This is a genomic window from Pseudomonas sp. Irchel s3h9 (assembly GCF_900187475.1).
GTDB classification, from domain to species: Bacteria; Pseudomonadota; Gammaproteobacteria; order Pseudomonadales; family Pseudomonadaceae; genus Aquipseudomonas; species Aquipseudomonas neuropathica.
The window spans coordinates 1-56,140 of the sequence record NZ_FYDH01000018.1; the positions used below are offsets into that span (position 1 = coordinate 1).

Below are 56,140 nucleotides of genomic sequence, written 5' to 3' on the forward strand. Positions count from 1 at the left end.
CATCCCGAACTCAGCAGTGAAACGATGCATCGCCGATGGTAGTGTGGGGTTTCCCCATGTGAGAGTAGGTCATCGTCAAGATTAAATTCCGAAACCCCAATTGCGAAAGCAGTTGGGGTTTTGTTTTGCCCGCGGGAAAGTTTTTTACTCGCGACAACGAACAAATTTGCACAGTTATTTTCGAATCAGAACACTAGAATAGCCCCACCTTATTCGGAGCCAGAGCCTTTATGTCAGAGTCGGTTGACGCCCCCGGGCTGTCAGATTTACCGCTGGAAGACTTGGTGGCCTGTCACGAGTGCGACCTGCTGATGCGCAAGCCACAACTTGCCCATGGCGAAAAAGCCCTCTGCCCACGCTGCGGTTACGAGTTGTATGCCCACCGCCATAACGTGGTGCAGCGCAGCCTTGCCTTGGTGATTGCAGCATTGCTGCTGTACATCCCGGCAAACTTTTTACCCATCATGCAACTCAATATCCTCGGACAGTCTTCGCAGGATACGGTCTGGAGCGGCGTGCTCGGCTTGTTCAACACGGACATGCAGGGTGTTTCGATCGTCGTATTCCTGTGCAGCATGGCCATTCCGCTGTTGAAGTTGCTGTGCCAGTTATTCGTCTTGCTAACGATCCGCTTCGATGTCGGTCGCAGTTACGGTTTGTTGCTTTACCGTATTTATCACCACCTCAAAGACTGGGGAATGCTCGAGGTCTACCTCATGGGCGTACTGGTGGCGATCGTCAAACTGGCGGACATGGCGGCCATCACCGTCGGTCTCGGCCTAGCGTGTTTCATTAGCTTGTTATTAGTGCAGGTATGGCTGGAGGTGGTGATGTCACCGCATCAGATCTGGCAGGCGCTATCAGGGGAAGATGCTCATGCGGGCGATTGATGCGGGCATTCTGGTCTGTACCGAATGTCATGAGTTGAACAGGCAGGAAGCGGACACCGACGAGCAAACCTGCACCCGCTGTGGTGCATTGGTCCACGCTCGCAGGCCAAACAGCCTCACCCGCACCTGGGCACTGCTGATCACGGCAGCGATCATCTATATACCGGCCAATGTCTTGCCGATCATGACTGTCAGTTCTTTGGGGCAGGGTGATCCGAGCACTATCATGTCCGGCGTGATCCAGTTGGTGCAGCACGGCATGATTCCGATTGCTGCGGTGGTGTTTATCGCCAGTATTCTGGTGCCGACCTTCAAACTGGTGGGCATCGCGCTGCTGCTGTTTTCGGTGCAACGACGTCAGCCGTTGTCCGCCCGTCAGCGCATCTGGATGTACCGTTTTATCGAGTTTATTGGCCGCTGGTCGATGCTCGATATTTTTGTGATCGCCATTCTCGTGGCGGTCGTCAACTTCGGCCGGCTTGCCAGTGTCGAAGCCAATCTTGGCGCCATCGCCTTCGCCAGTGTGGTGATTCTGACGATGCTCGCCGCAGTAACTTTCGATCCCCGACTGATTTGGGATAACACGGAGTCGGACGACGACCATGACTGATTTGCCCGTAGCGAAAACCCGACCGGCCTCGAACTGGTCTGCCATTTGGGTACTGCCTCTGATCGCGTTGATCATCGGCGGCTGGCTTGGCTGGCGTGCCTATTCCGAGACCGGGATCGAAATTCAGATCCGCTTCGAGAGTGGCGAAGGTATTCAGGCCAACAAGACCGAGGTCATGTACAAAGGCATGCCGGTCGGTAAGGTCAAGGCGCTCAAGCTCGACGACGAAGGCAACTCCAAAGGCGTGATCGCCACCGTCGAGATGAACAAAGACGTCGAGCAATACCTCAAGACCAGCACGCGTTTCTGGCTGGTCAAACCGAGCGTGACGCTGGCCGGCATCACCGGTCTGGAAACCCTGGTCTCGGGTAACTACGTGGCCATCAGCCCCGGCGAAGGGGAACCGACGCGCAAGTTCAAGGCGCTTGCCGAAGAGCCGCCGCTGTCGGATGCCAAACCCGGCCTGCATCTGACCATCAAGGCGGATCGTCTCGGTTCGCTGAATCGTGGCAGCCCGGTGTTCTACAAACAGATCAAGGTTGGCCAGATCAAAAGCTACGTGCTTTCGGAAGATCAAAGCACCGTTGAGCTGAAAGTCTTCATTGAGCCGACCTACGCCAAACTGGTGCGCAAACACACGCGTTTCTGGAACGCCAGCGGCATCAGCATCGACGCCAACCTGTCCGGGGTGAAAGTGCGCAGCGAATCGCTGGCCAGCATCGTCGCCGGCGGCATCGCCTTCGCTACGCCGGAGAACCGCAAGGACAGCCCGCCGACCGATCCAAGCCTGCCGTTCCGTCTCTACGAAGATTTCGATGCTGCTGCGGCCGGGATCCGGGTGAAGGTCAAACTCAGCGACTTCGAAGGCCTGCAGGCTGGCCGCACGCCGGTGATGTACAAAGGCATTCAGGTCGGCAACCTGAAAGCATTGAAGGTCGACCCCGATCTGAACAGCGCCACTGCCGAGCTGACTCTTGATCCGTTGGCCGAAGACTATCTGGTCGACGGCACCCAGTTCTGGGTGGTCAAACCGTCGATTTCTCTGGCCGGTATCACCGGGCTGGAAGCGCTGGTGAAAGGTAACTACATCGCCGTGCGCCCGGGTGACAAGGGCGCTGCGCCGAAACGCGAGTTCGAGGCTCGGCCGAAGGCGCCGCCGCTGGATCTGCGTTCGCCGGGGCTGCACCTGGTGTTGTTCACCGATGTCCTTGGCTCCATCGATGTTGGCAGTCCGATTTTGTACAAGCAGGTCAAGGTCGGTTCGGTGCAGAGCTACCAGTTCTCCAAGACCCGCAAGCAACTGGTCATCGGTGTTCACATCGAAAAGGAATACGAAAACCTGGTCAATGCGTCGACGCGCTTCTGGAATGTCAGCGGCATCACGCTGACCGGCGGACTGACCGGCGGCATTCAAGTGAAGAGCGAATCGCTGCAGACCCTGATGGCCGGTGGCATCGCTTTTGAAACACCGCAGGCCAAGGCGCCGTTGCAGAAGCGTATTCCACGTTTCCGCCTGTTCGCCAACCATGATGAGGCGAATCAGAAAGGCGCGGTGGTGACGATCAAAGTCGATCGCGCTGATGGTCTGCGCAGTGGCACCCCGGTGCGCTTCAAGGGACTGGATGTCGGCAAGATCGAAAGTGTCGATCTGACCGATGATCTGCAATCGGTGATCCTCACGGCGCGGATTACCGAAGTGCCGGAGAAGATCGCCCGGGTCGGCAGCCAATTCTGGGTGGTCAAACCTGAGCTGGGCCTGATCAAGACAGAAAATCTGGAAACCCTGGTGACCGGAAAATACATAGAAGTGCAACCGGCAGCGAAGAATCTGGGGCCGCAGAAGAACTTCGTGGCCCTGGCCAATGCGCCGGAAGTTACCAAGCAAGAGGCGGGTCTGAGTCTGGTCTTGAGCGCGGCCCGTCGTGGTTCGCTGAAACCGGGTGTGCCAGTGACTTACCGTGAAATTACCGTGGGCAAAGTCACCGGTTATGAACTGGGTCAGACCGCTGATCGAGTGTTGGTGCACATTCTGATCGAGCCGAAATACGCACCGTTGGTGCGCAGCGGGAGCCGGTTCTGGAACACCAGTGGTGTCGGGTTTGATATCGGTTTGTTCAATGGGCTGACGGTGCGCACCGAGTCGCTGGAGACGGCGATTCAGGGTGGGATTGCCTTCGCAACGCCGGATGGCGAGCGCATGGGTAACCCGGCGCGGGCTGAGCAGACGTTCCCGTTGTTCGACAAGTTTGAGGATGAGTGGCTGACGTGGGCGCCGAAGATTTCCCTCGGTAAGTGATTCTATGGTGTCTGAAGTGGCGCCATCGCGAGCAGGCTCACGGCCTACAGGGGAACGCATTCCAACTGTAGGAGTGAGCCTACTCGCGATAGGGCACGCAAAATCAGCACAAACCCCAAGCCATAAAAAAGGGCCGCGATCCAAACAGATCGCGGCCCTTTTTATTGCCTTCAGTTAATGCCGATCAAACCGCATCCAGCTCCGGTTCATCCGCTTCAACATTCAGCGTTGCCTTGACCACATCATGGCGACGGATGTACTTCCAGTCCGCCTCATCGATGTAAATGCCCGCCGGGCCGCTGCCGCCTTCCAGGTCGATCGCGACACTGGCGCAGACCTGCGGCTTCACACTCGCCAGAATCGGCACGAAACCCAGTTGCAGACTGGTTTCCAGCAGTGCGGCCTGGTTCTTCTCGTCGATGTCCGCCGCCTCATCGAGGTAATACGGCAGACGTACGCGACCGGCCTGATCGCGGTCCATCAAGTGCAGCAACAAATACATGTTGGTCAGCGCTTTGATGGTCATGGTCGTGCCGTTGGACGCCGCGCCATCGATGTCTGTGTGGATTACTGGCTGGCCGTTGACCTTGGTGATCTCGAAGGCCAGTTCGAACAAGTCCTTGAGGCCGAGTTGGTTGTGGTTTGCCGCCACCAGCCGCGCCAGGTATTCCTTGGCTTCTTCGTTCTTGTTGTCCTGCTCGGCGCTCTGGCTGAGATCGAACACCGACAGGGTTTCGCCTTCTTCGTACTGACCGGCGCTGTGGATGATCTGGTCGATGTGCTTGAGCGCTTCCTTGTTCGGCGCGAGGACGATGCGGAAGCTCTGCAGGTTGGAGACCTGACGCTTGTTGATCTCGCGGTTGAACAGCGCCAGTTGATGCTCGAGGCTGTCGTAGTCGCTGCGAATGTTGCGCAGGGTCCGGGCGATGTCGGTGACCGCCGCGCGACGGGCCTTGCCCAGGGTCAGCGCCTCATCGGTACGGTGCGCGTAAGCGTTGATCAGCAACGACAGACGGCGCTCCATGTCGTCTTCGCTGTCGAACTTGGCCACGCCTTTTAGACGCACTTGCGCGTACAGCGCTTCGATCTGACCATCGGCGCGAAGCAAGCCTTGCCAGCTGTCCTGATAGTCGTTGAGCAGCGGCAACAGGTTGTCCATCGAATCGTCGACCGGATCCATGAACGGCGTACCGAACGGCAGATCGGCTGGCAACAACTGACGACGGCGCAGCGCATCGTCGAGGGTGCGTTGCTTGGCTTCCATATCAGCGATCTGCCGGCCGACCAGTTGCAGCTTGGCCGACAGTTGCTGGACGCGCTCGGTGAACGCATCGCTGGAACGCTTGAGTTCGTCCTGGGCGCCTTCCATCTGCGCCAGTTGCTCGAGCTTGTCGCCTTCCTCGGCACTCAGAGTCTGGGTGCGGCGGAAATCTTCCAGCGCCTTCTGTGCGTCCAGCACTTGCTGGTACAGCGCTTCGGTCTGGGTTTTGCTTGCAGCGCGGTCGGCGGCTACAGCCTGTTGAGTCTTGAGTTGCTTGAGCTCTTTTTCCAGACGCTCTTTCTGATCGCGCAGCGCGGCACGGTCAGCCAAGGCTTGCAGCGCCGGCGGCTCGATGTGCGAGATGTCGATCGACAGGCCAGGCACTTCAAAACGCTCGCCTTTGAAGCCATCGAGAATCAGCTCAACGGATTTGACCCACTCGCCATCGTCGTCGAGGGTAATGCCGTGTTCGCCCAGCGGCAGACTGAACAGCGCGCTGTTGAACAAGCGCATCAAACGCTCGACGTCCTGCTGCGAGAACTCTTCGCGCAGGCGGGCGTAGCTGTTGTTGTCGGCGTGATCGAGTTGCTGTTTCACCGACTTCAGGCGTTTTTCCAGATCGCGCACGCGCTCTTCCAGATCTTCAGCGCTGAACTGACGGGATTGCGCCAAGGCACCGGCCAGTTCGTCGTGCGCATCCTTGGCCGCGAGCAATTGTTGCTCGAGCACTTTGACGTCATCGACCAGGGCGAAGCGATTCTTCAGTACCGACAATTCGCCGAGCCAGCGCTGGATGCCGGAAATCTCCCGCTCCAGACGCATCAGTTCCTGAGTGCCGCCGCGCTGATCGTTTTGCAGACTGTCCTGCTCGCCACGATAGTGATCGGCCTGGATGGTCAGCTCTTCTTTGCGCGCACTGGCGTAGTCCGACCAGGTGCCGAGCAACGAGTCGAGCAGCGGCGACAGGCGATGCAGTTTGCCGCGCAGTATGTCGCGCTGTTTCACGCCGTTGGCCAAGGCCTCAACCAGCGGGCCGGCCGCGACCAGCGAGTTGTAGTCCTGTTCCATGCGCCGCACATCGCGGAAGGCTTCTTCACACGCGGCGATGTAATCGACGCTACCGGAACGCAGGCTGTGTTCGAAGGCATCGAGGAACAACTGCTTGAGCTTGGCTGCGGTGATTTCGCGCATGTGCAGCAGGTTGATAAACAGCGCACGGAAGGTCTTCAGGCTCTGCTCGCTGGTGGAGCGCAGCGGGATCAGCGTCAGGTCGAGCGGGATCGACGTGTGACCGCCAACCAGCAAACGACGCAGTTCGTCCGGCTTGAGTTCGTAGGCTTTCAGGCCTTCTTTCTCAAGGTTGCTGAACAGCTCTTTCTGGCGCAGGCAGGTGTCGTTCTTCTGGTAATGCGCCAGATCGAGTTTGCCGGCATAGGCAAAGAACTGGTGACCGAAACCACCGCCCGGGCCGCGACCGACCACGCCGATCACGTGCGGGCCGTGGGGCAGGTTCACTTCGACAAGGATGTAGCTGGTGTCGGAAGCGAAGTAGAAGCGCCGCGATTGTTCCAGGCTGTATTTGCCGAAACTCATGTCCGACATGCGCGCCAGAATCGGGAACTGCAAGGCGTTGATCGACGCCGATTTACCGAGGTTGTTCGCGCCGTAAACCGACAGCGGTTCTTCCAGCGGGAACAGGCCGAGGCTGTAACCGGCGGTGTTCAAAAGGGCAAAGCGGCGGATGCCGTAGCGTTCCTGGCTCATGCGTCGGACTCCTGTTCTTCGGCAATGGCGCGGGCCAATGCATCTTCTTCGCTCTCTTCCTCAAATTCGGAGAGATCGAGCGGGTCGTCGGTTTCGAGGAATTTGGCTTCCGCCGCTTCATCAATCAGCACTGGCGCCGGCAACGGCAGAACGCTGTGCACGCTGGCCGCCAGATCGCGGTCCTGCTGCACCGACAGGCACACGTCGAGGAAGCGGTGCATCGGCGGCAGGAAGCGGTACACGCCGTTTTCTTCGCTGGCAAAGCCGAGTTGAGTCATGCGGCGCATGATCTTTTCTTCGAGCTCTTCAACGGTCTGCACTTCGGCCTGAATGAACAGGTCGCGGTACTTCTCCAGCAGCGATGGCAGTTCTTCACGGCCGAGGCTGCCGCCATCGAGCACGGCGATCGGGTCGCGGCCCTGATCGGCCAGATGCTCGACGAGGATAAAGGTGAATAGCGCCAGACGCTGCGCAGTCTTGTTTACCGCCGCAGCGGCCATGTCCGGCACAAAGTAGTAGAAACCTCGGGTATCGCAAACCAGTTCAAAACCCAGCGCCTTGAACAGCGTGCGGTATTGATCCTGGAAGTTCGACAATTGCGCGTACAGCTCCGGATCGCGGCGGCTGACGTGGTAACCCTTGAACAGCTCGCGGAAGATCGGCGCGAGTTGCGACAGTTCGGAAAGATCAAGATGCATTGGGGATGCTCGCAGAATTCTCGGCGGCGCTGTCGCTGGCCGAGAGCAGGGCGAAGGAGCGCAGGCTGACCTGGTGCTCGTGAGTGTGGTATTCGCGGCGTTCCAGACGCTCACGCTTGAAGCGCTTTTCCCGCGACAGGCGCGAGAACCAGTAGAGCAATTCGTCGGTGGCGCCGTCCGGTTCCTGCTCGAGCAGCCAGGTCATCAGATCCGGCATCGGCAAGGCTTCTTCGCAGCGGTCGACCATCTCGCGCACGGTGCGGGGCGCGCGTGGGGCTTCGCCCTTCTGGGTCTTGTGCGCCTTGGGGAAACGCGCCGGTTTTGGCTCGAAACGCGCCAACGCATAGACGTAGGCTTCGACCTGACTGGCGCTGCCGAGGAAGGTGCTTTGCGGGCGGGTGAACAGCGGCATCGCGGCTTGCGGCACGGCGTCGATGCCTTTACGCCGAATGGCCGCCAGGGCCAACGCGGCGCCACGGGTAACGGCGTTGTGCCGGCGCGCTTCTTCACGCAGCGGCAGCAGCAGTTCGCGGGCGTGACGCAACGTCAGTTGGGCGCTGGTCTGCATCTCGAGGATGCGTGCGTGGGTGCGCAGCAGCATGTCGTCGTCGACCAGATGGCCGAGGCGTTGCTGTTCGCTGAGCATCTTCAGCAATACAGTTTCGACCTTGCGCACGCCTTGTTCGAAGGCGCCGTCGGCGTTTACCAGATCGATCATCGGCTCGACGTATTCGTCCCACGTTGCCAACACTTCGGCGTAACGCTGACGCAATGGAATCTGCCGGTCGCTGGTCTTCGCGCGTTCTGCGACGGCGACCAGCGCCTGTTCGTCGTTGTCGAGCTTCTTCAGTACGTCGCGCACGCGCATGTCGAGCAGGCGCAACTGGCGGGCGAGGTCGTGGCCATCGCGGACTTCGAATGCGTCCTGGATATACCCGGCCAGACGTTCGAGGTGACGCAAATAGGCTTCGATTTCCAGGCACAGGCCCAGTCGGTGCTCGCGACGCAGATAAGCGAGGAAATCGTGGATCTGTGCGTTCAGCTCGAAACGGTTCGGGCTTTTCGCCACCGGAATCAGGATATCGAGGCGAATCCACACGTCGAGCAGGCTGGTGATGTCCTGCGGCGTGCTGTCCAGTTGTTGGGCGGCCAGTTGCGAGCGCAGTTCGTTGAGGCTCAATGTGCCTTGGTCGAAGTGCTCACACAGTGGCTCAAGCAGTGCCCAGTGTTCAGCGAGGGCGCGCAAGACGCGCTTGGGTTCGATCATCGGAATGCCCGGCTGGTTGGCAATGAAAAGCGGCGATTGTACTGCATCACGAAGGATGCGATTCACTCTCGGGACGGGCTGTCGCATTCTTTGTATAAAGAGCGTGGGTAAAGCGCCTCGTGAAAGAGTATCGATCTACAACGGGCGATCTTGAACGAAGGGCGGTAGAATCAGCGCACTTCAGTTATCCACAAGTGGCCGACCCTTGCTAATCGAGTCCCGCCGCCGCGCCTATTTGAACGCCATGCAGGTGGTCAACTGGCTGCCGCGCACCGAATTGCCCTTCGCCGCACCGTCGCGGCCCGAGCTGCTAGACATGCCCGAGCCGGAGGTAGAAGCGCCGGTTGTGTCCGCGCCGCAAGCCGATGCGCCGGAGCAAACGGCTGCCGCTCGTCCGGTCGAACGGCCGAAAATCGAAGTACCGCGGCCGTCGTTGGCGAGTACCCGCACCGGTGCCAAACCGGTAGAAGAGGCCGACGACACGCCAGTCGTCGCCAAACCGGCACCGGTGCCACCACCGCGTTTCGCCCTGCAATTACTGCGCGCCGGGCGATGCCTGCTGCTGGTCGAGTTACCCACAGGCGAACCGTTCCAGAGCCGTGATCCCGCCTATTTGCTGCTGAAAGACATGCTGCGCGCCGCCGGTCTGCCGGATGCGCCGCAAATCGTCGGTGAGCCGGTGCGCTGGCCGTGGCTCAATCGCGGCACCATGGATCAAGGCCCGGAGGCGGCGCGTGATTTCGTTCAGGGTTTCCTTTCCGTGCAAATGGAAGCCGCACCCTGCGCCTGTCTTTGGCTGATCGGCCTTCCGGCGGTGCGTTTTGCCGGTGAAGCGGATGCCGAAGCGTTCAATCGTGAGTTGCAGATCGAAGGTCTGGGCTCGGCCTGGGCCATTCCCGGTCTGGAATTGTTAATGGAAGAGCCACAGCGCAAGGCCGCTGTGTGGCAAGCCATGCGTCGGCTGATGGCGCGCTGGAAAGAATCGAATGAGTGACGCTGTATCGTTCCGCCCGATGACCGAGGCGGATCTGGAAACCGTGCTGAAAATCGAGTACGCCGCGTACAGCCACCCGTGGACCCGGGGGATTTTTCTCGACGGCCTGGGTAAATACCAGATATGGCTGATGTTCGAAGGTGAGCAACAGGTTGGCCACGGGGTGGTGCAGATCATTCTCGATGAGGCGCACCTGCTCAACATTACCGTCAAACCGGAAAATCAGGGGCGTGGGCTGGGGCTGACGTTGCTTGAGCATCTGATGTCGCGGGCGTATGCGGCTTCTGCGCGAGAATGTTTTCTGGAAGTGCGTGACAGCAATACGGGCGCGTTCAAGTTGTATGAACGTTATGGCTTCAATGAGATTGGCCGGCGTCGGGATTATTATCCGGCGGTGGGTGGGCGTGAAGATGCCGTGGTCATGGCCTGCACCCTGGTTGACTGATTACCTGTAGGAGCTGCCGAAGGCTGCGATCTTTTGATTTTATTTTTGATGTTACGGAACAAGATCAAAAGATCGCAGCCTTCGGCAGCTCCTACAGGGACCGAGTTTCAGCTCAAGTGATCAACGGTTGCCATCCAGCGGATCGCGCCGCGCCAGCTCCGCCTCATCCAGCCCATTGCCACCGCCAATGTCATCTTCATCGACGATGCTCAGATCCCAATCGGCCTGATTGCCTTCCCCGGCCTCTTCGGCATCCCGCGCGCCATCTTCATGAATCAGCGTTTCTGGACTGAGGTCATCGTCGGTGGGTTCATGATCACTGACTGAAGCCCCGGTCATACCCGCCTCGCGCACCCGTTCACGCGGCATCAACTGCTCGCGTTCACGCTCGGGAATCTCATCACCGATTTTCGCACTGGGTTCGTCTTCATCGAAATCCAGCTCATGCACCGAACCCATGCGGTCTTCGTTATCATCGATGGGCTCCGGTTGCACCGCATCGTAAGGGCGTCGTGAATCAGTCATGGCAATTCCTCATACTGTGGGCCTTACTTAGGTGGACTCACCGGGCACACGAGAATTCCAATGAAATCACTTGCGGTGACGGCGTGACCCCGACGGGTGGTCGTCTGTCATACCAGCGCATCTTTCTTGAGGCCTTACAGCATGCATGACTTACAAGACCTGATTGATAACAACGAGCGTTGGGCTGACGCGATCACCAAGGAAGACCCGGATTTCTTCGCCAAGTTGGCGCGCCAGCAAACGCCGGAATATCTGTGGATCGGCTGTTCCGACGCACGTGTACCGGCCAACGAGATCGTCGGCATGCTGCCGGGTGATCTGTTCGTGCACCGCAACGTTGCCAACGTGGTGCTGCACACCGACCTCAATTGCCTGTCGGTGATCCAGTACGCGGTCGATGTGCTCAAGGTTAAACACATTCTCGTCACCGGCCACTACGGCTGCGGCGGTGTACGCGCCTCGATGCAGGATCGTCAGTTCGGTCTGATCGACGGCTGGCTGCGTTCGATCCGCGATCTGTACTACGAAAAACGTGAAGAACTGGCCAAGTTACCGACCGAAGAAGAGCAGGTTGATCGCATGTGCGAACTCAACGTGATCCAGCAAGTGGCTAACGTCGCCCACACCAGCATCATCCAGAACGCCTGGCATCGCGGGCAGAGCCTGTCGATCCACGGTTGCATCTACGGCATCAAGGACGGTCGCTGGAAAAGCCTGAACACCACCATCAGTGGTTTCGAGCAATTGCCGCCGCAATACCGTTTGCGTCCGGTTGGCGCGTTGTAAACGGTCTTTCAGCGCAAACCCGAGTGCCGCCAGCGCTGTAAAAAGTGCTGGCCCTCGATGCTGGGCGGTTCGTCGTAACCGGTGATCCACCCTCGACAGCGTTTGGCTCCGCAGCCGCAGGCAAACTGATGCAGCAGTTTGTCTTCGGTGGCGGCGTAGTCCATGGTCAGCCGCTCCCCCCTGTGGATATCTTTCAACGCCCACAACCACAGCTCGCTCATGTCGAGAAACACGTTGCGGTCGCAGGCGTGTTCGATCAAACCGCAAAAGCGCGGATCGTAAATGTGGATGCCCGTCAGCATCTGTCGGGTCTGTCGGCAGCGATAGGGCAGTAGTTGCCCTGACACCCGGCACATCCGATGGCTTTGCAGAAACTCACGCCGCGCCGCGACCCCCATAGGGCTGGCGTGCGCATCGTGGATGATTTCGAAATCGGCACTGGCGGGAAACCCCAGTCGCACCGGCAAACCGGCGAAGGGGTAAATACCTTCAGTATCGCGTGGCGCCGATTGCGCCATGGCGTGGATATTCATAACAGTCCTTGCCGCAAAGGTTTTGCGACTTCCTGGGGTTGACGTCCTGTCAGTGCTGCAGCACTTCTGTTTGGATCCAATCGTGTCGTATTAGGTATAGCTGGTCTACTGTCAGATCTGACAGGAGAGTTAGACGCTTTCCCGCGTCAGCATTGGCTGACACGGGAGCGCTTCAAGCGATTACAGATGCGGGGCGGGAACGGCGGTGGCAGGCAGCGGTGCCTGCAATTGCTTCAGTTGGGCCTTGATCGGGGTGGTCGCGCACTTGGCGACGGCCTGTTCCGGGGTCAGGTTGCGGATCGAGGTGTAGAACAACTCGCAGGTTTTGACCTTCTGCGTCACCTGCCACGTCTGTGTGCAACTGTTGAGCGTGGCCTGTGCATCGCTGCCTGGTTTACTGCCCATGCCCGCCTGCCAGCAGGCCGCGCTCAAATCCTGGCCCATGACTTTCAGACCTGCAGCATCAGCCTTGGCCTGTGCGTCGTCGCCGGTGTAGCTTTTCGGGTCAGCGGCGTACCAGATATAACTCGGGTGGTTGGAACCCAGCACCGGCACTTTCACGCCTTCGCTCGGGCTGATCGTCGCCAGGCCCAAGACATTCAGGGTTGGCCCGTATTGCTGCTTGATCCAGTTACGCACCGGCGCGCCGAACGCGACCATCGGCAGCGTCGTGCCGCTGGCGGTCTGGCTGAACTGTTTGACCAAGGTGGTCTGGTAGTCCTTGAAGTAGTCATACACGCCTTCCAGATCACTGCCAGCATTGGACGGCGCAGCGATCGGGGCGATATCGATGATGGTTTGATAGGCCGGCGTCTGCTCGGCAGGAATGCCATTGTCAGTCAGCAGAGTCGCCCAACGATCGGTGGTGTTCGAACGCAAATAATCTTGCGCTTGGGTCAGCGAGTAATCCGGCGGGAAGTGCAGCAACTCGACACTTTTACGGTTTTCCAAAGCCATGCCCAGCGGCAGGAACAGATACCAGCTGTAGGCCCATTTGCCATCGGCATTGAGCTTGCTGGCGCCGGTGTAGGCCAGATCGCCCGCGTCCAGCAGCGCCGACAGCGGTTTGTCGTAATCCTTTGGCACGCCGGTGATTTCGGCGTAGAGCTGGCCGTTATCGGTTTTTACCAACACCTTGGCATCGGCATAACCATCGCGTTGCACGCTCTGGCTCAGGTAATGGGCGACGGTCTGTTCCAGCGTCCAGTTGCGGAAGCAGATTACGCTGCAATTGTTGGGGTAAGCGAACAGGCGGGTAACGCGTTCGGTGCTGCCCAGTTTCAGATCGACATCGGCGTGGGCGGCCGCACTCAGCGTCAGCGCGGCAAGTGTGAGTCCTGCGAGTTTGAACATGCTCAGATCCTTTTCAGCGTGGGTTCCCCGCGTGTCGGGGGCGCCTCATAGTGGATCAGCCGCGTTTGACAGAGAAGCCGTCATTGGCAGATTTTTGCGCAAACTCGCAGGGCTGGTTTTCAGGCCGGAAAATGCAGGGCGTTGGTCAAATCGCCCATGGGTTGCTGACCCCGGGCAATCATCGCTTCGTCGCGTTGTTTGAGACCGTTGAGCGTTTCTAACTGGAAGACACGGGTGATCAACCGCAGGATCGATGCCGTGTCGTAGACCGTATGATCCACCGTGCCCCTGCGTGCAAACGGCGACACTACCAACGCCGGTACTCGTGAGCCCGGCCCCCAACGGTCGCCCTTGGGCGGCGCGACGTGATCCCACCAGCCGCCGTTCTCGTCGACCGTGACGATCACCACCATGTTTTGCCACTGTGGACTTTCACGCAGCACCTTCAGCGCACGCACGATGTGCCGATCCCCGGACGCCACGTCGGCATAACCGGCGTGCATGTTCAGGTTGCCCTGGGGTTTGTAGAAGCTCACCGCCGGCAACTTGCCCGCTTCGGCATCGGCGAAGAATTTGTTGCTGCTCGACTCATCGCCCAGGCCAGCGTCGCGCAGGCGTTTATTGCGCTCGTCGGGGTTCTCCGGGCCTTGTTGCTTGAAGTAGTTGAACGGCTGATGGTGATACTGGAAGTTGGGGATTTTCGGAATGCCGCCGGAATCCTTGTACTGATCCAGCGTCGCCTGCCACGCGCCGGCATACCATGCCCAGTCAATGTGCTTTTTCGATAGCTTGTCGCCGATGTGTTCGTGGGTCTGCGGCACCATCACGTTGGGCAGATCCGCTTTGGAATACGCCGGGCGCTCAGGGTCGCGAATCCACGTCGGCCAGTAGGGCGGGGCGAGGGTGTTGACGCCGAAGCCGTCCGGGGTCAGTGCGCTCGGGCCGAACTGCGGCGGGCCACTCATGGCGCTGGCCGGCGATTGCTCAAGCGGCTTGAGGCGCGGGTCGCTCGGATCATCGCTTTGCAGCGCGGCGATCTGCGATTTGGCCACTGAATTGGCCGCGTCAGGATAGAACGGCGCGGTGGCGCTGATCAGGTATTGGTGGTTGAGGAACGAGCCTCCGAAAGCGCCCTGGAAGAAGTTGTCGCACAGCACGAATTCCTGAGCGACATCCCACAGGCGCAGGGAATAGCGGCTCTGGGCGTAGTGGCCCATGGTCAAGCCACCGGAGTCGGCCCAGGCGACGAAGCCATCGTTCTTGCCGCCATTGATCTGCATTTGGTTCTGATAGAACACGTGCCACAAGTCGCGGGTCACCAGACCGAACGGCAAGTCCTCGCCGTTCGGTCCTTTGAGGGCGAACGGTGCGTTGGGCAGGTTTTCCTGAAACTGCGTGGCGTTGGGGTAAGTCACGCCATCAAGGGTTTGCGGGCCGATCTGCAGCACACCGCCCCAGACCGGAGGCAGGGTTTGCAGCAGCGAGCCGTCGCGATCACGTTGTTGATAGTCGCCGGGCTTGAGCGCGGTCAGCGGCTTTTCGACACCGGGGAAATCACCGAACAGGTTATTGAAACTGCGGTTCTCGGCGTAGATCACCACCACGGTTTTCACCTGATCGCGCAGGGCTTTGTCCAGCTCGTCGGGCGTCAGCGGGCGCTCGGCCGGTTTGCCCGGTTGATCGCTGGCGCTGCCACACCCGGCCAGCGTGGCACCGACACCGAGCACCGCGACGCCGCCGAGGAAGCGACGGCGACTGGTGTCGGTGGGGTGATTGGATGCGGGTGCGTCAGTACCGTCTGTGTCGTCTTTCATCGTTCAGCCCGTTTTGCTTAATTGTTTCAGTATGTTTCGGGCGGACGCTAGCAAGGCAATGTGACGGTTGGGTGACAGGTCTTGCGGGTGCAGCAGGATTAGCCAGGCATGAATTGAGTGAGCGAGTAACCGAGTCGGCTGGCCGCCATGATCGCAATCATCACCACCAGAAACAGCAATTGCAGCGGACTGAAATGCGCCCAGTGCAGCGCGGTCAGCCAAGGACGGCGGCTGCTCAGCACTGGATCGAGCGAACCGATACGGCGTTTATCTACCCGCCCGATCAGGATCGTACCAACGTAAGTGAGCGCCCCCTGCGGGCCGAGCAGCAGCGAAAACAGCAGCAGCATGACCCCCTGCGGAACCCCGTGGCGTATCACCAGCCACCGCGTGTATGGGTTCCATTTACGTGGAATCAGCCACTCGGTGAGCCACAGGTCCGGCAGGATCACGTGGGCCGTGAGCACCACCCACCAACTCAGTGCAATGCGAAAAAACCAGACCGGCACGCAGGCAAATATCATTGGAATGAAGACGAGGTCCATAGCGGTTTTTTGTGGGGACGGCAGATAGAACAGGCACAGCGCCAAGGCAATCGCGGTCCATAACCGCACCCAGGTTTCGGCGGCGATGGGACGTGGAAGGAAACGCCGCCAGAAGAAAACATCGGCGTAGGGCAACCGGGCGAGCAGGTCGGGAAAACGCCATTTGAGTTTATTCGAGAGTTCGTAACAGGCCTTCCATTCATCCCTCCCAAAGACGTCTGTCACCTTCTTTTGCTGCAGGGGCTTGAGCGGGTTGATCAACAGATGCGCCGCCTGAACGTCGGCCGCCGACATCCGGTCGCTTTCCGCCTTGGCGCGCAGATTGTCGTAGAAACTTTCCTGATCGCAGCGTTCGATCAACGTGTCCCAAAGCCAGTTCGGTTGCGGGTGCAGGCCTTTGTTGTGATCCCAGCCGAACAGTTGGCCGATGCGGTCGAACAGCGGCACACTCCACTCGCTGTCATTGAGCAAGTGCAGCAGGGTTTGCTGCCATTGTTCGCGGCGATCGAAAACCTGCAACCACGGTTGGGCGCTGTAGCGTTTGAGCACGTTGAGGAATTCGCGCTCGCTCTGGCCTTCGAGCAGCGCTTGCAGGTTGTCTCGATAGTCGGCCATCAGATTCTCGGCGAGAACCTCATGCTGACGATCATTCATCAACACGTCCTGCCACGGCCCCAACCATCCAAGTTGCTCGACGGCCCAGTTCAGCACCGGGCTGCGCAGTTGTGCCTGTTCAAAACACAGTTGCAGCAACAGCCTTTCGAAGGCCTTGGCGCAGCCTTGCTGTTGCGCCTGATCCCAACGCTCGTCGAGATTTTCGGGCGACAGCCCCTCAAGCAGTTGCCGTGCGGCCTGCGCTTCAAGCGCATACGCCTCTGTGTCCGTGGCCGCCGTCAGTGGCTCGACAGGCAAAACATTATCCTTCGCCGGCGGCGCAAAAGGCTCGGGGGCTGCCGGGTTGACGGGCGGAAAGTCGAGATCGGCAAAATCCCACGCGGTGTTTTGCAGGTGGCTGTGGTTGTTTGCCAGCGCAGCATCGAGTGCCAGTACGGCAAAGGCGCTGGAAGCCGTGGCCACGGCGACGTCTTCTTCGTCCGCAGGCTCAGCGTTTTCAAGGCGCCACCGGGCAATCGCCAGCGCTTGTTCGTAGGCTTCGCGCAAGCGCTGGAAACCTTCGGCATCCTCATCGGGACGGAAGGTTTTCAGTAGACGCGCATAGGCGCGTTTAATGTCGCGGGCTTCGGCTTCATCGTGCAGGTGCAGCACCGACCAGCAATCCATGGCCAGGCTCCTTATTGCCACGGAGTGCGATCAAGTTCGCTCAGGCGTCGGCTCAAGTCGGTGCGCACTTCACGGATCTGGCGCTCATCCTGAGAGTCGAGCGCGATCTGGAATTGCTTGGCCCAATCGCCCATCAGATCACGCATATCGCCCAAACTTTCCTGATAGAGGCGCTCCAGACGTGCAGTCAACAGCGTGTTGACCTGCTGCTCGCGCGGATGAATTTTCAGCTGTGCCAGGTTCTGCAGGCGTTGCTGGATCTCCTCGGGCGAGAGCACGCCCGGGTTGTTCTCGATGACCAGCGAATGCTGTTGCCCGGTCAGGGGAATCTTTACCTGGGCTTCGAGCAGGCCGTTGTTGTCGTAGGTGAAACGCACATCGAGAGCGACTTCGCCGGCTTTGCGTTTCGGCACCTTGATGTCCAGTTCGCCGAGTGCCACGTTGTCTTTGACCAGGCGGCTTTCGCCCTGAAAGATCCGTACGATCACTTGCTCCTGATTGTCGTGCAGCGTGTACACGGTTTTCACCCGACTGACCGGGACGATGCTGTTGCGCTCGATGATCGGCAGGTAGTGGCCGCTCTCATAGTTGCGGCCGACCTGTGTGGAGGTCTCGATGCCCTGCGTGTAGGAGCAGACATCGGTCAACACCACTTCTTCCAGCGCTGCAGCGCGAGCCTTGAGTGCCGCTTGAATCGCCGCGCCCTGTGCCACGACCTGATCCGGGTCGAGGGTGATCGACGGGAAGCGGCCGAACAGCCCAGCAGCGAGTTTGCGCACCAGCGGCATGCGCGTGGTGCCGCCGACCAACAGAATTTCGTCCAGATCGCTGACGCGGATGCGCGCATCGCGCAGCGCCCGCTCAATCGGCGCACGCAGGCGTTCGAGCAGCGGCATGTACAGCGTTGCCAACTGTTGCTGGGTGATGGTTTGCGTCCACTGCCGCTCACCGAGCTGCAAGCGGAATTCGGCGCTGTCGTCCTGGCCCAGCGCCTTGCGCACGCGTTCGGCCTCGCGACGCAGCGGCTGGATGACGCTGCTGCGCTCAGGGAAGTCGGCGGCCGAACGGTGCTGGCTGATGAAGTGCTCCAGCAGCACGGTGTCGAAGTCTTCGCCACCGAGGAAGTTGTCACCGGCGCTGGCGCGCACTTCCATGACCCCTTCGAACAGCTCCAGAATCGATACGTCGAACGTGCCGCCACCGAGGTCGAAGACCAGGAACGAAGTTTCCTTGTCGCGCTGGTGCAGTCCATAGGCGAGGGCAGCGGCGGTTGGTTCGTTGATCAGCTTCTCGACCTTCAGCCCGGCCAGTTCGCCGGCGATGCGCGTGGCTTTGCGTTGAGCGTCGCTGAAGTAGGCCGGGACGCTGATCACGGCTTCGGTGACGGTTTCGCCATAGGCGCGTTCAACGTCTTCTTTCAGACTCTTGAGCACCAGCGCGGACAGCTCTTCCGGGCGAAACGCTTTGTCGGCCAGATACGTTTGCGTGGCGCTGCCCATGTGGCGCTTGAACAGCGACGCGGTCAGGCGCGGATGCGTGTGCAGACGCTCGCGCGCCGCCTGACCCACCAGAATCCGGCCCTGATCATCCAGGCCGACAACGCTCGGTGTCAGGAACTGACCCAGGGCATTGGGCACCAACTCGGTGGCATCGCCACGCCAGACGGCGACCAGGCTGTTGGTGGTTCCCAAGTCAATCCCTACGATCATTGCAACGAACTCCCTTTGCGCTTGGTAAAAAATGGAAACATTTATGGGCGCGCAGAATATTACCGAGGGAGCGATGCGGTAAAGCAGGATGATGGCTCTGAGCCATTATTTGCGACAGGCAGCCCGACACAGGGCTGTTTCAGGAGAAAAGTGTGGGGCGCGGCCATCATGACTGCGCCCCGCTTGGGTTAAGGCATCACTGGCGGCGTATACGCCAGCGTCGTCCCCAACGCCCACAGCAACAGCAGCACCAGCGGCGTGTGCACCAGCAATTGCACAAAGGAGAATCCGATCAGATCTCGCGCTTTCAGCCCGAGTACGCCGAGCAGCGGCAGCATGTAGAACGGGTTAATCAGGTTCGGCAGCGCTTCGGCCGCGTTGTAGATCTGCACTGCCCAGCCGAGGTGGTACTGCAGATCATTGGCGACCTGCATCACGTACGGCGCCTCGATAATCCACTTGCCGCCACCGGATGGAATGAAGAAACCGAGAATCGCCGAGTACACGCCCATCAACAGTGCATAAGTGTCGTGGGAGGCGATGCTGACGAAGAACGTTGAGATGTGGTGCGCCAGGGTTTGCGCGTCCGTGCCTTTGACCGTGGTCATCAGCGCGGCGATCGAGCCGTACAGCGGGAACTGGATCAACACGCCGGTGGTGGTCGGCACGGCGCGGGCGACGGCATCGAGGAAACTGCGCGGCCGCCAGTGCAGCAAGGCGCCGAGCATGATGAACAGGAAGTTATAGGTGTTCAGCCCGGAAATCGCGGTGATCGCCGGTTTGGTTGAAAACTCATGGAACAGCCATCCCGCCGCCAACAGTACCAGCACGATGATCAGCAGCGGGCTGTGTTCCAGCCATTCACCCGGACGGGTACGCGGTTGCAGCGGTGGCAGGTTGAAGGCCGGGTCGATGCCACAGGCCTTGGCGTCGCGCGCTGAGTTCGGCCCGGGGGCGGTGGCGTAAGCGATGATGATCGAGATCACGATCAGCGCCAGCAGCATCACGCCGGACTGCCAGAGGAAAATCGTTTCGGTGAACGGAATCACCCCGGTGATCGACAGGATCGACGGCGGCAGGCTGGCGGGGTTGGCTTGCAACTGCGCGGCCGACGACGACAAACCCAGCGCCCACACCGCGCCAAGGCCCAGATAGGCAGCGGCGCCGGCGGCGCGGTAATCCATTTTCAGATCGGTGCGGCGGGCGAGGGCGCGGACCAGCAAACCGCCGAATACCAGCGACAGGCCCCAGTTGAGCAACGACGCGACCATCGAGATCAACGCGACCCACGCCACGGCAGAACGGCCGTTTTTCGGGATACGCGCCAAGCGATCAATCAGTTTCACGGCGGGCGGCGAGCTGGCGACTACGTAGCCGCCGATTACCACGAAGGCCATTTGCATGGTGAACGGGATCAGGCTCCAGAACCCGTCGCCGAACGCCATCGCCGCATCGGTGGGTTTCGCGCCCATGGCCAGGGTGGCCAGGGCGACGATGATCACGGCCAGCGCGGCGAATACCCAGGAGTCGGGAAACCAGCGTTCGGCAAAGCTTGAACAGCGCAGGGCAAAGCGCGCAGAGCGGCTATCTTCGATATCAACGGCCACAGGAAGTACCTCGGATTTTTATGGTTATTGTGGTCCGCGGGAACGCTCGCCGATCTCCACAACACAGAGATCCCTGTGGGAGCGAGCCTGCTCGCGAAGAGGTCGGCACATTCGACATTGAGGTTGCCTGAACTGACGCTTTCGCGAGCAGGCTCGCTCCCACATGAGGTTCACTGCGATTGATCGGTGCTGGCGTCGGCCCGCTGGACAGGCATTAACAGTAATTCAACTGCCAATGCTTTGTGAGCAGCTTTTGCAAAACCGGGACTATGGTCTAACGGGTTGTCCATCCGCGCATTTACGTAGACCATGGGCGCCTTGGTTTTTTGCCTGCCAGAGTTCTTTGCCATGACCGCCCAAACCACGGCCAAACCCGTGCCGTTCAGCCGTTCCGACTACAAGACCCTCGGCCTTGCGGCCCTTGGCGGGGCGCTGGAGATTTACGATTTCATCATTTTCGTATTCTTCGCCCTGACCCTCAGCCAGTTGTTCTTCCCGCCGGAAATGCCCGAATGGCTGCGCCTGCTGCAAAGCTTCGGGATTTTCGTCACCGGTTATTTGGCGCGGCCGCTGGGCGGGATTCTGATGGCGCATTTCGCCGACAAACTCGGGCGTAAGAAAGTCTTCAGCCTGAGCATCCTGATGATGGCGCTGCCGTGCCTGCTGATCGGGATCATGCCGACTTATGCCCAGATCGGTTATTTCGCGCCGCTGCTGTTGCTGGCGCTGCGCATCCTGCAGGGCGCGGCGGTCGGCGGGGAGGTGCCGAGTGCCTGGGTGTTTGTCGCCGAGCACGCACCGGCCGGCCATCGTGGTTACGCGTTGGGCTTTTTGCAGGCCGGGCTGACCTTCGGTTATCTGATCGGCGCGCTGACCGCGACGTTCCTCGCGCAAGTCTTCACCCCGGCGGAAATCCTCGATTACGCCTGGCGTTATCCGTTCCTGCTCGGTGGTGTGTTCGGCGTGATCGGCGTTTACCTGCGGCGCTGGTTGAGCGAAACACCGGTGTTCATGGCCATGGAGGCGCAACGCGAGGCGCGGGTCGAACTGCCGCTGCGTACGGTGTTGCGCGAACATCGACTGGCGATGCTGCCAGCGATGTTGCTGACCTGCGTGCTGACTTCGGCGGTAGTGGTGTTCGTCGTCATCACCCCGACCATGATGCAGAAAACCTTCGGCATGACCGCCAGCCACACCTTCGCCCTCAGCGCGTTGGGCATCGTCTTCCTCAATATCGGCTGTGTGATTGCCGGTCTGTTGGTTGATCGCCTCGGTGCCTGGCGCACGGTCATGCTCTACAGTCTGCTGCTGCCATTGGGTATCGGTGTGCTTTATGGCTGCCTGATCAGCGGTGGCGAGTGGATTGGCATTGCGTATGCCATTGCTGGTCTGGCGTGCGGTGTCGTCGGCGCTGTGCCATCAGTGATGGTCGGCTTGTTCCCCGCGCGTATCCGCGTGTCCGGCATTTCCTTCACCTACAACATTGCCTACGCGGCGTGGGCGAGCATTACACCGCTGTTGCTGATCGGTCTGATGCCGTGGAGCCCGTGGGTCTGTGTGATGTTCTGCGCGGTGACGGGCGTTGTGGGGCTATTGACGGCAGCGTATTTTGGCGCGCGAATGCCGCGCACAGGACAATGTCAGGTGGCCGGAGCTGCCTGACAGCGTTCGCTCGAACTATTTTTGACCGACGGGTCGCAAACGCTCTTCAGAAAAGCTTTTCAAGGCCGATGGCTAGGCTGTATCCCGCTTTCTATCCTGCCCATCGGTACTTCCCCATGTTCAACAAACGCCTGAAGCAAGAGCTGACCGCTCTTCGTGAAGAACTCTCCAGCCTTGTGCAGGTGAAGGAAAGCCTGGAAAGCGAGATGCTGGTGCTGTGCCTGGAACCTGACGGGCGCATTCAATCGGTCAACCAGAACTTCCTCACCGAGATGTTCTACAAGAGCCAGGACCTGATCGGTCGAGCGATTGAAGATATCGTCCCGGCCCACGTAAAGACCGACGAATTCCATCACCGCTTCAAAAACGCCATGACCCGCGGCGAGCATTTCGCCGGTGCCGTGCGCCTGTTGCGCGGCAATGGTGAGGAGGCGTGGCTGCGTTCCATCGTGCAACCGGTGCGTTCTTCGGACGGGCGGATCAAGCACATTTCGCTTTACGCCAGCGACCTGACCCGCACCATCGAAGCCTCGCGTGAACACGAAAACCTGATCGGTGCGCTGGTGCGTTCGACGGCGGTAATCGAGTTCGACCTCAACGGTAATGTGCTCAACGCCAACGATCGCTTTCTCAGCGGCATGGGTTACAGCCTGGCGCAGATCAAGGGCAAACATCACCGCATGTTCTGCACGCCGGAGGAATACAACAGCGCCGAGTACCAGAATTTCTGGCGTCGTCTGAACAATGGCGAGTTCGTGGCCGAGCGCTTCAAACGTGTCGACAGCCATGGTCGTACGGTGTGGCTGGAGGCGTCCTACAACCCGGTGGTCGATGCCAACAACAAACTGTACAAAGTGGTGAAGTTCGCCACGGTGATCACCGATCAGGTCAACCGCGAGCAAGCCGTCGCCGACGCGGCGAGCATTGCCTACAGCACTTCGCAGCAAACCGACAGCACCGCCCAGCGCGGTACCACGGTGGTGACTGAAGCAGTAAACGTAATGCGTGATCTGTCGCGGCACATGCAGGCCGCCGGTGAGGGTATCGAAGCGCTGAACGAGCAGTCGCAGGTGATCGGCACCATCGTCAAAACCATCAGCGGCATTGCCGAACAGACCAACCTGCTGGCGCTCAATGCTGCCATCGAAGCGGCCCGTGCCGGCGAGCAGGGCCGAGGCTTTGCGGTGGTGGCTGACGAAGTGCGGCAACTGGCGTCGCGCACCAGTCAGGCGACTGAAGAGATCGTCACCGTGGTGCGGCAGAACCAGGAAATGGCACGCAATGCCGTGGCCCTGATGACCGACGGCAAGCTTCAGGCTGAACAAGGGCTGGCGCTGGCGGCAGAGGCGGGCACAGTGATTGTCGAGATTCAGGACGGTGCGCAGAAGGTCGTCAACGCAGTGGGCCAGTTTGCCAATCAACTCTCCCACTGACCTGCACACAACCTCTGTAGGAGCTGTCGAGTGAAACGAGGCTGCGATCTTTTGATCTTGACTCCGAGGATCAACATCAAGATCAAAAGATCGCAGCGTGCCGCAGCTCCTACAGAGTTTTCACCTGCCTGTATTTCGATGCTGGCGCTACAATCGGCTCCTTTTCCCCGGAGCAGATTCCCATGAGCGATTCCCACCGCCGCCCGGTGCCCCTGAACAAAGCCTACCGTTTGCTCAACCACGGGCCGACCGTGCTGGTCAGCGCCGCCCACGACGGCCAGCGCAACATCATGGCTGCCGCCTGGGCGATGCCGCTGGATTTCGAACCGCCGAAAGTCGCCGTTGTCCTCGACAAATCCACCTGGACCCGCCAGTTGCTCGAAGCGTCCGGCACCTTCGTGCTCAACGTCCCGTGCGTCAATCAGGCTGACATCGTGCAAACCGTCGGCAATACGTCGGGTCTGGACATCACCCAAACCCAGGGACAAGACAAATTTCAGGCTTACGGTTTACAGACCTTCAATGGCGAACAAGTCGAAGCACCTTTGCTAGACGGCTGCGTCGCTTGGCTGGAATGCCGTTTGCTCCCGGAGCCGCGCAATCACGAGCAGTACGACCTGTTTCTCGCCGAAGTCATCGCCGCCCATGCCGATGAGCGTGTGTTCAGCGACGGGCGCTGGCATTTCGAAGGGCACGATGGTTTGCGCACGTTGCACCACGTGGCGGGTGGGCATTTCCTCAAGATCGGTGATGCGGTGGATGGTAAGACGCTAGCGGTCTGAATAAAGGCTGATGGCAAAACATTACCGGATGTTGCAAGGTAGAGGGCATCGTCGAACCGATCAGGCGCATGCCCCATGGATCTTTCCCTTTCAAGTTATCTGGCGCCGTTGCTGTCGTTGGCCCTGTTGTGGACGGTGGCCGTGGTCACGCCCGGCCCGAACTTCTTCAACATCGCGCAACTCGCGGTCAGCCGCTCCCGCCGACACGGTGTAGTCGCGGCGCTCGGCGTGGCCAGCGGAACCGTGTTGTGGGGGCTGGCGGGTGGCCTGGGCATTCAGTCGCTGTTCAGCGCCGCACCAACGTTGTACTTGAGCTTCAAGATTGCCGGTGGTTGCTACCTGATCTATCTCGGGCTCAAGCAGTTCAAGCGCAAGGCGCCGATAGTCCCAGGCACGCTCGATACCTCGGAGCAAACGTTGCTTGGCGCTTACGGACGGGGCTTTCTGGGCAACATGACCAATCCCAAATCCGCACTGTTCGTCGCCACCATCTTCGCCACCGCCATGCCGGCTCACATCCCGCCACTGATGCTGGCGCTGGCGGTGCTGACCATGGCGACGTTGTCGTTCAGTTGGTATTGCTGCGTGGCGCTGTTCTTCGCCAGTCGGCGGATCGCCGGTGTGTATGAGCGTTCGCGACAATGGCTGGATCGCTTCGCGGGCGGATGCTATCTGTTGTTTGGGGTGCATCTGGTGGCTAATCGCTGAGCCGGGGAATGTCCCGAGTTAAATCAGTTGCAAACAAAAGGCCTACCTCGCGGTAAGCCTTTTTTGTTTTGCGTCCTAGCCTCAATCCCCCAACGCTTCGCCTTCCCGCCGTGGATCCGCGCCCCCCTCCAACGACGCTTTCCCCTGCGCATTCTTGACCCGCACGATGGCCTGGGTGCCGCTGGTCATGTCGATTTCATTTACCGCATGCCCTTTGTCTTTCAGCGCCTGAATCAGCGCCGGGCTGAACTGGCCTTGTTCCAATTCGGTCGGGCCATTGCGGCTGCCGAAGTTGGGCAGGCTGATGGCGCTTTGCGGGTCGAGGTTCCAGTCGAGCAGGCCGACGGTGGTTTTCGCCACGTATTCGATGATTTGCGAACCGCCCGGCGAGCCGACCGTGGCGACGAATTCGCCGCTGTGGCGATCGAAGATCAGCGTTGGCGCCATCGACGAACGCGGGCGTTTGCCCGGTTCGACGCGGTTGGCGACTTTCTGCCCGTTCTCTTCAGGGATGAACGAGAAGTCGGTCATCTGGTTGTTCAGCAGAAAACCCTGAACCATCAGGTGCGAGCCGAACGCGGCTTCGATGGTGGTGGTCATCGACACAGCGCCGCCGAGGTCATCCACCGCGACCACTTGCGAGGTGGAGATGCGCAGCGGCGAACGGTCCGGGGCGTAGGCGACCTGCAGACCCGGTGGCGTGCCCGGTTTGGCGCTGCCCATGCTGCGTTCGCCTATCAGGCTGGCGCGGCTGGCCAGATAACCCGGGTCGACCAGGCCTTTGACCGGCACCGGCACGAAGTCGGTGTCGGCGACGTATTGCGCGCGGTCGGCGTAGGCCAGACGTTCGGCCTCGGCGATCAAATGCACGGCCTGCGGATCCGGTTCAATGCCGGCCGGTTTATCGGTCTTCAGCGGTTTGAGCGGTGTCAGCGAAAGACGTGGATCGCGGGTTTCCAGCGCCTGCAACGTGCCGAGAATCTGCGCCACGGCGATCCCGCCCGACGACGGTGGCGGCATGCCGCAGACCTGCCAGCGTTTGTAGTCGGTGCACAGCGGCGCGCGTTCCTTGGCCTGATAGCGCTGCAGATCGTTCAGCGACAGGCTGCCGGGGTTGGCGTGGCCTTGCACTTTGGCGACGATTTCTTCGGCGATTGGGCCTTTGTACAGTGCGTCCGCACCTTCGTTGGCGATGCGTTTGAGCACTGCGGCCAGAGCCGGGTTTTGCAGGCGCGTGCCGACGGCTTTGACGCTGCCATCGGCGTTCAGGAAATACTTGGCCATGTCCTGCGACTGGCGAATGACTGGATCTGATTCCAGCAGCGAATGCAGGCGCGGCGAAATGGCAAAGCCTTGCTCGGACAGTTTAATCGCCGGTTCAAACAGCTTGGCCCACGGCAGGCGACCGTGTTGTTTATGTGCCATCTCCAGCGCGCGCAACACGCCCGGTGTACCGACCGAGCGACCGCCGATCTGCGCCTGAGGGAACGACATCGGCTGGCCATCGGCACGCAAGAACAGCTTTTCGGTCGCGCCGGCCGGTGCGGTTTCGCGGCCGTCATACGTGCGCACTTGTTTACCGTCCCACAACACGATCATTGCGCCGCCGCCGATCCCGGAAGACTGCGGCTCAACCAGGGTCAGCACCGCTTGCATCGCAATCGCCGCATCAATCGCCGAACCGCCTTGACGCAGCATTTCGCGACCGGCCTCAGCAGCCAGAGGATTGGCAGCGGCAGCCATGTGTTTGCTGGCGTGACGGGTTTGCAGGTCGGTGCGGAAACCGGAAGCGGCTTCCGGGGCCAGCGGCAAAGTCGAGGAGGGCGGGGCGTTGCAGGCGGTGAGGGTCAGGGCGCTGATGATCAGCGTCAGGGCAGGCAGGCGAAAGCGGCTCAAGGGCAAGGCTGAAAACACGCGGGCTCTCCGTCCGTGGGATAAAAGTCTCAGGGACTTTATCGACCGCTCGGTCGCGACGCAAACCGATGGGCATTTTTGTCTTTCTTTTCGGGGCGGATGTTCGCTAGGGTCAACCGCAATCGACCGACCGCACACGTCCCCTGTAGGAGTGAGCCCGCTCGCGATAGCGGTGGGTCAGTCAGCAATGATGTTGAATGTGATAACGCTATCGCGAGCAGGCTCACTCCTACAATTACAAGATCAACAAGAGACCGATATGCACAGCGAGTTCCCCACCGAATCCAGCTACCGCGATCAACGCGAACAGTTCATCGCCGCCGCTAACGCCGCCGGTGCCACGCTCACCTCGTACGCCCATCCACGCTGCGGCCCCTTTGGCGAACCCCTGAGCACCGACGTCGCCGTGCTCGGCGATCCACAGGCCAAACGCCGACTGGTAGCGCTCAGCGGTACGCACGGTGTTGAGGGCTATTACGGCTCGGACTGCCAGATCGAATGGCTGAAAACCTTCGAACCTGGTTCGCTGCCCAAGGATGTCGCGGTGGTCATGGTTCACCTGATCAACCCATGGGGCACGGCGTGGTTGCGCCGGGTCAACGAAGACAACATCGACCTCAACCGCAATCATCTGGATTTCACCGGGCCGCTACCGGATAACCGCGCATACGCCGCACTGCATGAAATCTACGCCTGCACCGATTTGCACGGCCCCGAGCGCCAACGTGCGGATGCCTTGCTCGATGCGCAAATCAACGAACACGGCTGGCCGGCGGTGATGTCGATTGTCGAGGGTGGTCAACACAGCCATCCCGACGGACTGTTTTACGGCGGCCGCGCGCCGAGCTGGTCGAATCGCACCTTGCACCAAATCATCAAAACGCATCTGGCTGGCGCTGAAACCGTGATGTGTTTTGACCTGCACACCGGTGCTGGCGAATACGGTCATCCGATGTTGCTGACCATCACCCAGGCGCCTTACCCGGCACTCGCGCAGGCCCAGGCAATTTATGGCTCTTGGCTTTACACCCTGCACACCGGCGCCGACACCTTGAGCGAAACCGGAGTGGCCGCGACTGCCACCGGTTACACCTCACAGGCGTTGCTTAATGCATTGCCGGACGTGCAATTGATGCCGTTCGTGATCGAGTGCGGGACGTATCCGGGGCCGGATGTGCATCGGCATTTGCGTGATGACCAGTGGCTGCATTTGCACGGTGATCCGCTGGATGCGATAGGGCGCGAGATCAAACTGAATCTGCTTGAGCAGTTCTATCCAACTGATCCGGATTGGCGGGCGATGGTAGGTATGCGCACTCGGCAAATCTGGGCGAAAGGGTTGTCGGCGTTGGCTTGCTGAAAAGGCATTTCGCGCCTGTAGTACCTCGCCGCAACTTGGCGGTTGCTCTGCATTTTTCCTACAGGTTTTTCAGGTCGACAACTTACGCGCCCTTACCTGAGGATGGTTTTTATCGTTTTTTCCAGGATGGATTTCAGATGAAAAGGATGAGTCCGTTGCCATTCAACTCTATGTTCAGTCGGCCATTGTCATGAGTGTTTCCAATGAGGACCGCGATTTTCTGGTGGCGATGGGCAGTCGCATTGCTCACTTACGCACAGTTCACGAGATCACACAGACTCGGTTTGCACGGGCTTTAGGTCTTTCCCGGCAAACCTTTCAGGGCTACGAGGAGGGCACTCGCAGCATGCCGGTCACGACACTGGTGAAGATGGCATTTGCGCTTCGCGTGCCTGTTGAAGACCTGCTCGGCGTTCCCTCGTACACGGAGAGGCCCAGACGCAGCTTGACCTCGACGTGGTATCGACGGCTGCAGTCCATCAATGAACTTTCGAAGGTCCAACAGAAGGTCATTGCGCAGATGCTCGACGCGCTGATCGCGCAGGCAGCGACCAAAACGAGCAACGAAGAAAAAGAAGTTTGAAGTAACCCAAAGAACGCGGAACCAAGGTGCACGAACACCCTGGCCCCGCTAACCAAAAGCAGCTAGACAGGAGCTAATCATGGCTAAAACCAATCATACGTCATCAACCCCCCATCACTGAACGCCGGCTGAAAATCGCCGCTGATTTTTACCCCGTCCACACCAAGGAAAAAACCTACAGCCCCGCCAAACCGGTGCCCTGGATCAGGCTTCGCGGACTGTGGTTACGACAGGCAGGATTCGAGGTAAACGAAAACGTCAAAGTGCGTGTGATGAAAGGGTGTCTGGTGATTACAGCGGAATAGATGAATCGTCCGAGTAAAGCCGCAACGCTATTTGCGTAGGAAAAAACGCCGCTAACCCTCAAGGGATAGCGGCGTTTTTTCTCAAATAGCGCTTTTGATTATCTTGAATTTTGTGGCGGGCGAGGCCGGTATTACTTGGCTAAAAGCCTGATTGTGAGGAAGGCATTATCTTGAATTTGATATTGGCTTATGTGAAAAAAGGCGAAGTGCAAACTGTAAGCACTGATCCAATCGAAAGGGCTGAAGAAAGGCCTTCTGTAGGTGGGGAGCCGGAGGGGGGATTATTGCAGGCATAAAAAAACGGCCTACCTTTCGGTAAGCCGTTTTTAGTACTTGGTGGCTACACAGGGACTTGAACCCCGGACCCCAGCATTATGAATGCTATGCTCTAACCAACTGAGCTATGTAGCCAAGTGGCGCGCATTATTCCCCTGAAATGGAAAAGCGTCAAGCGTAAATTTAAAATATTTCTTCTTATTTTCAACCGCTTATCCTCCAGCCCGGAAAATCCGGGCCGGGCGGGGCATCAACGCAGCTGAAATCTTGCCGTATTGGCGCTCAAGGCGTGGCTGCCCCGACTCAGGGTATCCGCCGCAAGGTTCACCGCGCGTGCGCCTTCGAGCAGACGCACGGCCGCCTGATCGACCTGCTGGATATTGCCGCTGACTTCGTCGGCGGTGCTCGCCTGTTCCTCAACCGCCGTGGCGATCTGCGCCAACGTGTCGGTAACGCTTTGCACGGCGCTGGCGATTTCACCCAAACGTTCACCGAGACCGGTGACTGACTCGGCATCGGTTTGCGCCTGGCCGCAGGCAGCTTCCATCAAACTCACGGCTTCGTTGACCGTTGCGCGCAAACTGTCGACCGTACCGGCGATCTGCGCAGTTGACGACTGTGTACGTTGCGACAGGCTGCGCACCTCGTCGGCGACCACGGCAAAGCCGCGACCCTGTTCACCGGCGCGTGCGGCTTCAATGGCTGCGTTGAGCGCGAGCAGGTTGGTCTGTTCGGCAACACCGCGAATGGTGTCGACCACCAATTGAATCTGCTGACCTTGTTCACTGACCCGACCGAGTGCCGCTGCAGTTTCGTTCAAACGCTGATTGAGCTGCTGAATACTTGCCGTAGTGCGTTGGCTATCGCGGCTGCTGTCAGCGGCAATGCGCCGGGTGTGCTGAGCGCTGCCGGAGGCCTGTTCGCAGCTTTGCGCCACGCCTTGCGAGGTCGCGGCCAATTGCGTGGCAGCAGCGGCGATCTGGCTGATCTGCAACTGTTGCGCCTCGACTTCGCTGAGGGCGCCGCTGGAATGCTCGTTGAGACTGCGCACGGCGCTGCTCAGTTGCGAAGTCTCGTGATCGACGCCAAGCATGCTGCTACGCAGTTGCACCACGGCCACGTTGAGTGCAGTGCTGATCGCCGCGAGTTCATCACGACCCACGACCGGCACTTGCAAACTCAGATTGCCATCGCGCAGGGCTTCGGCGAGTAGGGTGATGCCGCTGGCGCTGCGACGGATCGAGGCTTGCAGGCAGACAAACAGGTACAACGCCGCGAGCAGCAGGCAGCCGAAAATCGCCGCGACGATGATGAACTGACGAATCGCCGAGCTGTGGTAGGCATCGAGTCGTTGATCCAGCGACACCAGCGATTGCTGGCGCAGTGCGGCTAGGTCGGTCAGCAGCGCATCGAGGCTGCGTTCGAACTCTTCGGGTTTGAGATTGATAGAGCCGCCGAACACGCCGTCGTCCAACACCTTCAGACCGCTGTCGAGGTTTTTGAGGCTGTCGTGGTATTGGCTGGCCCAGCTCTGCTGATCTTGCGGCAGACGTGCTTCGAGCAGCGTGGCCGTTTTGACCAGTTGCTCGCGGGCGTCACCGATGCGGCTGCGCAGGTCGCGCAACTGCAAACGGCTTTGCAGGGTGAATTGGCCGGAGACGACCGAGGCCTGGCCGACGGCGGCAAGGCGTCCAACGCGTTCGATCAGGTCCGGGGCGTGTTGCGTGGAGATCTGCGTGAGCAGATAGGTTTCCAGCCACGGCGCGAGGGTCAGGCGATTGTCCATGACGATCTGCTCGCGCAACGCTTGCAGGGCGCTGAGGGCGTTGGTGAAACGGTCGTAACCGTCCGGCCACCAACCGACACCGCTGAGGCTTTTCGAGTCCAGGCCGTTGAGCGCGGTTTGCAGCGCTTGATAGCGGGTGAGTGTTTCCCCCTCGGCGCCTTCATTTTTCAGCGCAGCGCCTAAATCGGTGGTGGCTTGCAGAACCGCCGGTTGCACCGCGTCGAATGCGCCCATGGCGGCGAGGGTGGCCGGCGTCGGTTGGCGATTGGTTTCCGTGGCGCGCCAACGCGCGGCGCGGTCACGTTGGGCGGCGAGCAGGTTGTCCAGCGCATCCAGCGCGAGCAACTGACGCACGCCGGCACGTTCGCCGGAAATCAGATTGAGTTTGTCGCGATAGTCCTGGCCAATCATCAACAGGCTGCCGGCCAACGGCAGAATGAACAGCAGAAACAACAACTGGAATTTACCTGCGAAGCCAAACCGCCCCAGCAATTTGATCCCCGGTGAAAGGAAAGCCTGCATGCCTCATGACTCCTCTGGACACCACGCACCATTGGCGTGCATCGCGGTCGTTCGACGTTGATGTTGTGCCCTGCTAAAAGGCCTCGAAAGTTCACTCTCGCCCGCTCTGTAGGCCGGCTCTGTAGCGAAACTTCCCAATGTCGGTCGCCTTTGTAAGGCGCCCGCGTTCAAGGGATGAAACAAGGCAAGATTCAGACCATGGCGTTGCGCTATCACCTTGCCGAACACCCTGCCCCTGTAGGAGCTGACGCAGGCTGCGATCTTTTGATCTTTGTTTTTAAGATCAAGATCAAAAGATCGCAGCCTGCGGCAGCTCCGACAGGAATTGATCTGTGATTCAGTTGGTTAGTTAGCTGGCTAAGGGGATGGCGCTGGCGCACCGAAAAATGGCACATTGACGCACCTGCCTGCGTGCACCCATCTGCTGTCCGGAAACTTTCATGGCTATCAGCAACGTTCAGACCGCCGCTGCCTCGGCGCCCGCTGCTCCGCAAAGCAGCCCATTGGTGATGCGTATCATCGGCGCGGTGGCGCTGGCGCATTTGATCAACGATCTGATCCAGTCGGTGCTGCCGTCGATCTACCCGATGCTCAAGGCCAATTACGGCCTGACGTTTACTCAGGTCGGCTTGATCACTTTGACCTTTCAACTGACTGCGTCGCTGTTGCAGCCGTGGGTCGGTTATCACACCGATCGGCATCCGAAACCGTGGCTGTTACCAGCCGGTTCGATCTGCACGCTGATTGGCATCGTGATGATGTCGATGGTCGGCAGTTTCCCGTTGATTCTGCTGGCGGCGGCGCTGATTGGTATTGGCTCTTCGACGTTCCACCCGGAAGCCTCGCGGATTGCCCGACTGGCCTCGGGCGGACGCTTTGGCCTGGCGCAGTCGACCTTTCAGGTCGGCGGTAACGCCGGTTCCGCGTTCGGCCCGTTGCTGGCGGCGGCGATCATCATTCCGTTCGGTCAGGCCAACGTGGCGTGGTTCGGCTTGTTCGCGGTGTTTGCGTTATTCGTGCTGTACCGCATCAGTCGCTGGTACGCCCATCACTTGAACCTGTTCAAGCTCAAGGCCGGTCAGGCAGCGACTCACGGGCTGTCGAAGGGCAGGGTGACCAGTGCGTTGGTGGTGCTGGGGCTGTTGGTGTTCTCCAAGTATTTCTACATGGCCAGCCTCACGAGCTATTTCACGTTCTACCTGATCGAGAAGTTCGACCTGTCGGTGGCCAGTTCGCAGTTGCACCTGTTCCTGTTCCTCGGTGCGGTGGCGGCGGGCACGTTCTTTGGCGGGCCGATCGGCGACAAGATCGGGCGTAAGGCGGTGATCTGGTTCTCGATCCTCGGCGTCGCGCCGTTCACGCTGCTGATGCCTCACGTCGATCTGTTCTGGACGACCGTTCTCAGCGTGGTGATCGGCTTCATTCTGGCTTCGGCGTTCTCGGCGATTGTGGTGTACGCGCAGGAATTGGTGCCGGGTAATGTCGGGATGATTGCCGGGGTGTTCTTCGGTTTGATGTTTGGTTTTGGCGGGATTGGCGCGGCGTTGCTGGGGCACCTGGCGGATATTCACGGGATTGAGTACGTGTATTTCCTCTGCTCGTTCCTGCCGTTGTTTGGCGTGTTGGCAATCTTCTTGCCGCGTACCAAAAAGGCCTGATTCACGCATTTCCCATTGTAGGAGTGAGCCTGCTCGCGATAGCGGTGTGTCAGTCAGCACATCTGTAGCTGATAGAACGCTATCGCGAGCAGGCTCACTCCTACAGGGGGAATGTGTTGAGGCATAAATTTCAGGCACAAAAAAGCCGCGTATCAAACGCGGCTTTTTCTTGGGCGTAACGCTTACACGTTGAAGCGGAAGTGCATCACGTCGCCGTCCTTGACGATGTAATCCTTGCCTTCCAGGCGCCATTTACCGGCTTCTTTGGTACCGGCTTCGCCCTTGTACTGGATGAAGTCGTTGTAGGCGATGACTTCGGCACGGATGAAGCCTTTCTCGAAGTCGGTGTGGATCACGCCGGCAGCCTGAGGTGCGGTGGCACCGACTTTGACGGTCCAGGCGCGGACTTCTTCGACACCGGCGGTGAAGTAGGTCTGCAGGTGCAGCATTTCGTAACCGGCGCGGATCACGCGGTTCAGGCCAGGCTCTTCCAGGCCCAGGGCCTCGAGGAACATGTCCTTCTCTTCGCCGTCATCGAGCTCGGCGATTTCAGCTTCGATCTTGTTGCAGACCGGAACGACCATCGCGCCTTCTTCTTCGGCGATGGCGCGAACCACGTCCAGGTGCGGGTTGTTCTCGAAACCGTCTTCAGCAACGTTGGCGATGTACATGACCGGTTTGGTGGTCAGCAGGTGGAAGCCCTTGATCACGGCCTTTTCGTCAGCGCTCATGTTCTTCATCAGGCTGCGCGCCGGTTTGGCTTCGGTGAAGTGCGCGATCAGTTGCTCAAGCAATGCTTTCTGAACGACTGCATCCTTGTCACCGCCCTTGGCGTTGCGCGCAACTTTCTGCAGTTGCTTCTCGCAGCTGTCGAGGTCGGCGAAGATCAGTTCCAGGTCGATGATTTCGATGTCGCGTTTCGGGTCGACGCTGTTGGAAACGTGGATCACGTTTTCGTCTTCGAAGCAGCGCACCACGTGAGCGATGGCGTCGGTCTCGCGGATGTTGGCGAGGAACTTGTTGCCCAGGCCTTCACCTTTCGAGGCGCCGGCAACCAGGCCCGCGATGTCGACGAATTCCATGGTGGTCGGCAGGATGCGCTTCGGATTGACGATGGCCGCCAGTGCTTCCAGACGCGGATCCGGCATCGGCACGATGCCGCTGTTCGGCTCGATGGTGCAGAAGGGGAAGTTCTCGGCCGCGATACCGGATTTGGTCAGGGCGTTGAACAGGGTGGACTTGCCGACGTTAGGCAGGCCGACGATGCCGCAATTGAATCCCATGGTGTTTCCCCTCGGAGTAGAGTCAGGCCTTCTGGCTGTGCAGGTTTTTCATCGCGCGGTTCCATTCACCGGCGAGGATATCCGGCAGCACGCCGAGGGCAAAGTCGATGCTGGCATCGAGTTTTTCCTGTTCGGCGCGTGGCGCACGACCCAGGACGAAATTTGAAACCATACTGGCGACGCCCGGGTGGCCAATGCCAAGCCGCAGGCGGTAGAACGTATTCTGATTGCCCAGTTGCGCAATGATGTCGCGCAACCCGTTGTGACCGCCATGGCCGCCGCCCTGCTTGAGCTTGGCAACGCCCGGAGGCAAGTCGAGTTCGTCATGCGCCACCAGAATTTCTTCAGGCTTGATGCGGAAGAAACCGGCGAGTGCCGCCACGGCCTGGCCGCTGCGGTTCATGTAAGTGGTGGGAATCAGCAGACGAACATCCTGACCCTGATGCGAATAGCGCCCGGTCAGGCCAAAATATTTGCGATCGGCCACAAGATTCACATTCTGTGCGTGGGCGATGCGCTCAACAAAAAGGGCCCCTGCGTTATGCCGGGTCTGGTCGTATTCGGCGCCTGGATTACCCAGGCCAACGATCAGTTTGATGGCAGTCACGATAGGGGCCCTTCCTTTGAGTGGTGAGTAACATCGCCGCAATCAGGCAAAGCGGCGAAAGTGGACGAAAAATGCTCATTTACCATGGATGTAAACTCCGCGTTCTCGCCCGCTTTCTCGCTACGTTCCAGTCCGCGATGTTACTTGCTCACTCAGGCTAAACAGAGTGAATTACTCTGCTGCGCCTTCTTCGGTAGCTTCTGGAGCAACGCGTGGAGCGTGTACGTTTGCAACAGCTTTGTCGTCACCGTGAGCCAGTGCAACGAACTCAACGCCTTTAGGGGCTTTGAGGTCGGACAGGTGGACGATTGCGCCGATTTCCAGAGCCGACAGGTCGACTTCGATGAACTCAGGCAGATCTTTCGGCAGGCAAGTTACTTCGATTTCGTTCAGGACGTGCGAGATCTCGCCGCCTTTCTTGATCGGAGCTTCTTCACCAACAAAGTGCACAGGCACGATAGCGGTCAGTTTCTGACCGGCTACGACGCGTACGAAGTCAGCGTGCAGAACGTGACCCTTGGACGGGTGACGTTGCAGAGCTTTGATGATGACGTTCTGCTTTTTGCCGCCAACGTTCAGTTCGATAACGTGGCTGTAGGCAGCTTCGTTTTCGAGCAGTTTGGCAACTTCTTTGGCCAGCATGCTGATGGATTCAGGGGCTTTTTCGCCACCGTAAACAACAGCTGGAACCAGAGCGGCGAGACGACGCAGGCGGCGGCTCGCACCTTTCCCCAGGTCGGAACGCACTTCAGCATTCAGAGTAAAATCGTTCATTTTGTATCTCCAAAATAGCCATGACCGAGTGGCGTTTGCGACCAGCGCCGAACACGGTATGGGCAAAAAAGCCCCGCCCCGGCAGGAATGCCGGGGCGGGGCGCTTTTCGTCAACGAGACATTTCGAGAAGGGCAGGGCCCTTAACGGAACATCGCGCTGATCGATTCTTCATTGCTGATGCGGCGAACCGCTTCGGCAACAACCGGTGCGATATCCAGTTGACGGATACGTGCACAGGCTTGTGCTGCAGCGGACAGCGGGATGGTGTTAGTCACCACCAGCTCGTCCAGCACGGAATTTTCGATATTCTCGATGGCCCGACCCGACAGCACAGGGTGTGTGCAGTAGGCAAAGACCTTGGCTGCGCCATGCTCTTTCAGGGCCTTGGCCGCGTGGCACAGAGTGCCGGCGGTATCGACCATGTCATCGACCAGAATGCAGGTACGCCCTTCGACATCACCGATGATATGCATCACTTCAGAGTGATTGGCTTTCTCACGGCGTTTGTCGATGATCCCGAGATCCACGCCCAGGGATTTGGCAACGGCACGTGCACGCACGACGCCACCAATGTCCGGGGATACGATCATCAGGTTTTCGAAGCGCTGATCTTCAATGTCATCCACCAGAACCGGGGAGCCGTAGATGTTATCTACCGGAATATCGAAGAAACCCTGAATCTGGTCAGCATGCAGATCAACCGTGAGAACACGGTCGATGCCGACTACGGTAAGCATGTCAGCAACGACTTTCGCGCTGATAGCCACACGTGCGGAACGCGGACGGCGATCCTGACGGGCATAACCAAAATAAGGAATAACAGCAGTGATACGAGTAGCCGAGGAGCGGCGGAAGGCATCAGCCATCACTACCAGTTCCATCAGGTTATCGTTGGTCGGGGCGCAAGTCGGCTGAATAATGAAAACGTCTTTACCGCGAACGTTTTCATTGATCTCGGCAGTAATTTCGCCGTCGGAGAACTTACCGACAGAGATGTCACCGAGAGGGATATGCAGCTGACGTACAACACGCCGAGCCAGATCGGGGTTAGCATTCCCCGTAAAGACCATCATCTTGGACACGCGCAGTACCTAGAGGCTGAGGGTAACCTGGATGAGTATAGAAAATGGCAGGGGCGGCTGGATTCGAACCAACGCATGGCAGGATCAAAACCTGCTGCCTTACCGCTTGGCGACGCCCCTGTATCTGTTGCATCAAGTGCCGTGCACTTGGTTCCTTTAGAGCAGACTTTGCAGCTTGCGGTGCAACATCGAAACGTTGCTGCCTTTGGCTACAAACCCTGTAAGGGTCTCTGTCAGAAGGGCCGAGACTTTATCAGCTTCAGCTTTGCTTGGGAAGCCCCCAAACACACAACTTCCAGTTCCGGTGAGCTTTGCTTCGGTAAATTTACCTAACAAATCCAATGCGTTACGTACTTCTGGATAACGCCTTGCAACCACCGGCAAGCAGTCATTTCGACTGTTTCCCTCGGGAACGGGGCGCACTTTAATGGGCGGCGTGTTACGTGTCAACAAAGGATCGGAAAAAATTTCTGCCGTACTTACAGAGACTTGCGGCACGAGCACCAGATACCACGGTTCTTCGGGATCCACGGGGGTGAGTTTCTCGCCCACGCCCTCGGCAAACGCCGCGTGGCCACGGACGAAAACCGGTACGTCGGCCCCCAGCGAAAGGCCCAGTGCGGCCAGGCGATCTTCATCCCAGCTCAACTGCCACAAATGATTAAGGCCGAGCAAAGTCGTCGCCGCGTTCGAACTGCCGCCACCGATGCCGCCGCCCATGGGCAGGACTTTATCAATCCAGATATCGATGCCGAGCGTGCAACCGGACTGTTGCTGGAGCATTTTTGCTGCACGCACGATCAGGTTGCTGTCATGCGGCACGCCGGCGAACTCGGTGTGCAGTTGAATCACACCGTCATCACGCACGGCAAAAGTGATTTCATCGCCGTAATCGACAAACTGAAACAGCGTCTGCAACTCGTGATAACCGTCTTCACGGCGACCGAGAATGTGCAGCATCAGGTTGAGTTTGGCCGGCGACGGCAGGGTCAGGCGTGCAGCGGTCATGGGTTACTGCCCCAACTTGCGCGGTTGCCAGGTCTTGATCACCAGCGTCACGTCGAGGTCAGTGCCGTGCAGTTTGATGCGCTCGGGCAACCAGTAACCGTTTTGTTCGGTGTAAGCGGTGTATTCGACCTTCCAGCCATCCTGTTCCAGGTTGGCCAGACGGCTGTCGGCGTCCAGGTTCAGGCGACTTTTGCTGTCTGGAGCGGGCAGGCCACGCACCCACCAGGCCAGATTCGACACCGGCAGTTTCCAGCCAAGCTGTTCTTCGAGCAAGGCTTCCGGGGACTGCGATTCGTAGCGCCCCTGATTGGCGACTTCCAGCGACACTTTGCCCGGACGCCCGGTCAGTCGCGCGGCGCCACGACCCAGCGGGCCGGACAGGCGAATGTCGTAATAGTCCTGACGTTGCAGCCAGAAGAGCGTGCCGCTACCGGAATCTTTCGGCGCGCGGATGCCAATCTTGCCGTCGATCTGCCAGCCATCAAGGCCGGTCAGCTGTTGTTTGTTAGCGGCCCATTGAGCCGGACTGCCGTGGCCCTCGACCGATTCGCGGGTACCAAAACCCGAGCAGCCGGCGAGCAGGGCGATGAAGCTGAAAACAATAACGTGGCGCGAAAACATGGGTTAGAGAGTCTCGGATCCGGTCAGGCGCTTGATGGTGCTGCGCAGAATGGTGCTGTCGGGCTGATCCTTGAGGAATTTGCCCCAGATTTGTTTGGCTTCACGCTGGTTGCCCTTGGTCCACAACACTTCACCGAGGTGCGCGGCGACCTCGTGATCAGGGAAGCGCTCCAGCGCCTGACGCAGATATTTCTCGGCGTCATCCAGATTGCCCAGGCGGTAATTCACCCAGCCGAGGCTGTCGAGTACGGCTGGGTCTTCCGGATTGATCTGGTGCGCCTGCTCGATCAGCGCTTTCGCTTCAGCGTAGCGTGTGGTGCGGTCGGACAAGGTGTAGCCGAGCGCGTTAAGCGCCATGGCGTTGTCCGGATCGCGCTTGATGATCAGGCGCAGGTCTTTTTCCATCTGTGCCAGATCATTGCGTTTTTCCGCGAGCATCGCCCGGGTGTAGAGCAGATTCAGGTCGTCCGGGTATTGCTGCAAGGCGTGTTGCAAGACTTTCCAGGCCTTGTCGTCCTGTTTGTTGGCCGACAGGGTTTCCGATTCGATCAGATAGAGCTGAATCGCGTAATCCGGTTGCTCGTCGCGCTGGGCGGCGAGTTTGCTCTGCGCTTCAGCGGTCTTGCCGTTGTTCATCAAGATATCGGCCTGACGCAATTGCGCCGGCAGGTAATCATTGCCCGGGCCAACCTGGGCGTATTCGATAAGGGCGCCTTGCGGGTCGTTGCGCTCTTCAGCGATGCGACCGAGGTTCAGGTGCGCCGAATCGACGTGACTTTCGCGGGCGATCAAATCTTCCAGATAACCCTTGGCCTCGTCCCAGGCCTTGGCTTCCAGGCAGACCAAGGCCAGCGAGTAACGCAGTTCGTCGTCTTCCGGGTATTGCTGAACCAGACTGGAAAACTCGGCCTTGGCGTCGTCCATGCGGTCTTGCTCAACCAGCATGCGCGCGTAAGTCAGGCGCAGGCGTTTGTCGTCCGGGTACTTCTTGATGCTTTTTTGCAGCAGGGGCAGCGCTTCGTCGCCACGGTTCAGCAATTGCAGCAGGCGCGCGCGCAGCAGAATCGGGGCGATCTCGCCTTCTTCCGGCGGGTGGTCTTCGAGCAATGCCAGTGCGGCTTTGTTGTCGCCGTCCTGTTGCAACAACAGGGCCTTGCCGAAAATCAGCTGGCTGTTGTTCGGATGGCGCTGCAACAAACGGTCGAAACTTTTCATCAGGCCGTTACGGGTTTCCTGATCGGTATCGGCGGCCGACAGCGCGAGGAAGTCGAAATGGGTATCGCCCTTACCCTGCAGGACTTTCTCCATATAGACCATCGAGTCGTCATAACGCCCGGCACGCGCCAGTTGCACGGCCGCGGCGCGTTGCGCTTCGAGGTCGTCCGGGGCGTTTTTCGCCCAGATCAGCGCGGTATCGAGGGCCGGTTGATCGGCGCCCAGATATTCGGCGATACGGAACGCACGCTCGGAGACACCCGGATCCTGGGTGTTGATGGCCTGGGTTACGTAGTTATCCAGGGCAATGTCGAAACGATTGCGCTGGCCGGCGAGTTCGGCGCTCAACAGGCTGAAAACGGTTTCCTCGCTGAACGAGCTGTAAACCTTGGGCTTTTCAGGCGCGGGCGTGGTGTCTTCGACCGAAGGCGTACCGTCCGGCGAAACGGGCGCCAAGGCCTGGCAGCCGCTGAGGAAGACAAAAGCGAGGAGCAACGCGGAAGATCTATTCATATAGGAAGAGGACGACTAACCTGCGGTCGGATCATCATGACACAAGCCTTCGGCCAAACATAACCGAGACTCAATTGTGCCCATTATAGGGGCTGACGATTGGGACAATAGTCAGCGGTAGTTGTTCTGAATCTTTCGAAGGTGGACAATTGCCGGCTTCACGTCACCATCAGCGACCTTGAATGGCCTTCCTTGCACTCGGTATCAACCACAAGACTGCTTCAGTAGACGTCCGCGAGCGCGTGGCTTTTACTCCTGAACAGCTGGTGGAGGCCTTGCAGCAGCTCTGCCGACTGACCGACAGCCGCGAAGCTGCGATCCTCTCCACCTGCAATCGCAGTGAGCTTTATATAGAACAGGATCAGCTTTCGGCCGATATCGTGCTGCGCTGGCTGGCCGACTATCACCATTTAAGCCTCGATGAGCTGCGCGCGAGTGCTTATGTGCATGAAGATGATGCGGCAGTTCGTCACATGATGCGCGTCGCCTCCGGGCTCGACTCGCTGGTGCTGGGCGAGCCGCAAATTCTCGGTCAAATGAAATCGGCCTACGCCGTGGCCCGCGAGGCCGGCACCATCGGGCCGCTGCTGGGGCGGCTGTTTCAGGCAACCTTCAATGCCGCCAAACAGGTACGCACCGACACCGCCATCGGTGAAAACCCGGTATCAGTTGCGTTTGCCGCCGTCAGCCTGGCCAAGCAGATTTTCAGTGATTTGCAGCGCAGTCAGGCTTTGTTGATCGGCGCCGGCGAGACCATCACTTTGGTCGCCCGCCATTTGCACGAACTGGGCGTCAAGCGCATCGTCGTTGCCAACCGCACTCTGGAACGGGCCAGTCTGCTGGCCGAGCAGTTCGGTGCTCACGCGGTGTTGCTCTCGGACATCCCGGCCGAACTGGTGCGCAGCGATATCGTCATCAGTTCAACCGCCAGTCAGTTGCCGATTCTTGGCAAGGGCGCGGTGGAAAGCGCATTGAAACTGCGCAAGCACAAACCGATCTTTATGGTCGACATCGCCGTTCCCCGGGATATCGAGCCGGAAGTCGGCGAGTTGGACGACGTTTACCTCTACAGCGTTGACGATCTCCACGAAGTGGTCGCCGAAAACCTCAAGAGCCGCCAAGGCGCAGCGCAAGCCGCCGAAGAGATGGTCTCGGTCGGCGCTGACGATTTCATGGTGCGCCTGCGCGAACTGGCGGCGGTCGATGTGCTCAAGGCCTATCGTCAACAAAGCGAACGCCTGCGCGACGAGGAGCTGCAAAAAGCCCTGCGCCTGCTGGCCAATGGCGGCAACGCCGAAGACGTGCTCGGACAACTGGCCCGTGGCCTGACCAATAAACTGTTGCATGCGCCCAGTGTGCAACTGAAAAAGCTTTCTGCCGAAGGCCGCCTCGATGCGCTGGCCATGGCCCAGGAACTCTTTGCCCTCGAGGGCTCACCGGATAGCTTTTCGGATAAAAAACCGCAATGAAAGCGTCACTGCTCAATAAGCTGGACATCCTCCAGGACCGTTTCGAGGAACTGACCGCGCTGCTCGGCGACGGCGAAGTCATTGCCGATCAGGCCAAATTCCGCGCTTATTCCAAGGAATACGCCGAACTTGAGCCGGTGGTACAAGGCTATAAAAAGCTGCTCAGCGTACAAAGCGATCTTGAAGGCGCGCAGGCGCTGCTCAAGGACAGCGACCCGGACATGCGTGAAATGGCCGTGGAAGAAGTCCGCGAAGCCAAGGAATTGCTGATCACCCTGGAAGCCGACCTGCAACGCATGTTGCTGCCCAAGGATCCCAACGACGGCCGTAACGTCTTTCTCGAAATCCGTGCCGGCACCGGTGGCGACGAGGCGGCGATCTTCTCCGGCGACCTGTTCCGCATGTACTCGCGTTACGCCGAGCGGCGCGGCTGGCGTGTCGAGATCCTGTCGGAAAACGAAGGCGAACACGGTGGCTATAAAGAAGTCATCGCCCGCATCGAAGGCGACAACGTTTACGGCAAGCTGAAATTCGAATCCGGTGCGCACCGCGTACAGCGCGTGCCTGCTACCGAATCACAGGGCCGTATCCACACCTCGGCCTGCACCGTGGCGGTATTGCCCGAGCCGGACGAGCGCGAAGCCATCGAGATCAACCCGGCGGATTTGCGCGTCGATACGTTCCGCTCCTCCGGGGCCGGCGGTCAGCACGTTAACACCACCGACTCGGCGATCCGCATCACGCACATACCGACCGGCACTGTCGTCGAGTGTCAGGAAGAACGTTCCCAGCACAAGAACCGCGCTCGGGCGATGGCCTGGCTGTCGGCCAAACTCAACGATCAGCAAACCGCAGCGGCGGCCAACGCGATCGCCAGCGAGCGTAAATTGCTGGTTGGCTCGGGCGACCGTTCCGAGCGAATTCGTACCTACAACTTTGCTCAGGGCCGGGTCACTGACCATCGCGTCAACCTGACCCTGTACTCCCTTGACGAAATTCTTGCCGGTGGCGTTGAAGCGGTGATCGAGCCATTGCTGGCCGAATACCAGGCTGACCAACTCGCAGCGATAGGTGAATAAATGACCATCATTGCCAGCCTGTTGCGTGCCGCGGAATTGCCGGATTCACCGACTGCGCGTCTGGATGCCGAGTTGCTTCTCGCCGCTGCACTGGGCAAATCGCGCAGTTTTCTGCACACCTGGCCCGAGCGCATCGTGCCGAGCGAAGCGGCGCTGACTTTTGCCGAGTACTTGCAACGCCGCCGTAGCGGTGAACCGGTGGCTTATATTCTCGGGCAGCAGGGCTTCTGGAAACTCGATCTTGAAGTCGCGCCGCACACGCTGATTCCGCGTCCTGACACTGAATTGCTGGTGGAAGCGGCGCTGGAGTTGCTCCCCGCGACGCCGGCCAAAGTGCTCGACCTCGGCACTGGCAGTGGCGCAATTGCGTTGGCCTTGGCCAGCGAACGTCCGGCGTGGAAAGTCACTGCCGTGGATCGCGTACTCGAAGCCGTGGCCTTGGCCGAACGCAATCGTCAGCGTCTGCATTTGAACAACGCCACGGTGCTGAGCAGTCATTGGTTCAGCGCGCTGGAAGGTCAGCGTTTCCAGTTGATCATCAGCAATCCGCCGTACATCGCTGCGGCCGATCCGCATCTGGTCGAGGGCGATGTGCGCTTCGAACCGGCCAGTGCGCTGGTTGCCGGTGAGGATGGACTCGACGATCTGCGTTTGATCGTCGCGCAGGCTCCGGAACATCTGGAGGCCGCTGGCTGGCTGATGCTCGAACACGGCTATGATCAAGCCGAAGCCGTGCGCGATTTGCTGCTCACGCGCGGTTTTGAAGAGGTCCACAGCCGCACCGATCTGGGCGGCCATCAACGCATCAGTCTGGGGCGCCTGCCGTGCTGAATGATCAGGAATTGCTGCGCTACAGCCGGCAGATTCTGCTGCAACACATCGACATCGATGGGCAACTGAAGCTCAAGGACAGTCGCGTGTTGATCGTCGGCCTCGGCGGTCTCGGCGCTCCGGTGGCGTTGTATCTCGCGGCGGCGGGTGTCGGTGAATTGCATCTGGCGGATTTCGACACGGTCGATCTGACCAATCTGCAACGCCAGATTATTCACGACACCGACAGCGTCGGTATGAGCAAGATCGACTCGGCGCTCAAGCGTTTGACGGCGATCAATCCAGAAATCCAACTGGTCGCTCATCGTCAGGCACTGGACGAGGATTCTCTCGCTGCTGCCGTGGCGGCGGTGGATCTGGTGCTCGACTGTTCCGATAATTTTTCCACCCGCGAAGCGGTCAACGCCGCGTGTGTGGCGGCGTGCAAACCTTTGGTCAGTGGCGCGGCGATTCGGCTGGAAGGGCAGTTGTCGGTGTTCGACCCGCGTCGTGCCGAGAGTCCGTGTTACCACTGTTTATATGGGCACGGCAGCGAAGCCGAACTGACTTGCAGCGAAGCCGGTGTGGTCGGGCCGCTGGTCGGCCTGGTTGGCAGCCTGCAAGCACTGGAAGCCTTGAAGGTTTTGGTCGGTTTTGGCGAACCACTGGTGGGGCGCTTGTTGTTGATCGATGCCCTCGGTTCGCGTTTCCGCGAGTTGCGGGTCAAACGCGATCCGGGTTGCAGCGTCTGTGGTCCGCGCCATGCGTGAAGCGCCGATCGGCGTGTTCGACTCCGGCGTCGGCGGCTTGTCGGTGCTGGCGGAAATCCAGCGTTTGCTACCCAATGAATCGCTGCTCTATGTCGCTGATTGCGGGCACATTCCCTACGGTGAGAAAACCCCTGAATTCATTCGCCAGCGCTGCAGCGTGATGGCCGGGTTTTTCCGCGAGCAAGGCGCCAAGGCCTTGGTCATCGCGTGCAATACTGCGACGGTCGCGGGTGTCGCCGATCTACGCCGTGATTTCCCTGACTGGCCGCTTGTCGGCATGGAGCCTGCGGTCAAACCTGCCGCTGCCGCGACCCGCAGCGGAGTGGTCGGTGTGCTCGCCACCACCGGCACGTTGCAGAGCGCCAAGTTCGCCGCACTGCTTGATCGCTTTGCCACCGACGTGCGCGTGATTACTCAGCCATGTCCCGGTCTGGTCGAGCTGATTGAAAGCGGCGATCTGCACAGCGCCGAGTTGCGCCAGTTGCTGCAAGGGTATGTCGAGCCACTGTTGGCCAGCGGTTGCGACACGATCATTTTGGGCTGCACCCACTATCCCTTTCTCAAGCCGATGCTCAAATCGATGATCCCCGCGGACATTAGCCTGATCGATACTGGCGCTGCTGTGGCGCGGCAACTTCAGCGGCTTTTGGCGGAGCGCGATTTGCTCGCTGTCGGCCCGAACCAACCGGTCAGATTCTGGACCAGCGCCGATCCTGAGTACTTCAAAAACATCCTGCCACTGCTCGGACAAAACGCTGGCGAAGTGCAAAACTTCGACTTGTAAAAAAATTGTGAAATAACTAAAAAATCAGCTGAACTTCTAAGTAGGCGCCAGCTTCTATAGCGAAGAGTTATCTAGAAAACCAAACGATCGTTCCGGAAAAGGAAGTTTCAACGTGAAGCGACTATTCTGCTTGGCCGCGATTGCGGCCGCACTGATGGGGCAAAGTATTACTGCACAAGCGGCAGGTGTTGAGTTTGCGGTGGGGGCCACCAGCGACTCGACCATGACGTACCGCTTGGGCATGAATTTCGACTGGGACAAGAGCTGGCTGCAAAGTGACGTCGGTCGTCTGACCGGTTACTGGAGCGGGGCTTACACCTACTGGGAAGGCGACAAGACCTCCAGCAACAACAGCCTGTCGCTCTCGCCGGTATTTGTTTATGAGTTTGCCGGTGAATCGGTCAAACCGTATGTCGAGGCGGGGATCGGCGTAGCCGCGTTCTCCAATACCAAGTACGAATCCAATAATCTCGGCGGCTCTTTCCAGTTCGAAGACCGCTTCGGTTTTGGTCTGCGTTTCAATGGCGGACATGAAGTCGGGATTCGTGCGACGCACTATTCCAACGCCGGTCTGGCCAGTGACAACGACGGTGTAGAAAGTTACTCGCTGCATTACACGATGCCGCTCTAACGGCTAAACGCTTGACCCCTGTGGGAGCGAGCCTGCTCGCGAAAGCTGTTTCATGTTCAACGAAGATGTTGAATGAAAGACCGCTATCGCGAGCAGGCTCACTCCTACATTTGTTTTGGGGTGTTCTTGTGATCAGCGGTAGGCAGTCGTGATGCCTTTGCGTTCTTCAATGCACTCCGGCGCGCCCATCTCGAACTCGCGGCAAATCAGCGGACGCTTCTCATAGATCGTGCACATCATCGTGTCGCGATCCAGCGCCGCGCACCAGCCGTCATCCAGACGCAGCATCACTTCGCCGCCCCACTCATCGGTATCGATAAAGCGATCAGGCACGCCAGTGTCGGTGATCAGCATCACTTCGAGCTGGCAACAACACGCCGCGCAGGTCGAGCAAGTGACCGCCGGTTCCGTGATTTGTTGGTGGGGAATGGTCTTCATGGTCGGCAGTGTAAGGCAGTGGCCGGCACACGTGTGAAAGGTCTGACAGACGCTCAGTGCGCCAGCCGCCGAGCCATCGTATGCAGCAACGGAAACAGCAGCGCCCAGAGCAGGCCGATACCGATCAGCGTCGGCAGTTCGCCATAGGGAAATTGCACCCCGGCCAGGCGCCCGCCAGCGTAATACGACAGCGCGCCGCCGACAGCGCCGAGTAAGCTCGCCAGCCACCAGGGCCGCGCGCTCCAAGCCAGGCAATGGCGCAAGGTGGTCGCCAACAACGCCCAGAGCAACATCAGCCACAACGGAATTAGCGGCGACTGATCCTGAAACGCGAACACCCCGGCACCGCGCAACACACTGTCGACAGCGGTGCCGACAATCACCACGCTGAGGATCAAACGCCCCTCAGCCGCCCAACTGCTGACCCAGCACAGATGGATCACCAGCACCGCCAGCGCGACCAGCAACCACAGGCTGTTGCCGCCGAGCACGCAAGTCAGCCAGCCGATCTGGAACAGTACGGCATTGGCGACACGCTCAAGCATCGAAGCGTCCGAGCAGCGGCGCAGTCATTGCGGCGGGTTTGGCCAGTAGCAACTGCGCGGTGCCGATGGTGCGTTCGAGGAAACCGCCCTCGCAGTAACACAGGTAAAACTCCCACAGCCGCAGGAAATAATCGTCATAGCCCAGTTCGCTCAAGCGGCCATGGGCGCGGCGGAAGTTCTCGTGCCACAGGCGCAGGGTGCGGGCGTAGTGCAGGCCGAAATCTTCCATGTGCAGCAGGTTCATGTCGGTGTCGCGGCCGACCACTTCGAGCATTTTCTGCACGCAAGGCAGGGCGCCGCCGGGGAAGATGTAGCGCTGGATGAAATCGACGCCGCGCTTGGCCTGTTCGTAACGCTGCTCGCGGATGGTGATCGCCTGGATCAACATCAGGCCGTTGCTCTTGAGCAACTGCGCGCACTGTTTGAAGTAGGTCGGCAGGAAGCGGTGCCCGACGGCTTCGATCATCTCGATCGACACCAGTTTGTCGTATTCGCCGGTCAGGTCGCGGTAGTCCTTGAGCAACAGCGTGACGCGATCCTGCAAACCCAGTTGTTCGATGCGTTGCGCGGTAAACGCGTACTGCTCTTTCGACAGGGTCGTGGTGGTCACGCGGCAGCCATAATGTTGCGCGGCATACAGCGCCATGCTGCCCCAGCCGGTGCCGATCTCCAGCAAATGGTCGCTGGGTTGCAGCGCGAGCTTCTGACAGATCCGCTCCAGTTTGTTCAGTTGTGCCTGTTCGAGGCTGTCTTCCGGGGTCAGGAATTGCGCTGCGGAATACATCATGGTCGGGTCGAGAAACTGCTCGAACAGATCGTTGCCAAGGTCGTAGTGCGCGGCGATGTTCTTCTGCGAACCCTTGCGCGTGTTGCGGTTGAGCCAGTGCAGACCTTGCACCAACGGCCGGCTGAGACGGGCCAGACCGCCCTCCATGGCATCGAGCACGTCGAGGTTGCTGACGAACACGCGGACCACGGCCGTCAGATCCGGCGAACTCCAATAGCCGTGGATAAAGGCCTCGCCGGCACCAATCGAACCGTTCCCGGCAACCATGCCCCAGACGGCCGGATCGAGCACATGGATTTCCCCGAGCAAAGCACTGCCCGGGGTACCGAACATCAGGCGTTCGCCGTCCTCGACCACCAACAGTTGCCCGTTTTTCAACTGAGCCAATTGGCGCAGCACGCCACGGCGCAGCAGCGACCCGGTCAAACCGTTGGTGCTGAGCCGACTGACCGACAGACTAGAGGATTTCATGGCGGTGCTCCTTGGGAGGCACAGTGGCTGTTTGAAAACTGCCGTCGGCAGTCTGATGAGCAAAAATCGGTGCGCGTTTGAGCAGCAGTCGCAGCGCTTGCCAGTAAATGGCCAGGGCGGTTTTCGCGGTCATCCACGGAAAGCGCCGCAGGTAACGATGCAGGCTGCGCCGGTCGAGGCTTTCGCGTTGCAGATTGAGCGTCGCGTCGAACAGTTTGTGCTCGCCCTGCCAGTCAGCCATGTGCACGCCGAGTTTTTGCGCGGCGGGGCTGAAGCTCATGCGGTATTCGAGATCGCGCGGCAGAAACGGCGAAACGTGAAAGGCTTTGGCCACGGCAAAGTGCTGATGGAAATCCTGCAGATTGACCGGCGGGCGCGCCGGCAACACATAGTGATAGTGCTCGCCCCACGGCGTGTTGGTGACTTCACAGACGATCGCCGCCAGTTGCCCGTCCGCCTCATGGCAGTAAAAGAAACTCACCGGGTTGAACGACAGCCCCCAACTGCGCGCCTGGGTCAGCAGGCAGATCGAGCCTTGCGGTTCGTGGCCGATGGCGATGCCGACCTGCTGGCGTACGGCATCGATCAGGCGTATGCCACGGCCGGTAAAGGTCTTCAGGTAGTCAGTCTCGCGAAATGAAAACGGCGCAAAGCGACTGCGTCCGGCCAGCGGCGACAGTGCAAGCACGGCGTCCTGTTCGCTGAGATCGAGGTAGAGCAAGCCGATCCGGTAACGGAATTCATGGCGGCGCGGCGAAAAACGCCGATGGCCGATCCAGCCGCTATACAGGGCGCTGTTCATAAGCTTTCCCCGAACGCGGCGGCCACGCGCAAGGCGCTGACGACACCGTCCTCATGGAAACCGTTGGCCCAATAGGCGCCGCAATAATGTGTGTGTTGCGCGCCATCCAGCTCGCCCCACCGCTGCTGCGCGGCCACGGCCGCGAGGCTGAACTGCGGGTGGGCGTAGGTGTAGCGGGCAAGCACTTTGTCGGGGCTGATGCCGGCACTCTGATTGAGGCTGACGCAGAACGTGGTGTCGCTCTGAATGCCCTGCAGAATGTTCATGTCGTAGGTGACGGCGGCGTGAGTATGGCCAGCGCCGCTGAGTCGATAGTTCCAGCTGGCCCAGGCAAGTTTGCGCGTTGGCAGCAAACGCGTGTCGGTATGCAGCACTACTTCGTTGTCGGCGTAGGGCAGGGCACCGAGGATCGCGCGCTCGGCTTCGCTGGGCACCGCCAGCAGTTTCAGCGCCTGGTCACTGTGACAGGCGAACACCACCCGATCGAAATGCTCGAGGCCTGCCGGGCTGTGGATAACTACGCCATGCACATCGCGATCGACCCGGGTAACCGGACAATTGAGCCGAATCCTGTCCTTGAACGCGGCCGTCAGTGGCGCGATGTAAGCACTCGAGCCGCCTTCGATGACTTGCCATTGCGGCCGATCACTGACTGACAACAGCCCGTGATTCTTGAAGAACCGCACAAAAAACTGCAGGGGGAAGTTGAGCATTTCCGCCATCGGCATCGACCAGATCGCCGAACCCATCGGCACGATGTAATGCAGGATGAAACGTTCGCCGTAGCCGCCGGCCTTGAGGTATTCGTCGAGGGTGGTGTCGGCGGCAATGCGCAGTTCGACGAGGTCACGCTGGGCTTCTTTATTGAAGCGCAGGATGTCGCGCAACATGCCCCAGAACCCCGGCGACAACAGATTGCTGCGCTGGGCGAAGAGGCTGTTGAGGTTGTTGCCGTTGTATTCCAGGCCGGTGTCCGGGTCGGTTACCGAAAAACTCATTTCGGTCGGTTTGAACGCCACGCCAAGCTGGCCGAGGAGGCGGATAAAGTTCGGGTAGGTCCAGTCATTGAACACGATGAAGCCGGTGTCCACGGCGTAGGGCTGCCCTGCGACGGTGACGTCTACCGTGTGCGTGTGGCCACCGACCCAGTCGCCCGCCTCGAACACCGTCACTTCATGGCGGCGATTGAGCAGGTAAGCGCAGGTAAGCCCGGCGATGCCGCTGCCGACGATGGCAATTTTCATGTCGGATCCGTCAGCGGAGGCGACTTGCGCACCATGCGCTTGCCGATGGCCAGTTGCACGCGTGCCGGCAGTTTCGACAGCGGCCACAGCGCGGCCATGAACAGCGCCGGGAAGGCGATTTCCAATGGCCGATCTTTGAGCTTGGCGAAGATGTGCCGCGCGGCTTTATCCACAGGCCAGCTCAACGGCATGGGGAAATCGTTTTTCGCGGTCAGCGGTGTTTCCACAAAACCGGGGCTGACCACGGTGACTTCAATGCCTTCGTCGGCCAGATCGATGCGCAGCGATTCGAACAGGTAACGCAATCCGGCCTTCGAGGCGCCGTAGGCTTCGGCCCGTGGCAGCGGCAGGTAGGTGACCGAACTGGCCACGCCGATCAGATGCGGCGCGGTGCCTTTGCGCAGCAGCGGCAGCGCGGCCTCGATGCAGTAGCTGCTGGCGAGCAGGTTGGTGCGCACCACATGCTCGATGATCGAGGCGTCGAACTGCTTGGCATCGACGTACTCGCAGGTGCCGGCGTTGAGAATCACCGAATCCAGCGAACCCCAATCCGTGGCGATCTGCTCGCCGATTTCGCGAACCGTCTGGCTGTTGGTCAGGTCCCCCGGCACCACCAGAACTTGCCCCGGATAGCGTTGCGACAAGACCTTGAGCGGTGCGATCTGACGGGAACTGACCGCCAGGTGCGCACCGGTTTTCAGGATCTCTTCAGCCAGCGCCGCGCCGATGCCACTGCTGGCCCCGGTCAACCAATAGCGCCGTGGAGGTGTACGACTCATCCCATTCTCCTTTTCAGCCAGGCGATGACCCGGCCCAATACTGGCAAGTGTTCATACAGAAGCGCCCCGGCATCGAAATAATCCCGATGGCGATAAACCTTGTCGTGCCACAGCAGATGCGAGCAGCCGCTGACACGAATCACACGGCCACCCGCCAGGCGCGGATGGCGATAACTCATGACCCAACGCAGGTAGCCTTCGCAGTCGCCGATCTGGTCGAAACCATGAAAATCGAAGCGCAGTTCGTTGACGTTGGCGTACAGCTCGCCGAAGTAGTCGCGCAATTGCGCCAACCCTTGCACCTCGTGCAGCGGGTCGGTGAAATGAATGTCATCGCTGTACAGCTCGCCGAGGTTTTGCAGGTTGTCTTTGTTCAACGCTGAAAATTGCCGGGCGAAGCGGCGCAGGAATTCACTCATCATCGCCTCCGGAAGACGTACGCGAAGGCAGGTTCTTGAAGGCGGCCAATGCGCGCTGGCGCGAAGTGCTGAGGTTGACGATCGGCGACGGGTAGTCCGCCACGCCGAACAAACCACCGACGTCGGCCGGGTTGTGCACTTCTTTCTTGTTGAGAGCCGCCAGTTCCGGTAGCCAGTGCTTGATGAACAGGCCTTCGCTGTCGAACTTTTCCGACTGGCTCAACGGATTGAAGATGCGGAAGTACGGAGCCGAATCGGTGCCCGTCGACGAGCTCCATTGCCAGCCGCCGTTGTTCGCCGCCAAGTCGCCATCAATCAGGTGACGCATGAAAAAACGCTCGCCTTCGCGCCAGTCGATCAGCAGGTTTTTGGTCAGGAACATCGCCACGATCATGCGCAGGCGATTGTGCATCCAGCCGGTTTCGAGCAATTGGCGCATGGCCGCGTCGATAATCGGCAGACCGGTGCGCGCCTCTTGCCACGCGGCGAGATCGTCCGGTGCATCACGCCAGGCCAGCGCTTCGGTTTCCGGGCGAAACGCGCGGTGCCGCGAGACCCGTGGATAGCCGACCAGAATATGCTTGTAGAATTCGCGCCACAGCAGCTCGTTGATCCAGGTAACCGCACCGACCTTGCCGCTCTCGAACTCGCCCTGATTGCTCTGCAGGGCGGCGTGCAGGCATTGGCGCGGCGAAATCACCCCGGCAGCGAGGTATGCCGAGAGCTGACTGGTGCCGGGCTTGGCCGGGAAGTCGCGTTCGCTTTGGTAGTAGTCGATCTGCGCGTCGGTGAAGGTGTCGAGACGGCGCCGGGCTTCCTGTTCGCCGGCCGGCCACAGATCGCGCAGGGTTTGGCTCGGTGTGGCGAAGCCTTTGACGGAGTCGGGAATCAGGTCGCTGTCGATGGCAAGTTTTGCCTGTTTGCCTGGTGCCTTGACCAACGCAGGCATCGAGCGGTGCAAGCGTTCATAACAGACTTTGCGGAACTGGCTGAACACCTTGAAGTAACTCTCGGTCTTGGTCAGCACGCTGCCGGGTTTGAACAGCAACTGATCAAGGTAGCTGTGAAACGTGATGCCCTCGGCCTTCAGCATGTCCGCCACCGCTGCATCGCGACGGCTTTCATGGACGCCATATTCTTCGTTGACGTGGACGGCTTCAATCTTCAGTTGCCGACAGAGCTTGAGCAGTTCCGCTGGGGCTTGATCCCAATGCGCGGCAGTACGGATCAGCAACGGAATATTCAACGCGGCGAGGCTTTTGCTCAGCTCATCGAGGTTGCGCAACCAGAAGTCGACCTTGCACGGCGCATCGTCATGTTCCAGCCACTGCTGCGGACTCAACAGGTACACGGCGACCGTCGGGCCGCGCGCTGCGGCGGCCGCGAGGGCGGTGTTGTCATGTTGGCGCAAGTCGCTGCGCAGCCAGATCAATTGCATGTCGGCACTCACGGCGTCCATTAAATCAGCCCGCGCTGAACGAGTTCCTGGTGCGCAAGAAGCGCGTCTTCCGCCAGGAACACATCAGCCATCTCGGAGGTTTTTACGGACAACTCGGCGTGGTGGATGCATACCGTTGGTCCGACCAGCATTTTTGGGCAACTGACTCCGTTCAGCAGCTTGGGCAACTGCGCAAGGTTCATGGCTTTGCTGGAATACAGCAGTACGCCACGGGCCTGCAGGTGTTCGACCGCCAGCGCCAGTTCGGTGGCCGGCAGCGGCCAGTCAAACACTTGCACCGGACAATCGGCGCTGCTGATCAGCCACGCGCACAGCCACAGATGAGGTTCCAGTGGCAGGTCGGAGTGATTGATCAACAACAGCGGGGCGCCATGTAGCTGACGATTGTTATGGTAGATGCGTGTGCCGAATTTGCTGCGTAGCCACGAATAAAAGAACACCCGCTCCATCTGCGCGCCGAACTGGCCTTGCCAGCGCTGCTCCAGTTCCGCCAGCAGCGGCATCAGCAATTGCTCGCACAGCGTGCGTGGCGGGTAGAGCGCCATGGCCTGATTGACGCTGTCGTCGAGGCTGCGTTCATTGAGCTGCGTGACGGCCGCCAGCAATGTCTGGCGCAAATGCTGCCAGTCGTTTTCCACCGATTCGCTGAACGCCTGTGGTGCGTCGAGCAGCGGCTTGACCTGACTGACGGCAACACCACGATTAAGCCAGGTGAGGATGGTCAGGATTTGCTGCACATGTTCGGCCGAATATAGTCGGTGGCCCTTGGGCGTGCGTTGTGGCACGACCAACCCGTAGCGGCGCTCCCACGCGCGCAGGGTGATCGCGTTGACGCCGGTCTGCCGCGCGACTTCGCGAATCGGTAGCCAGCCCTCGTCGAGGGCTTTCTTAAAATCCGCGCCAAGGTCTTCCTGGGCGCTGGTATCCATTTTGTCGTTCATTAGATTGCGTTTCGCAGGCTGAGGTTTTCCGGGTGCGGTTGCAGGTAAACCTGTTGCGCGATGTAGGAATCCGGATGGAGGCGAAAGTGATGCTTGAGCAACGTCAACGGCACCACCAGCGGCACGATGCCCTGGCGGTATTGGCCGATGACGTGTTGCATTTCCTGTTTGTCTTCGGCGCTGATCGCCTGCTTCAGATAACCGCTGATGTGCAGCAGGACATTGCTGTGAGTGCCGCGCGTGGCACATTTCTTCAGGGCGGCCATCAGTTCGCTGAAATAGCGCGGGCCGAGTTCGGCGGGATCGGTGTCGGCCATATTGCCCAACAACTTGCCCAGCGTTTTGTATTGCAGTGGGTTGTGCGCCATCAGCAAGTATTTGTAGCGCGAATGGAATTCGGTGAGGGCGCGACGGCTCAGGCCATTGGCGAGGACCTGTTGCCATTCGCTGTAGGCGAACACACGGGTGATGAAGTTCTCACGCAGTACCGGATCGTTGAGGCGCCCGGCTTCTTCCACGGGCAGATCCGGGTGCTGTGCGCAGAACGCCTGGGCGTAAATCCCGCGCCCGCCGCCGTTCACCGGGGCGCCGTTGGCGTGGTAGACCTTGACCCGTTCGAGGCCGCAGGACGGCGACTGCTGCATGAAGATGTAGCCGCAGATGTCATTCAGCTCGGCGGCCATTTTTGTGCCGTACTCGGCCAATGGCTGAGTGACGTTGATCGACGGGTTTACCGTGCCGACCGCTTGCGGATGCTCGGCCTCGCCGACAAGGCGGATCGGCTCGCGCGGGATGCCCATACCGATCGCGACTTCCGGACACACCGGGACGAAATCGAAATGTTCGGTGAGGGTGCGGCTGCACAGGCGGGATTCCTTGTGTCCACCGTTGTAGCGCACCTCGGCGCCCAGCAGGCAGGCGCTGATGGCGATTTTGGGTTTGGCTGCGCAAGAGTCAGACATGGGCACCTCGAATCCATACCTGTACAGAGGTTGATCTCTGTACAACTTTGCTCAGCATAGATTCATGGGTGTACAAGTCAAATTATTTGTATAACTTTTTCGGTTGATGCGATTTCTTGTAGGCCTTCGCCTGCTCGCGATGGTGCCGTCTCAGGCAACATCGATGTTACTGACAAACCGCTATCGCGAGCATGCGAAGGCCTACAGGGGGGGTTATTGCCAACCCAATAACCAGTGATCGTTGTTCTTGAGGGTTTGCCAATCGAGTCGCTCAGCACGCAGGGTCAACACCGCCTGCAACTCAACCTCCAGCACCGTGCCTTCCTCGTCGCGAAACAACTCTGTCACCAGAAAGTGTTTTTCACGATTCTGCGGGTGGGCTGCTGTCCATTTCGACAGCAGCAATTTACGCGGATTGATGCGGTTCATTGCAGGTGTTCGTGCAAGCGTCGCGCAGCTTCCTGGCCACTGAGCCAAGCGCCTTCGACGCGCCCGGACAGGCACCAGTCGCCGCAAGCATACAAACCCAGATCGGCATCGGCCAGGGTCCCCCATTCGTGGCCCGTCGCCGGACGTGCGTAGAGCCAGCGGTGGGCGAGGCTGAAGGTCGGCGCGGGCATGGCGCTGTGCAGCAATTCGGCAAAAGCACCGTGCAGTTGCTCGATCACAGCTTCCTTGGACAGATCGATGTGCTGCCGGCTCCACGCGCTGCTCGCATGCAGCACCCAGGTGTCGAGGCTGTTGTCACGTCCGGGCTTGCTGCGGTTGCGTGCCAGCCAGTCGAGCGGACTGTCCTGCACGAAGCAGCCTTCAATGGGCGTATCCAGCGGTGTGTCGAAGGCGAGGGCGACAGCCCAGGTCGGGTCCATTTTCACCCCGGCGGCGGCCCCGGCAAGTTTCGGGGCTGCGGCCAGCAAGGCTGTCGCTTGAGGGGCCGGCGTGGCGATCACCACGTGGCTGAACGGGCCATGGGTGAAGCCTTCGGCGTCCTGCAGATGCCAGTGTTCTTCACCGCGAAAGACCTCGGTGATGCGGCAGGCAAAGTGCACTTCCAAGCCATCGAGCAGTCCACGAGTGATGGCGCTCATGCGTGGCGTCCCGACCCAGCGCGTCTGCTCGTCCGGCGACAGATTCAGTTGCCCGCCCTGATACGTGTAGAGCTGCGGTGTCCACTCGGCGACCCAGCCCAGGCTTTGCCAACGCTGCACTTCGGTGACGAAGCGCCGATCACGCGCGGTGAAATATTGCGCGCCCATGTCCAGCGAGCCAGCGTCGCTGC

The 56,140-nt window shown here is 59.6% G+C and carries 51 protein-coding genes, 2 tRNA genes and 2 pseudogenes (1 of these 55 cut by a window edge); 22 read left to right on the forward strand and 33 right to left on the reverse strand.

Features of this window, described 5'->3' with window-relative positions; genetic code table 11:
* The first annotated feature begins 230 nt into the window (after positions 1–230).
* The 3 genes from CKW26_RS25230 to CKW26_RS25240 are packed head-to-tail and all read left to right on the forward strand — an operon-like array spanning position 231 to position 3,796.
* Positions 231–890 carry a paraquat-inducible protein A gene (locus CKW26_RS25230; protein ID WP_095050583.1) on the forward strand — a complete coding sequence of 220 codons (660 nt, stop codon included), beginning with the start codon at positions 231–233 and terminating at the stop codon, positions 888–890.
* Entirely contained in the window at positions 877–1,500 is a 624-nt protein-coding gene (locus CKW26_RS25235; protein WP_095050584.1) for a paraquat-inducible protein A, read from the forward strand. Before CKW26_RS25230 ends, CKW26_RS25235 begins: the two co-directional genes overlap by 14 nt.
* Positions 1,493–3,796 carry a PqiB family protein gene (locus CKW26_RS25240; protein WP_095050585.1) on the forward strand — a complete coding sequence of 768 codons (2,304 nt, stop codon included), beginning with the start codon at positions 1,493–1,495 and terminating at the stop codon, positions 3,794–3,796. The genes CKW26_RS25235 and CKW26_RS25240 overlap by 8 nt, the downstream gene beginning before the upstream one ends.
* A 184-nt stretch (positions 3,797–3,980) precedes the next feature.
* Here CKW26_RS25240 and mksF read toward each other — a convergent pair whose 3' ends face one another.
* From mksF to mksB, 3 genes are read right to left on the reverse strand one after another with little or no spacing between them, the layout of a single operon-like run.
* Positions 3,981–6,821: an Mks condensin complex protein MksF gene (mksF, locus tag CKW26_RS25245; protein WP_095050586.1), complete on the reverse strand. Its 2,841-nt coding sequence runs from the start codon at positions 6,819–6,821 to the stop codon at positions 3,981–3,983.
* Positions 6,818–7,519 carry an Mks condensin complex protein MksE gene (gene mksE, locus CKW26_RS25250; RefSeq protein ID WP_007912968.1) on the reverse strand — a complete coding sequence of 234 codons (702 nt, stop codon included), beginning with the start codon at positions 7,517–7,519 and terminating at the stop codon, positions 6,818–6,820. The genes mksF and mksE overlap by 4 nt, the downstream gene beginning before the upstream one ends.
* Positions 7,509–8,786, reverse strand: coding sequence for an Mks condensin complex protein MksB (gene mksB / locus CKW26_RS25255; RefSeq protein ID WP_007912967.1), 1,278 nt, complete (start codon positions 8,784–8,786; stop codon positions 7,509–7,511). The genes mksE and mksB overlap by 11 nt, the downstream gene beginning before the upstream one ends.
* Before the next feature lie 244 nt (positions 8,787–9,030).
* Between mksB and CKW26_RS25260 the strand changes: the two genes are divergently transcribed.
* Positions 9,031–9,780 (forward strand): energy transducer TonB, encoded by a 750-nt coding sequence (locus CKW26_RS25260; protein WP_093441537.1) that lies wholly within the window; start codon positions 9,031–9,033, stop codon positions 9,778–9,780.
* Positions 9,773–10,225 (forward strand): ribosomal protein S18-alanine N-acetyltransferase, encoded by a 453-nt coding sequence (rimI, locus tag CKW26_RS25265; protein WP_007912963.1) that lies wholly within the window; start codon positions 9,773–9,775, stop codon positions 10,223–10,225. The genes CKW26_RS25260 and rimI overlap by 8 nt, the downstream gene beginning before the upstream one ends.
* 120 nt (positions 10,226–10,345) lie before the next feature.
* Here rimI and CKW26_RS25270 read toward each other — a convergent pair whose 3' ends face one another.
* Positions 10,346–10,750 (reverse strand): hypothetical protein, encoded by a 405-nt coding sequence (locus CKW26_RS25270; protein WP_016983591.1) that lies wholly within the window; start codon positions 10,748–10,750, stop codon positions 10,346–10,348.
* A 141-nt stretch (positions 10,751–10,891) separates the two neighbouring features.
* On the opposite strand from CKW26_RS25270, the gene can reads away from it, so the two are divergent.
* Positions 10,892–11,536 (forward strand): carbonate dehydratase, encoded by a 645-nt coding sequence (gene can, locus CKW26_RS25275; protein ID WP_007912954.1) that lies wholly within the window; start codon positions 10,892–10,894, stop codon positions 11,534–11,536.
* Positions 11,537–11,544: 8 nt separating this feature from the next.
* Here can and CKW26_RS25280 read toward each other — a convergent pair whose 3' ends face one another.
* From CKW26_RS25280 to CKW26_RS25305, 6 genes are all read right to left on the reverse strand, one after another.
* Positions 11,545–12,069 (reverse strand): lysine methyltransferase, encoded by a 525-nt coding sequence (locus tag CKW26_RS25280; RefSeq protein WP_095050587.1) that lies wholly within the window; start codon positions 12,067–12,069, stop codon positions 11,545–11,547.
* 180 nt (positions 12,070–12,249) lie between these two features.
* Entirely contained in the window at positions 12,250–13,422 is a 1,173-nt protein-coding gene (locus tag CKW26_RS25285; RefSeq protein ID WP_095050588.1) for a hypothetical protein, read from the reverse strand.
* 119 nt (positions 13,423–13,541) lie between these two features.
* The gene (gene acpA / locus CKW26_RS25290) at positions 13,542–15,236 is read right to left on the reverse strand and encodes an acid phosphatase (protein WP_095050589.1); all 1,695 of its coding nucleotides are present in this window, start codon (positions 15,234–15,236) and stop codon (positions 13,542–13,544) included.
* 98 nt (positions 15,237–15,334) lie between these two features.
* A complete protein-coding gene (locus tag CKW26_RS25295; RefSeq protein ID WP_095050590.1) occupies positions 15,335–17,062 on the reverse strand; it encodes a J domain-containing protein in 1,728 nt (575 codons plus the stop codon).
* Positions 17,063–17,073: 11 nt separating this feature from the next.
* Positions 17,074–18,771: a molecular chaperone HscC gene (locus tag CKW26_RS25300; RefSeq protein WP_095050591.1), complete on the reverse strand. Its 1,698-nt coding sequence runs from the start codon at positions 18,769–18,771 to the stop codon at positions 17,074–17,076.
* A 188-nt stretch (positions 18,772–18,959) separates the two neighbouring features.
* Positions 18,960–20,378 carry a short-chain fatty acid transporter gene (locus CKW26_RS25305; protein WP_007912940.1) on the reverse strand — a complete coding sequence of 473 codons (1,419 nt, stop codon included), beginning with the start codon at positions 20,376–20,378 and terminating at the stop codon, positions 18,960–18,962.
* Positions 20,379–20,726: 348 nt separating this feature from the next.
* On the opposite strand from CKW26_RS25305, the gene CKW26_RS25310 reads away from it, so the two are divergent.
* From CKW26_RS25310 to CKW26_RS25325, 5 genes and pseudogenes are all read left to right on the forward strand, one after another.
* On the forward strand, positions 20,727–22,040 hold the full coding sequence (locus CKW26_RS25310) for an MFS transporter (RefSeq protein ID WP_095050592.1): 1,314 nt from the start codon (positions 20,727–20,729) through the stop codon (positions 22,038–22,040).
* A 206-nt stretch (positions 22,041–22,246) separates the two neighbouring features.
* Positions 22,247–22,933, forward strand: a pseudogene (locus CKW26_RS30565) (PAS domain-containing protein); the annotation flags it as partial.
* A 102-nt stretch (positions 22,934–23,035) separates the two neighbouring features.
* Positions 23,036–23,473 (forward strand): annotated as a pseudogene (locus CKW26_RS30570) (methyl-accepting chemotaxis protein); the annotation flags it as partial.
* Positions 23,474–23,655: 182 nt separating this feature from the next.
* Entirely contained in the window at positions 23,656–24,255 is a 600-nt protein-coding gene (locus CKW26_RS25320; protein ID WP_095050594.1) for a flavin reductase family protein, read from the forward strand.
* A 75-nt stretch (positions 24,256–24,330) separates the two neighbouring features.
* Positions 24,331–24,963: a LysE family translocator gene (locus CKW26_RS25325; protein ID WP_095050595.1), complete on the forward strand. Its 633-nt coding sequence runs from the start codon at positions 24,331–24,333 to the stop codon at positions 24,961–24,963.
* Positions 24,964–25,044: 81 nt separating this feature from the next.
* Here CKW26_RS25325 and ggt read toward each other — a convergent pair whose 3' ends face one another.
* Positions 25,045–26,877, reverse strand: coding sequence for a gamma-glutamyltransferase (gene ggt / locus CKW26_RS25330; protein ID WP_095050596.1), 1,833 nt, complete (start codon positions 26,875–26,877; stop codon positions 25,045–25,047).
* Positions 26,878–27,136: 259 nt separating this feature from the next.
* Between ggt and CKW26_RS25335 the strand changes: the two genes are divergently transcribed.
* The 3 genes from CKW26_RS25335 (at position 27,137) to CKW26_RS30575 (ending at position 29,125) form a co-directional block, all read left to right on the forward strand.
* Positions 27,137–28,237 (forward strand): DUF2817 domain-containing protein, encoded by a 1,101-nt coding sequence (locus CKW26_RS25335; protein WP_095050597.1) that lies wholly within the window; start codon positions 27,137–27,139, stop codon positions 28,235–28,237.
* Positions 28,238–28,427: 190 nt separating this feature from the next.
* Entirely contained in the window at positions 28,428–28,820 is a 393-nt protein-coding gene (locus tag CKW26_RS25340) for a helix-turn-helix domain-containing protein (protein WP_245398004.1), read from the forward strand.
* Positions 28,821–28,954: 134 nt separating this feature from the next.
* Positions 28,955–29,125: a SymE family type I addiction module toxin gene (locus CKW26_RS30575; protein WP_371917977.1), complete on the forward strand. Its 171-nt coding sequence runs from the start codon at positions 28,955–28,957 to the stop codon at positions 29,123–29,125.
* A gap of 334 nt (positions 29,126–29,459) precedes the next feature.
* Here CKW26_RS30575 and CKW26_RS25350 read toward each other — a convergent pair.
* A tRNA-Met gene (locus CKW26_RS25350) sits at positions 29,460–29,536 on the reverse strand.
* A gap of 115 nt (positions 29,537–29,651) precedes the next feature.
* Positions 29,652–31,709, reverse strand: a complete 2,058-nt coding sequence (locus tag CKW26_RS25355) for a methyl-accepting chemotaxis protein (protein WP_095050600.1) — start codon at positions 31,707–31,709, stop codon at positions 29,652–29,654.
* Positions 31,710–31,907: 198 nt separating this feature from the next.
* Between CKW26_RS25355 and CKW26_RS29995 the strand changes: the two genes are divergently transcribed.
* Positions 31,908–32,045, forward strand: coding sequence for a hypothetical protein (locus CKW26_RS29995; protein ID WP_156685514.1), 138 nt, complete (start codon positions 31,908–31,910; stop codon positions 32,043–32,045).
* 104 nt (positions 32,046–32,149) lie between these two features.
* The gene (locus CKW26_RS25360) at positions 32,150–33,367 is read left to right on the forward strand and encodes an MFS transporter (protein WP_095050601.1); all 1,218 of its coding nucleotides are present in this window, start codon (positions 32,150–32,152) and stop codon (positions 33,365–33,367) included.
* A gap of 182 nt (positions 33,368–33,549) precedes the next feature.
* Here CKW26_RS25360 and ychF read toward each other — a convergent pair whose 3' ends face one another.
* The 8 genes from ychF to CKW26_RS25400 all read right to left on the reverse strand — a co-directional run bounded on the left by ychF (position 33,550) and on the right by CKW26_RS25400 (position 40,471).
* Positions 33,550–34,650 carry a redox-regulated ATPase YchF gene (ychF, locus tag CKW26_RS25365; protein WP_007912904.1) on the reverse strand — a complete coding sequence of 367 codons (1,101 nt, stop codon included), beginning with the start codon at positions 34,648–34,650 and terminating at the stop codon, positions 33,550–33,552.
* 22 nt (positions 34,651–34,672) lie between these two features.
* Positions 34,673–35,257 (reverse strand): aminoacyl-tRNA hydrolase, encoded by a 585-nt coding sequence (gene pth, locus CKW26_RS25370; protein WP_008079560.1) that lies wholly within the window; start codon positions 35,255–35,257, stop codon positions 34,673–34,675.
* A 171-nt stretch (positions 35,258–35,428) separates the two neighbouring features.
* A complete protein-coding gene (locus CKW26_RS25375) occupies positions 35,429–36,031 on the reverse strand; it encodes a 50S ribosomal protein L25/general stress protein Ctc (protein WP_095050602.1) in 603 nt (200 codons plus the stop codon).
* Between the two features lie 141 nt (positions 36,032–36,172).
* Positions 36,173–37,114: a ribose-phosphate pyrophosphokinase gene (locus tag CKW26_RS25380; RefSeq protein ID WP_003171603.1), complete on the reverse strand. Its 942-nt coding sequence runs from the start codon at positions 37,112–37,114 to the stop codon at positions 36,173–36,175.
* 45 nt (positions 37,115–37,159) lie between these two features.
* Positions 37,160–37,234 (reverse strand) — tRNA-Gln (locus tag CKW26_RS25385).
* 36 nt (positions 37,235–37,270) lie between these two features.
* A complete protein-coding gene (gene ispE, locus CKW26_RS25390) occupies positions 37,271–38,122 on the reverse strand; it encodes a 4-(cytidine 5'-diphospho)-2-C-methyl-D-erythritol kinase (protein ID WP_095050603.1) in 852 nt (283 codons plus the stop codon).
* A 3-nt stretch (positions 38,123–38,125) separates the two neighbouring features.
* Positions 38,126–38,743 carry a lipoprotein insertase outer membrane protein LolB gene (lolB, locus tag CKW26_RS25395; protein ID WP_095050604.1) on the reverse strand — a complete coding sequence of 206 codons (618 nt, stop codon included), beginning with the start codon at positions 38,741–38,743 and terminating at the stop codon, positions 38,126–38,128.
* Between the two features lie 3 nt (positions 38,744–38,746).
* The gene (locus CKW26_RS25400) at positions 38,747–40,471 is read right to left on the reverse strand and encodes a tetratricopeptide repeat protein (protein ID WP_095050605.1); all 1,725 of its coding nucleotides are present in this window, start codon (positions 40,469–40,471) and stop codon (positions 38,747–38,749) included.
* 182 nt (positions 40,472–40,653) lie between these two features.
* Between CKW26_RS25400 and hemA the strand changes: the two genes are divergently transcribed.
* From hemA to CKW26_RS25430, 6 genes are all read left to right on the forward strand, one after another.
* A complete protein-coding gene (gene hemA / locus CKW26_RS25405; RefSeq protein WP_007951716.1) occupies positions 40,654–41,940 on the forward strand; it encodes a glutamyl-tRNA reductase in 1,287 nt (428 codons plus the stop codon).
* The gene (gene prfA / locus CKW26_RS25410; protein WP_095050606.1) at positions 41,937–43,019 is read left to right on the forward strand and encodes a peptide chain release factor 1; all 1,083 of its coding nucleotides are present in this window, start codon (positions 41,937–41,939) and stop codon (positions 43,017–43,019) included. Before hemA ends, prfA begins: the two co-directional genes overlap by 4 nt.
* The gene (prmC, locus tag CKW26_RS25415) at positions 43,020–43,850 is read left to right on the forward strand and encodes a peptide chain release factor N(5)-glutamine methyltransferase (protein ID WP_095050607.1); all 831 of its coding nucleotides are present in this window, start codon (positions 43,020–43,022) and stop codon (positions 43,848–43,850) included. It begins immediately after the preceding gene.
* The gene (locus CKW26_RS25420; RefSeq protein ID WP_095050608.1) at positions 43,844–44,599 is read left to right on the forward strand and encodes a molybdopterin-synthase adenylyltransferase MoeB; all 756 of its coding nucleotides are present in this window, start codon (positions 43,844–43,846) and stop codon (positions 44,597–44,599) included. The genes prmC and CKW26_RS25420 overlap by 7 nt, the downstream gene beginning before the upstream one ends.
* The gene (gene murI / locus CKW26_RS25425; RefSeq protein ID WP_095050609.1) at positions 44,592–45,383 is read left to right on the forward strand and encodes a glutamate racemase; all 792 of its coding nucleotides are present in this window, start codon (positions 44,592–44,594) and stop codon (positions 45,381–45,383) included. Before CKW26_RS25420 ends, murI begins: the two co-directional genes overlap by 8 nt.
* Positions 45,384–45,495: 112 nt before the next feature.
* Positions 45,496–46,014, forward strand: coding sequence for an acyloxyacyl hydrolase (locus tag CKW26_RS25430; RefSeq protein WP_095050610.1), 519 nt, complete (start codon positions 45,496–45,498; stop codon positions 46,012–46,014).
* Positions 46,015–46,146: 132 nt separating this feature from the next.
* Here CKW26_RS25430 and CKW26_RS25435 read toward each other — a convergent pair whose 3' ends face one another.
* The 12 genes from CKW26_RS25435 to CKW26_RS25490 form a co-directional block, all read right to left on the reverse strand.
* Positions 46,147–46,452, reverse strand: coding sequence for a YkgJ family cysteine cluster protein (locus CKW26_RS25435; protein WP_077574517.1), 306 nt, complete (start codon positions 46,450–46,452; stop codon positions 46,147–46,149).
* A gap of 53 nt (positions 46,453–46,505) precedes the next feature.
* Entirely contained in the window at positions 46,506–46,997 is a 492-nt protein-coding gene (locus tag CKW26_RS25440) for a DUF2878 domain-containing protein (protein WP_095050611.1), read from the reverse strand.
* Positions 46,990–48,255, reverse strand: coding sequence for a cyclopropane-fatty-acyl-phospholipid synthase family protein (locus tag CKW26_RS25445; RefSeq protein ID WP_093441411.1), 1,266 nt, complete (start codon positions 48,253–48,255; stop codon positions 46,990–46,992). The genes CKW26_RS25440 and CKW26_RS25445 overlap by 8 nt, the downstream gene beginning before the upstream one ends.
* Positions 48,242–49,057 (reverse strand): DUF1365 domain-containing protein, encoded by an 816-nt coding sequence (locus CKW26_RS25450; protein ID WP_095050612.1) that lies wholly within the window; start codon positions 49,055–49,057, stop codon positions 48,242–48,244. Before CKW26_RS25450 ends, CKW26_RS25445 begins: the two co-directional genes overlap by 14 nt.
* Positions 49,054–50,301, reverse strand: coding sequence for an NAD(P)/FAD-dependent oxidoreductase (locus CKW26_RS25455; protein WP_095050613.1), 1,248 nt, complete (start codon positions 50,299–50,301; stop codon positions 49,054–49,056). Before CKW26_RS25455 ends, CKW26_RS25450 begins: the two co-directional genes overlap by 4 nt.
* Positions 50,298–51,080 carry an SDR family oxidoreductase gene (locus CKW26_RS25460; protein WP_093441397.1) on the reverse strand — a complete coding sequence of 261 codons (783 nt, stop codon included), beginning with the start codon at positions 51,078–51,080 and terminating at the stop codon, positions 50,298–50,300. The genes CKW26_RS25455 and CKW26_RS25460 overlap by 4 nt, the downstream gene beginning before the upstream one ends.
* The gene (locus CKW26_RS25465; protein ID WP_095050614.1) at positions 51,077–51,499 is read right to left on the reverse strand and encodes a nuclear transport factor 2 family protein; all 423 of its coding nucleotides are present in this window, start codon (positions 51,497–51,499) and stop codon (positions 51,077–51,079) included. Before CKW26_RS25465 ends, CKW26_RS25460 begins: the two co-directional genes overlap by 4 nt.
* On the reverse strand, positions 51,492–52,937 hold the full coding sequence (gene phrB / locus CKW26_RS25470; protein ID WP_177409287.1) for a deoxyribodipyrimidine photo-lyase: 1,446 nt from the start codon (positions 52,935–52,937) through the stop codon (positions 51,492–51,494). Before phrB ends, CKW26_RS25465 begins: the two co-directional genes overlap by 8 nt.
* 20 nt (positions 52,938–52,957) lie before the next feature.
* Positions 52,958–53,899: a MerR family transcriptional regulator gene (locus CKW26_RS25475; protein WP_095050616.1), complete on the reverse strand. Its 942-nt coding sequence runs from the start codon at positions 53,897–53,899 to the stop codon at positions 52,958–52,960.
* Entirely contained in the window at positions 53,899–54,861 is a 963-nt protein-coding gene (locus tag CKW26_RS25480) for a DUF523 and DUF1722 domain-containing protein (RefSeq protein WP_095050617.1), read from the reverse strand. Before CKW26_RS25480 ends, CKW26_RS25475 begins: the two co-directional genes overlap by 1 nt.
* Positions 54,862–55,074: 213 nt before the next feature.
* Complete coding sequence (locus CKW26_RS25485) at positions 55,075–55,290, reverse strand: TIGR02450 family Trp-rich protein (RefSeq protein ID WP_095050618.1); 216 nt, start codon at positions 55,288–55,290, stop codon at positions 55,075–55,077.
* Positions 55,287–56,140, reverse strand: the 3' portion of a protein-coding gene (locus CKW26_RS25490) for an NAD(P)/FAD-dependent oxidoreductase (protein ID WP_095050619.1). It continues 133 nt past the right edge of the window; 854 of the gene's 987 nt are visible here — the last part of the coding sequence; the start codon falls outside the window, past its right edge — the gene reads right to left on this strand; it ends in the stop codon at positions 55,287–55,289. Before CKW26_RS25490 ends, CKW26_RS25485 begins: the two co-directional genes overlap by 4 nt.

What these genes read in the sequence shown, in the direction of transcription:
- CKW26_RS25340 (WP_245398004.1), top strand. Translation starts at nt 28,428, where the DNA reads ATGAGTGTTTCCAATGAGGACCGCGATTTTCTGGTGGCGATGGGCAGT.
- CKW26_RS25455 (WP_095050613.1), bottom strand. Translation starts at nt 50,301, where the DNA reads ATGAAAATTGCCATCGTCGGCAGCGGCATCGCCGGGCTTACCTGCGCT.
- CKW26_RS25480 (WP_095050617.1), bottom strand. Translation starts at nt 54,861, where the DNA reads ATGTCTGACTCTTGCGCAGCCAAACCCAAAATCGCCATCAGCGCCTGC.
- CKW26_RS25295 (WP_095050590.1), bottom strand. Translation starts at nt 17,062, where the DNA reads ATGGATTGCTGGTCGGTGCTGCACCTGCACGATGAAGCCGAAGCCCGC.
- prmC (WP_095050607.1), top strand. Translation starts at nt 43,020, where the DNA reads ATGACCATCATTGCCAGCCTGTTGCGTGCCGCGGAATTGCCGGATTCA.
- CKW26_RS25450 (WP_095050612.1), bottom strand. Translation starts at nt 49,057, where the DNA reads ATGAACAGCGCCCTGTATAGCGGCTGGATCGGCCATCGGCGTTTTTCG.
- CKW26_RS25270 (WP_016983591.1), bottom strand. Translation starts at nt 10,750, where the DNA reads ATGACTGATTCACGACGCCCTTACGATGCGGTGCAACCGGAGCCCATC.
- CKW26_RS25335 (WP_095050597.1), top strand. Translation starts at nt 27,137, where the DNA reads ATGCACAGCGAGTTCCCCACCGAATCCAGCTACCGCGATCAACGCGAA.
- CKW26_RS25355 (WP_095050600.1), bottom strand. Translation starts at nt 31,709, where the DNA reads ATGCAGGCTTTCCTTTCACCGGGGATCAAATTGCTGGGGCGGTTTGGC.
- CKW26_RS25375 (WP_095050602.1), bottom strand. Translation starts at nt 36,031, where the DNA reads ATGAACGATTTTACTCTGAATGCTGAAGTGCGTTCCGACCTGGGGAAA.
- CKW26_RS25400 (WP_095050605.1), bottom strand. Translation starts at nt 40,471, where the DNA reads ATGAATAGATCTTCCGCGTTGCTCCTCGCTTTTGTCTTCCTCAGCGGC.
- CKW26_RS25445 (WP_093441411.1), bottom strand. Translation starts at nt 48,255, where the DNA reads ATGAAATCCTCTAGTCTGTCGGTCAGTCGGCTCAGCACCAACGGTTTG.
- CKW26_RS29995 (WP_156685514.1), top strand. Translation starts at nt 31,908, where the DNA reads ATGGCGTTGCGCTATCACCTTGCCGAACACCCTGCCCCTGTAGGAGCT.
- rimI (WP_007912963.1), top strand. Translation starts at nt 9,773, where the DNA reads ATGAGTGACGCTGTATCGTTCCGCCCGATGACCGAGGCGGATCTGGAA.
- can (WP_007912954.1), top strand. Translation starts at nt 10,892, where the DNA reads ATGCATGACTTACAAGACCTGATTGATAACAACGAGCGTTGGGCTGAC.
- CKW26_RS25230 (WP_095050583.1), top strand. Translation starts at nt 231, where the DNA reads ATGTCAGAGTCGGTTGACGCCCCCGGGCTGTCAGATTTACCGCTGGAA.
- CKW26_RS25300 (WP_095050591.1), bottom strand. Translation starts at nt 18,771, where the DNA reads ATGATCGTAGGGATTGACTTGGGAACCACCAACAGCCTGGTCGCCGTC.
- CKW26_RS25325 (WP_095050595.1), top strand. Translation starts at nt 24,331, where the DNA reads ATGGATCTTTCCCTTTCAAGTTATCTGGCGCCGTTGCTGTCGTTGGCC.
- hemA (WP_007951716.1), top strand. Translation starts at nt 40,654, where the DNA reads ATGGCCTTCCTTGCACTCGGTATCAACCACAAGACTGCTTCAGTAGAC.
- mksB (WP_007912967.1), bottom strand. Translation starts at nt 8,786, where the DNA reads ATGATCGAACCCAAGCGCGTCTTGCGCGCCCTCGCTGAACACTGGGCA.
- CKW26_RS25435 (WP_077574517.1), bottom strand. Translation starts at nt 46,452, where the DNA reads ATGAAGACCATTCCCCACCAACAAATCACGGAACCGGCGGTCACTTGC.
- phrB (WP_177409287.1), bottom strand. Translation starts at nt 52,937, where the DNA reads ATGCAATTGATCTGGCTGCGCAGCGACTTGCGCCAACATGACAACACC.
- CKW26_RS25260 (WP_093441537.1), top strand. Translation starts at nt 9,031, where the DNA reads ATGCAGGTGGTCAACTGGCTGCCGCGCACCGAATTGCCCTTCGCCGCA.
- mksE (WP_007912968.1), bottom strand. Translation starts at nt 7,519, where the DNA reads ATGCATCTTGATCTTTCCGAACTGTCGCAACTCGCGCCGATCTTCCGC.
- CKW26_RS25240 (WP_095050585.1), top strand. Translation starts at nt 1,493, where the DNA reads ATGACTGATTTGCCCGTAGCGAAAACCCGACCGGCCTCGAACTGGTCT.
- murI (WP_095050609.1), top strand. Translation starts at nt 44,592, where the DNA reads ATGCGTGAAGCGCCGATCGGCGTGTTCGACTCCGGCGTCGGCGGCTTG.
- CKW26_RS25475 (WP_095050616.1), bottom strand. Translation starts at nt 53,899, where the DNA reads ATGAACGACAAAATGGATACCAGCGCCCAGGAAGACCTTGGCGCGGAT.
- prfA (WP_095050606.1), top strand. Translation starts at nt 41,937, where the DNA reads ATGAAAGCGTCACTGCTCAATAAGCTGGACATCCTCCAGGACCGTTTC.
- CKW26_RS25460 (WP_093441397.1), bottom strand. Translation starts at nt 51,080, where the DNA reads ATGAGTCGTACACCTCCACGGCGCTATTGGTTGACCGGGGCCAGCAGT.
- CKW26_RS25465 (WP_095050614.1), bottom strand. Translation starts at nt 51,499, where the DNA reads ATGAGTGAATTCCTGCGCCGCTTCGCCCGGCAATTTTCAGCGTTGAAC.
- CKW26_RS25310 (WP_095050592.1), top strand. Translation starts at nt 20,727, where the DNA reads ATGACCGCCCAAACCACGGCCAAACCCGTGCCGTTCAGCCGTTCCGAC.
- ispE (WP_095050603.1), bottom strand. Translation starts at nt 38,122, where the DNA reads ATGACCGCTGCACGCCTGACCCTGCCGTCGCCGGCCAAACTCAACCTG.
- CKW26_RS25235 (WP_095050584.1), top strand. Translation starts at nt 877, where the DNA reads ATGCGGGCGATTGATGCGGGCATTCTGGTCTGTACCGAATGTCATGAG.
- mksF (WP_095050586.1), bottom strand. Translation starts at nt 6,821, where the DNA reads ATGAGCCAGGAACGCTACGGCATCCGCCGCTTTGCCCTTTTGAACACC.
- CKW26_RS25485 (WP_095050618.1), bottom strand. Translation starts at nt 55,290, where the DNA reads ATGAACCGCATCAATCCGCGTAAATTGCTGCTGTCGAAATGGACAGCA.
- lolB (WP_095050604.1), bottom strand. Translation starts at nt 38,743, where the DNA reads ATGTTTTCGCGCCACGTTATTGTTTTCAGCTTCATCGCCCTGCTCGCC.
- CKW26_RS25440 (WP_095050611.1), bottom strand. Translation starts at nt 46,997, where the DNA reads ATGCTTGAGCGTGTCGCCAATGCCGTACTGTTCCAGATCGGCTGGCTG.
- acpA (WP_095050589.1), bottom strand. Translation starts at nt 15,236, where the DNA reads ATGAAAGACGACACAGACGGTACTGACGCACCCGCATCCAATCACCCC.
- CKW26_RS25320 (WP_095050594.1), top strand. Translation starts at nt 23,656, where the DNA reads ATGAGCGATTCCCACCGCCGCCCGGTGCCCCTGAACAAAGCCTACCGT.
- CKW26_RS25280 (WP_095050587.1), bottom strand. Translation starts at nt 12,069, where the DNA reads ATGAATATCCACGCCATGGCGCAATCGGCGCCACGCGATACTGAAGGT.
- ychF (WP_007912904.1), bottom strand. Translation starts at nt 34,650, where the DNA reads ATGGGATTCAATTGCGGCATCGTCGGCCTGCCTAACGTCGGCAAGTCC.
- CKW26_RS25285 (WP_095050588.1), bottom strand. Translation starts at nt 13,422, where the DNA reads ATGTTCAAACTCGCAGGACTCACACTTGCCGCGCTGACGCTGAGTGCG.
- CKW26_RS25360 (WP_095050601.1), top strand. Translation starts at nt 32,150, where the DNA reads ATGGCTATCAGCAACGTTCAGACCGCCGCTGCCTCGGCGCCCGCTGCT.